Source organism: Nitrospiria bacterium, assembly GCA_035517655.1.
Lineage (GTDB): Bacteria > Nitrospirota > Nitrospiria > JACQBZ01 > JACQBZ01 > JACQBZ01.
Genome location: DATIYJ010000021.1, coordinates 1 through 55783 on the forward strand (window position 1 = coordinate 1; position 55783 = coordinate 55783).

The window sequence follows — 55783 nt, forward strand, 5'->3', positions numbered from 1 at the left end:
ATATTTATTACTTTTTAAAATTACGGGCGAATTACAATTCGCCCTAATCTATATTAAATATATGATTTTTAAATTTGGAGCGGAAAACGGGATTTGAACCCGCGACCCTCGCCTTGGCAAGGCGATGCTCTACCGCTGAGCTATTCCCGCGTCCGGTGATCTGGAAAAGAAGAAGGCCGCCGATGGACCCAAACAAGGTGAACAAATGTACATCCGCTATTTATATCCAAAATGGGAGGGGATGTCAATCAGCCAAAACGAGTAGCCGCGTCACAGCACCTTGAACTCGATCACCTTGGAGCTGGCCTTGCCGTGGGTATCCTCGACATACAGCTCGACGGTATGGTCTCCCTTCGGGAATTGGGCTTCCGTGGCATGGATCCGGTTGGCCACGACATACGGCTTGACCCGGTCTGTAATGTCGATGGTGAAGAATTTGATATACCGTACCTTCAGTGTGGACATGTTCGGCTCGGCCCCGTCTTTGGATTGCTTGAATTCCACGTCGATCTCGACCGGCTGTTGACCGATCTCTCCGCCGCCCGGACGGACGACATCGATCTCCGGACCGTCTTTTAATTCAAGAAGCATCGACCGGCCGACTTCGGTCAACCCCTTTTCCTTGGCCGTTTGATTCTGGCGGAGGACATCCTCGTTTGTAATGAGTTGAAGGACGTTGGCGGGCGCTTGGGCCGACGTGACGACGGCCGCCGCGAAGAGGAGACCGGCGACGCCACCCCAAAGGAGTCGTTGTGAGGTTCGATTAAAATTAAACTGCGCGCTCATGGTGCGTTGACAGCGGGCCGAAGGATTGGGAAGATGTTATCGCTGGTCGAGTTCGGCCAACGCCTGCTCCATTTGTTCCGGCGTGGGCGGAATTCCGTGAAGCTCAGGCTTGTTTTCCATGAATGAAACGCCCTTGCCCTTGATCGTCCGGGCGATGATCACGGTCGGCTTTCCCTTCGTGGCCCGGGCTTCGTCAAAGGCCTTGGCGATTTGGTCCCAGTCATGTCCGTCGATCTCGATCGCATGCCACTTGAAGGCCGTCCATTTATCGGCGAGCGGGGCCAGATCCATCACGTCCTTCACCCAGCCGTCCTGTTGGGCCTGATTGTGATCGACCATCACGGTGAGATGATCCAGGCCGTGGTTTCCGGCATACAACGCGGCCTCCCAAACCTGTCCTTCATCCAACTCGCCGTCCCCCGTCATGACGTAAACCCGGTAGTCCTTCCGGTCCAGCCGTCCGGCCAGCGCCATGCCGATGCCGATCGAGATGCCTTGGCCCAGGGAGCCGGTCGAGGCCTCGACGCCGCCCAACCGGTGTCGCTCAGGATGGCCCTGCAAGGGGCTGTCCAGCTTTCGCAAGGTGCTGAGTTGCTCCACCGGAAAGTAGCCGCTGCGCGCCAGAAAAGAATAGAGGGCGGGCGCCGCATGCCCTTTGCTCAGGATGAACCGGTCCCGGTCGGGCCAGTCCGCCCGCTTCGGATCATGCCGCAGGACCTGGAAGAAAAGCGTGGTCAAAATCTCGACGGTCGAGAGGGAACTGGTGGGATGACCGGAGCCGGCGGCCGCGGTCATCCGGATGATGTCCTTGCGGATGGTGTTCGCCATCTTTTTGAGTTCGTCTCGGTTGGTTATCGTCATAGTGTGACTAAATTAACAAAAAGACTGCGTCAAGTCAATAACGATCTCGGGGCCGATTCCCGGTTGACGCTGAACGACAACTCCCCTATACTAGGGCATCACACCTCTTTCATCGTTTGCGGACGGTTCGATGGCTACGGAAAAAATCGAGCGGATCAAGAAAGTGCTGGCCGTCGAGCCGGAGAGCGAAATGCTCTGGTTCAGCCTGGGACAGGCTTATCTGGCCGAGGAGTCGGCCGCTTCATTCGACTTGGCGGTCGAGGCGTTTGAAAGGGCGATCGCGCTGAAGCCGGACTATACCGTCGTTTATGAACATCTCGGCGGCGCGCTGGAAAAGATCGGAAAGGTGGAAACCGCCAAGGGGATCTACCGAAAAGGGATCGAGATCGGCCGGAGAACGCGCGACATGATCCCGCTGGAACGGATGACGGCCCGCCTGCACCGTCTCGAAAAAGGTCCCCGGATCGCACCGGCCGGATGAACGATCGGGGAAATTCAATGTCGATCCTGAAAACATCAAAACTGGGCAACCCGATCCTGCGGCAGATTGCGAAAGAGGTCCCTCTTTCGGAATTGAAAAACCCGGCGACCCAGAAACTGATCGACGACATGATCGAAACCATGCATGAATACGACGGCGTCGGCCTGGCCGCCCCCCAGGTGCACGAGTCCAAACAGATCGCCGTGATCGAGGTCCATAACAGCAAGCGGTATCCCTGGGCGCCCGACGTTCCATTGCTGATCCTGGTCAACCCGGTCTTCCTCTCCGAATCGGATGAAACCGTCGACGGATGGGAAGGCTGTCTGAGCGTGGAAGGCTTTCGCGGGAAAGTCCCCCGGTCCAAGACCGTGGCGGTCCGTTTTTGGGACCGCAACGGAAAAGAGCGGAGGCTGGAGGCCGAGGACTTTCCGGCCGTGGTCATCCAGCACGAGCTGGACCATCTCGCCGGCAAGGTCTTCCTGGACCGGATGCGGGACTTCTCCACCCTGACCCACCTCAAAGAATACGAGCGGTTTTGGATGAAACCGCAGGATGAAGAGACGGATTGATGCGCTCTCTCTTTCGTGTCATACGCTACATCAAACCGTATCAACACCTGGCCTATCTGACCCTGGCCTGCGCCGTGCTCACCACCTCGCTCGAGATGGTCCCCCCCTGGCTGCTCAAGCGCGTGATCGACGACGTGATCCGCGGCGGCAACCTCCCGCTGCTCAAGTGGCTGATCCTCGGGCTGGTCGGGGCCCATGTGGGCCGGAACCTGCTGAACTCGGCGCGCATCCGGTTCAACAACACGCTCGAGCAGCGCGTGATCTACGACATGCGCGACCAGATCTATCGGGCCCTTCAGCGGCTTTCCGTGAGCTATTACGAAAACCGCGCGACGGGGGAGATCATGTCCCGCGTGGTGAACGACGTGAACAACCTGGAGCGGATCTTCATCGACGGCGTGGAGGCCCTCGTGATGGCCGGCCTCACGCTGTTGGGAATCATGACGGTGCTTTTTTTCCTGAACTGGCCGTTGGCCCTGATCGCCCTCGTCCCGATCCCCTTTCTGGTTCTGGGCGCGACGGTCTTCACCACGCGGGTCCACAAACTCTATCACGTCATCCGACACCAGGCGGCCCAGCTGAACGCGCTTCTTCAGGACAGCATCTCGGGGATCCGCGAGACGATGAGTTTCAATCGCGAAGCGTATGAGGTGGAGCGGTTCAACCGGCAAAGCCTGGAATACAGCCGCGGCAACCTGCGGGTGGCGCGCATCTGGTCGGTCTATTCTCCCGGAATGATCCTGATCGCCTCGACCGGCACCCTCCTCATTCTCTGGTTCGGCACCCATGAGGTATTGGACGGCCGGATGACGGTCGGCGGCCTCGTGGCCTTCCTGAGCTACCTGGGATTGTTCTACACGCCGATCAACCAGATCCATTCGGTGAATCACATGCTCCAGCAATCGCTGGCGTCGGGAGAGCGCGTCTTCGAGATCATGGACGCCGTGCCGGAGGTTTCCGACCGGCCCGGCGCGGCGGCTCTCCCTCAAAAGGTCCGGGGGTTCGTGGAGTTCAAGAACGTTTCGTTCCACTACCGCCCGAACGCCCCGGTCCTCCAGCAGATCTCGCTCCAGGCCTTTCCGGGTGAAAAGATCGCGCTGGTCGGTCCGAGCGGGAGCGGGAAGAGCACGATCATCAAACTGCTGATGCGATTGTACGACGTCGATACGGGCGTGATCACGATCGACGGGCACGACGTCCGCGATCTGAAACTTTCGGATCTCCGGGATCAGATCGGCGTCGTGGCCCAGGAGCCGTTTCTGTTCAACGGAACGGTGCGCGAGAACATCCTCTACGGACGCCTCGACGCCACCGAAGAAGAGGTGAGCGCGGCGGCCGAGGCGGCCCGGGCCCACGAGTTTGTTCTCGCGCTCCCGGACGGCTACTCGACCTGGATCGGCGAGCGCGGCGTGAAGCTTTCGGTCGGCCAGAAACAGCGGATCGCCATCGCGCGGGCGCTGCTCAAGGATCCGCCGATCATCATCTTCGACGAGGCCACCTCCAACATCGACACCGAGACCGAGGCCAAGATCCAGGAGGCCCTGGACGCCCTGACCTACCATCGCACGACCTTCATCATCGCCCATCGCCTCTCGACCCTCAAGCACGTCAACAAGATCCTGGTCGTTCAAAACGGACGGATCATCGAGCGGGGGACCCATGAGGAGCTCCTCGCCGGGGGCGGCCTGTACACGCTGCTGTATGATGCGCAGTTTCAGATGTAGGGGCGCATGGTGGGGCGACGCATGCGTCGCCCCTACGGAAGATTGATTGATGTCCGGGGTGCGATCTGATAGAGTCGGTTCCGGAGAAGGGCGGCATGGATAAATTGATCATCGACCATCTTGAATTTTACGGCCACTGCGGGATCACGCCGGAGGAACAGAAAACCGGCCAGCGTTTTTCGCTGGATCTGGAAATCGGATGCGACGTCCGTCGCATTGCGCAAACGGACCGGCTCCGCGACGCCTTCGACTACGCCGCGATCTCCCGACGGCTGATCGAGATCGCCCGCAAAGAACAGTTTCGGTTGATCGAAACCATGGCCGAACGATTGGCCGAGGTCGTGCTTCGGGAATTCGGCGCGCAAAAGCTGACGCTGCGTTTGAGAAAAACCGCCCCGCCCATTGAGCCGATCATGGCCTACTCGGCGGTCGAGATCCATCGCGAGGCTCCCTGACATGGCCCAGGACCATCTGCCCAAAATCATCCCGCTGTTTCCGTTGCCTGCGACCGTTCTTTTTCCCCAAACCTACCTCCCGCTTCATATCTTTGAAACGCGATACCGGGAAATGGTCGAGGATGCCCTGAATGATTCCGCGGAAGCGGCCCGCATGATCGGCATGGTCCTGTTGAAAGAAAACTGGGAAAAGGACTATTACGGCGGTCCGCCGATCCACCCGATCGGCTGCGTCGGCCGGATCATGCAGGTCCATCGCTTGAACGACGGCCGCTACAACCTGGTTCTGTTCGGCCTGGACCCGTTCCGCGTCAAGAAACAGTTTTATGACAAAAGCTACCGCCGGGGCTGGATTGAAGCGGCCCGTCCGTCGGGACAGGCCGCCGCCGCGTTGCCGGACCCCCTCCGGAGCGACCTGATCCGTTCGCTGCAGGGCTATGCGCAGCTCCGCGGCTGGGAAAATCAGATCAACACCCTGCTCGATATGCGCTTGGACGATGAACGGCTCGTGCAACTGCTCTCCTCCGAGCTGGACACGACCCCGATCGAGAAGCAGTTCCTCCTCGAATCCGAGGACCTCGTGCAGCAATGTCGCCGGTTGATCGACCTGCTCGGATTTATGACGGATGAACACCGCTCCCGAAAGGAAGCGAACCGGCCCTGGAATATCGGAGACTAAAGATCGACGAAGCCGTCGAGCCGGAACAACCCCAGGAGCAGACCATGGCTAAAAAAGAATTAAAGGTCGGAGACGCCGCGCCCGATTTCCGTCTCCCCTCCACCGATGGAAGGGAGATCTCGTTGAAAGAGTTCCGCGGGAAGAAAAACGTGGTTTTATATTTCTATCCCAAGGACGACACGCCCGGCTGCACGAAAGAGGCCTGCAGTTTCCGGGACGAACGGCCGAAGTTCGACAAGAAAGAAGCCGTCGTCCTGGGCGTCAGCTTCGACGACCTGGAATCCCACAAGAAGTTTTCCGGGAAATACCATCTCCCCTTTCCCCTGCTGAGCGACACCGATAAAAAAGTCGCCGAAGCCTACGGGGTTTACAAAGAGAAAAGCATGTACGGCCGGACCTACATGGGAATCGAGCGGAGCACCTTCGTGATCGACAAAGACGGAAAGATCGCCCGGATTTACCGGAAGGTCAAGGTGGACGGCCACAGCGACGAGGTCCTGGGAGCGCTGGGAACTTAATCAGTGAGCAAGGCGAGCGACCTGCCTGCCGGCAGGGAGGGGGAGGCTCCATCCGGCTTCGCCGGTGGGATAAGCGAGGATCTGGCTTTGCCAGTCCGAGCGCGGGGCGTGGGGGCATCGGAGGAACAGTTTTTTTATTTCGCCGCACGGGCCCCCACAGGCAATGGCCGCGACGCAAGCCCCTATAACCCTTTATAGGCCGCGAAGGAGCTCTCGGACTCCCACATCCGGACTTCCGAGACCGGGAATCCTTTCGAACGCACAAATTCGAAAATCAATTTTGCAATGGACTCGGCCGTCGGATTGGTGTCGAAGAGATAGACCGGCTCGTTCATCTTCTGAAGCGTCGGGAGCACGGGGTCGTCCTTCCTCAAGAGCATCTTGTGGTCCAGCTCCCGATCCAGCCAGCCCGCGACGACTTCCTTCACCTCCGTAAAATCCCGGACCATCCCGATCGGATCCAGTTTTTCGGTTTCCAACTCGATCTCGACTTTTCCGTTGTGGCCGTGGAGATGGCGGCATTTGCCGTCGTAGTTCATCAGTCGGTGGCCGTAGCAGAATTCGATGGCCTTGGTGACTTTGTACACGAATCCCTCCGGGGTGTGGACAACAATGTCATCATACTAAAGGCGGATGACACGGTCAACAGATTTGAGAAGATAGACTATCTTTCCTTGCAGGCATAGTATTATTTATAATGATCGAGGTAAAGAAGGGCGGTCCCCTCACGAGCGCCAAGCCCGGCTGCATAAAGTGGGTGCGGCATCGGTCTGCGTGAATCGCTTCCAAAAATGAACCCATCGTTATTGCAGAGCCTGATCGAGGTGGCCGCGTTGTTTCTCAAGCTGGGCATGACCGGCTTCGGCGGGCCTGCGGCCCATATCGCCATGATGCACGATGAGACGGTTCGGCGCCGCGGGTGGCTGAGCGACCAGGAATTCCTCGATCTGGTCGGCGCGACCAACCTGATCCCCGGCCCGAACTCGACCGAGATGGCGATCCATCTCGGCTTCCGGCGGGCGGGATGGCCGGGGCTGATGGTCGGCGGCCTCTGCTTTGTCCTGCCCGCCATGCTCATCGTCACGGCGCTGGCCTGGGTCTATGTGCGGTTTGGCGCGACGCCCCAGGCCGCGTGGCTGCTGTACGGCGTAAAGCCCGTCATCATGGCGATCATCGTGCAGGCGCTCTGGAACCTGGGACGGATGGCCGTGAAAGGCCCGCTCACCGCCGTCGTCGGGACGGCGGTTCTCGTTTTGTATCTTCTGGGCGTGAACGAAATCGGACTTCTCTTCGCGGGCGGACTGGTCGTCATGATCGGCGCGAACGTCCGACGATCAAGAAATCCAATCGCGGGACTTTTTCCCGTGCTGCCGTTCACCGGATGGAACATGGTCGCGTCCTCTGCGGCTATGATGACTGCGTTCAGCCTTCCGCTTTTATTCCTGACTTTTCTTAAGATCGGAGCGGTCCTGTACGGCGGCGGCTATGTCCTGCTTGCATTTCTCCGCGCCGATTTCGTCGTCCGGTTCGGCTGGCTCACCGACCCTCAATTGATGGACGCCGTTGCGGTCGGTCAGGTTACGCCCGGGCCGCTCTTTACGACGGCCACATTCATCGGCTTTATTTTGGGCGGGATGCCGGGGGCGCTGATCGCGACGCTCGGCATTTTTCTGCCGGGATTCCTCTTTGTCGCCATCTCAAATCCGCTGGTTCCCCGGATGCGCGAGTCGGTCTGGGTCGGAGGACTGTTGGACGGCGTCAATACGGCCTCGCTGGGTTTGATGGCCGCCGTGTCATGGCAATTGGGCCGGGCATCGCTGGCCGATCCCCTCACGATCCTGATCGCCGTTATCGCCTTGGCCTTGCTGATCCGGTTCAGAATCAATTCGACATGGCTGATCGCGGGTGGGGCATTGTTGGGCTTGCTGACGGCCGCATTGCGATGAAATACACACGGGAAACTGATTCAGGTCAGCGTGCGCTGACGATGTCGGTCAAGCCTCGCCGAAACGGACTTCGATGTGGCGACGACTTAAGCTTTCATGTTAGACTTGGTCCACAACAACGAGGCCGCGGATGAAACCGTATTGGGCCGAACTCTTCGGAACCTTTGCGCTTGTTTTTGCCGGAACCGGCGCCATTGTAATTAATGATGTCACGGGCGGCTCGGTGACGCATGTCGGCGTCTCCCTGACCTTCGGACTGATTGTGACGGCGATGGTTTACACGGTGGGAAATGTTTCGGGCGCTCATCTCAATCCGGCTGTGACCTTCGGGTTTTGGGTTTCGGGGCGCTTTACAGGTCAAAAAGTGCTGCCGTACGTGATCAGCCAATGCGCGGGGGCATTTGTAGCCAGCGGCCTGCTTCGTCTTCTTTTTCCCCAAGATGCGACTTTGGGCGCTACGATTCCGTCGGGCTCGATCGCCCAATCTTTCGGTCTTGAGATTGTTCTATCATTGCTGCTGATGTTCGTCATTCTCAATGTCTCGGTCGGGGCCAAAGAAACCGGTGTGATGGCCGGCGTCGCGATCGGCGGCGTGGTCGGGCTCGAAGCCCTGTTCGCCGGTCCGATCACGGGCGCCTCGATGAACCCGGCGCGTTCCCTGGCGCCGGCGATCGTATCGGGAAATCTCCATTTACTGTGGATTTATCTTTTAGCCCCGTTCTTGGGCGCGTATCTCGGCGTCTGGGGCTGCCGCTGCGTTCAGGAAAAGGGCTGTTGCGCGAAGTTGCAGGAGCAGACTCCATGAAGCGGCTTTTGTTTGTTTGCGTCGAGAATTCGTGCCGCAGTCAGATCGCGGAGGCGTTCGCGCGCATCCATGGAAAGGGGGGGATCGAAATCTACAGCGCCGGCTCCCGCCCGTCCGGGAAGGTGAACACGAAAGCGATCGAGTCGATGCGGGAAGTCGGTTACGATCTCACCAAGCACGTCTCGAAGTCGCTCGCGGAAATTCCGGCCGTCGAATACGATTTCGTGGTGACCATGGGCTGCGGCGATGAATGCCCGTTTGTTCGGGCCAAACAACGCGAGGATTGGAAGATTCAAGACCCCAAAAATCTTCCGCTCGAACAATTTCGAAAAATACGGGACGAAATCGAGAAGAAAGTCGAAGAAGTTTTATCCCGAATCGAGGCCGCCTGACTCTCGCCGGAGCCGACGCATGGATATCGAAGCCCTTTGGAAGGAATACCACGCCGCCCTCCGCCGTTTCATTCAAAAGCGCGTTTCGGAAGAAGCGGCCGTGGAGGATTTGCTTCAAGATATCTTTGTAAAAGTCCATTCGAGAATGGACACGCTTAAAGAGAGCGGCCGGGTCCGGAGCTGGCTTTATCAAATAACGCGCAACACGATCATCGATTATTATCGCAGCCGCAAGCCAATGGGAGAGATCCCGGAGGGACTTTCTCGTTCCGAAGAGGACGACCGCCGGGTTTTGAAAGAATTGGGGGAGTGCGTGCGGCCGATGATCGAAAGACTTTCCGAGCCTTATCGGGAAGCGCTGATTTTGTCCGAATTACGAGGGCTCACGCAAAAACAAATCGGAGAGAAACAGGGAATCTCCTTGTCCGGAGCGAAAGCCCGGGTGCAAAGAGGGCGGGCGAAGCTAAAAGGGCTGATGATGGAATGCTGCGCTTTCGAGTTCGACCGCCGGGGAAGGATTTCCGACTACGAATCCAAGGAAGACGACTGTACGGGTTGCTGATCCACCAACGCTTGCATCCTTTTCGGCCTTCCTCCGTCTAATAGGGCATCAAGGAACACGACGAACCCGAATAGGAAGGAGAACCGGAATGGAAACTCTCAAGGGCCGTGACACGAGTTCCCGTACGACTCGTCGAATGATCAATATCGAGTTTCTCTACATCGATCTCACCGTCTGCACCCGCTGCAAGGGAACCGACGCCAACCTCCAGGAGGCCTTGTCCGAGGTCTCGCGGATCCTGGAGGCGGCGGGCGCCGATGTTTCGGTCCGGAAGATCCTCGTCGAATCGGAAGCCCAGGCCAAGGCGCTCGGCTTTTTCAGCTCTCCCACCATCCGGATCAACGGGAAGGACATCGCGCTCGAGTTTCGCGAGAGTCGTTGCGAATCCTGCGAGGCCTGCGCCGGCGGCGGCCCCGTGAATTGCCGGGTCTGGGTTTTTCAGGGAAAAGAATACACGGAGGCCCCGATCGCGATGATCGTTGACGCGATTCTCCGGGAGGCCTATCGCGACGCGTCATCGCAAAAACCGTCCGCGCGCACGCGCAAACTTCGAGAAGTTCCCGATTCTCTACGACGCTTCTTTCGCGGCAAGGCCCCAACACTCGAGAGCGAAGCATCTTCCTGTTGTCCCCCGGCGGAGCAGACCGACTGTTGTCCGCCTTCCGAAAAGGCGGTCTGCTGCGGAACGTCCGCTTCCAAGGGCTGCGGCTGCCGTTGAACATCTCCACGCCAGGCTCACGGACGGTTCTTTAACGCTTCTCCGTATTATGCACCTCCTTATTATGCACCGCCTTCCGGCCCGTCGATTCACTTGATTTAGGATCATGCCTCTGGTAGAGTAACAACCTTATTGAACCGTTTTAGGGATGGGACAGGATCGTCTTTGGCACCGAAGAAAATCCCAAAACAGGCCGAAAAGAATCCCGGCTCGACCCGCCCGCCGGACAGGCGGGTCGGCGTCCTGGCCAGCGGCGGCTCGGATTCGAGCATCCTGCTCGTCGATCTGACCGAACGCCATGCCGGCGTCATCCCGCTTTACATTCGCAACGGGCTGGTCTGGGAAGAAGCCGAGCTTTATTGGCTCCGACGTTTTCTGAAAGCCGTCGCCCGCCCGGCGATCGGACCGCTTCAAATTCTGGATCTTCCGATGGAGGACGTCTATGGGGCCCATTGGAGCATGACGGGAGACGCGGTGCCGGATCTGGCGTCGGGGTGGCAGGAGGTCTACCTCCCGGGACGCAACCTGATCCTCCTGTCCAAGGCGGTCGTGTACTGCGGCCTGAACGATCTCGATGCGATCGCGCTCGGACCGCTTAAGACGAACCTCTTCGCGGACAGCTCGCCGGAATTCTTCTCCGGCTTCCAGCAGTTGGTCCGGCGGGCCTTGAACCGCCCACTGGAGATCCTGACGCCGTTTTCGCGGTTGAGCAAACAGGAGGTGATGGAGCGGGGCCGCCGGCTCCCGCTGGAGTTGACGTTTTCCTGTCTCAGCCCCCATGGAATGATGCATTGCGGGGCGTGCAACAAATGCGCCGAACGCATGGCGGCTTTCTCCGACGCACGACTGAGAGACCGGACGCGCTATCGCGTTCGCGACCCGATCAAGAAAAAAGGCGCGAACCCGCAGGTTGTAAGCCTGGCCCGGCCTTAAATGCCAAAGGTTCGGATCGAACAATGACGGTCGCCGCGCCTTACCGGATCGTCTGCCTTACCGCCGAAACGGCCGAGATCCTGTACGCCCTGAGCGCGGGCGATCGCGTCGTGGGAATCAGCGGGCACACCACCTGGCCGCCGGAGGCCCGCGGCAAACCGAAGGTCGGCGGCTATACCACCGTCCGATTGGACCGGGTGCTGGCGCTGAAACCCGACCTGGTCCTGGCCTATTCGGACCTTCAGGCCGACGCGGCGCGGGACCTGATCCGGCGCGGAGTCACCGTGATCACATTGAATCAACGGAGCCTCGTCGAGATCCTGCAGGCCGTTCAGATGATCGGGGCGATCATCGGCAAACCGGCCGACGCCCTCCGGCTCGTGGCGATGATGGAAGCGGCCTTCGGCCAAGTTCGGGCCTCGGCCAAGGCCATTTCGCGGCGGCCGCGCGTCTATTTCGAGGAATGGGATGACCCCCTGATCTCCGGCATTCGGTGGGTCGGCGAACTGATCGATCTGGCCGGGGGCGAGGATATTTTCGCGGAACGACGGGAGGCCCGATCCGCTTCGGACCGGGTCGTCCGATCGGACGAGGTAATCCAACGGGACCCGGAGATCATCGTGGCCTCGTGGTGCGGCCGAAAAGTCCGACCCGAACGCATCGCGCGACGGCCGGGTTGGGAGACGATCACGGCCGTGAAACGCGGGCGGATTCACGAGATCAAGTCGGCCCACATCCTGCAACCGGGCTTGTCCATTCTCAACGGTCTAAAGCGGCTGCACAAAATATTTTCGGATGTAACGGCGAACGGGTAAACATCCAGCGAGCAAGGCGTGCGACCCGCCTGCCGGCAGGCAGGGAGGGGAGGCTCCGTAAGCGGAGGGGGCGACACGAGCCCCTATAAATGAATGAAAGCGATCGAGATACGAAATCTCAAAAAGACGTTTAACGGGAAAACCGTCCTGGAGAATCTGACCCTCGACGTGGAGCCGGGCGAAGTCTTCGGCATGCTGGGCCCGAACGGGGCCGGCAAGACCACGACGATCCGCACGATCCTGACCTTGCTGAAACCCACCGAAGGCCGGGTGATGGTCTGGGGCTACGATGTCGAGACGCAGCCGCGGGAGGTCCGTCAGGTGCTCGGGTACGTCCCGCAGGAGAAAGCGGTCGATCGTTTTCTGACCGGACGGGAGCATTTGATTCTGGTGGCCGACCTGTATCACTTGAGCAAAGCGGAGGCCCAAAAACGGATCCGCGAGGTGCTGGAGCTGGTGGATCTGTCCCAGAAGGCGGATGATCTGGTGACCCACTATTCCGGCGGCATGAAAAAGAAGCTGGACATCGCCTGCGGCCTGATCCCGGACCCCAAGGTCCTGGTTCTCGATGAGCCGACGCTGGGCCTCGACGTGGAAAGCCGCATCCGGATCTGGGAATACATCCGCCGGCTGCAGCGGGGAGGACTCACGATTTTGATGACGACCAATTATCTTGACGAGGCGGATCAACTCTGCGACCGGATCGCCATCCTGGACCGGGGGCGCCTGGTGTCGTTGGGGGCGCCGGAAGGATTGAAGAAAGGCCTCGGTGGGGATCGGGTGACGATCCAGTTCGGCCCGCAAGAAGACCGCTTGGAGGAGTTGGCCGGCCGATTGAAGAAAGAACTGCCGTTCGTCAACGAGATCAAGGTCTCTCCGGGAAACCATGAGTTGGAGATCCGCGTCACCTCGAACGAAGAGGCGTTGGCCCCGCTCATTCAGAAGATCCATGAGCACCGCCACCCGATTCTCGCGATCCAGTATTCCCGCCCGACCTTGGAAGACGTCTTCATCACCTCCACCGGCCACAAGATCAAAGAGGACAGCGCCCTGTTATGAAATGGATTCTTCAAGAAACGACCGCCCTGACGATGCGATCGGTCAAGCGATTGTCCCGGGAGCGGATCAGCATGGTCTTTGGGCTGATCCAGCCCATGTTGTTCTGGCTGATCCTGTTCGGGAACCTTTTTCAGAGGACGGCCCAGATCCCGGGTTTTAAGGGTCCGAACTATATCACCTTCCTGACGGCCGGGGTGGTGGTCATGACGGTATTGAACAGCGGCCTGTCCGGCGGCGTCGATCTGCTGTTCGACAAAGAAAGCGGTTTCCTGGAGCGCTTGCTTTCGGCCCCGATCAGCCGGAATTCGCTGATTTACAGCCGCTTCATCTTCGTGATGGCCATCACGTCGGTCCAGATCCTGGTCATTCTTCTGGTGGCTTTCCTGCTGTTCGGGGTCTATCCCCACAGCGGCCTGCTGGGCATGGCCTTTATCATGCTGGTAGGCCTGCTTTTCGGCCTGGGCCTGATCGCGATATCGCTCACGCTCGCGTTCGCCATCAAAGGGCACGGCAATTTCTTCGCGTTGACGGGATTCTTGACCCTGCCGTTGATCTTTCTCTCCACGGCCCTGGTGCCGAGCCAGGCCATGCCCGGCTGGATGGCGTTCCTGGCCCAATTCAACCCGATGACCTACGCCACCGAGGCGGTCCGGGACTTGATCGTCGGCGGATGGCTTTGGACGGATATCGTCAAGGTCCTGGCCGTCCTTCTGGTTTTCGACGCCGTCAGCATCGCGTTCAGCAGCCGCATTTTTCGCCGGCAGGTCGGATAAAGGGCCCCATCAAAGAATTCCGGGCTAAATTTTGTGTTGACTAGGTTAAAATGGGTACGCTAAAATACGGTCTCTATAACAAACGATAACGCCGTTATGGTGACCACCATGAACGATTATAAAAAGTGCCAACTATTGAGAAAGGGGAGAGCCTATGTCATTACTGATTGCCGATAACTGCATCAACTGCGGCGCGTGTCTGCCCGAATGCCCGAACGAAGCGATTTTTGAGAATCGGAGCGCGTCGGAAGCCAAAGAATGCACGGTGACCGAAGGCATCGGCGTGGGAGACGGGATCTACGTGATTTCGTTCGACCGCTGCACGGAATGCGTCGGCCATTTTGACGAACCTCAATGCGCCGCGGTCTGCCCGGTGGATGAGTGCTGCATCCCGGATCCCGCCGTGGCGGAGTCCAAGGAAGCCCTACTGGAGAAGGCGAGGAAGATTAACCCGGGCAAGGAGATTGATCCCGCAAAATCCTGGGGGAAAGTCCGCACGGGTCCCATGGCGGGCAAGTTCGCGGCCGCCTGAGCGACTATTTCAAGATTCGTTCCGGATAAAAAGAAGGCCCCGCCAAACGGGGCCTTTTGTTTTCATGCCGTTTAAAAATCCTGCCGCCCGTCAGAACGCGCCCCAGTTCTTATAATACCGGAGAAGATCGCGCACGGAGATGACGCCGACGATCTTTCCGCTGTCCGTCACGGCCAGATGCCGGATCCCCTTCTCGCTCATCAGATCGCTGGCGTCGCTGGCCGGGCGGTCGATATCGATCGTAATGATCGGGCTGCTCATGATCGCCCGGACCTTCTCCTGCTGAATATCCCGGCCTTCGGCCATCGCCTTTCGGACCAGATCCGTCTCGCTGACGACCCCGACCAGGTGGCCGTTTTCTTCCACCAACAACGCGCCGACTTGAACCTCCCGCATCAGCTGGGCGGCGGCCAGGAGGGTCGACCCCGTCTGAATCGTCCGCATGTTTCTGTTCATCATCACGGCCAGGGGGCGCTTCATGGGTATGCCTTGGTATGCCTCGTTACTCCTCAAATGGATATTGCCCATCTTAGTTCACCGCGGTTGAAATGTCAAGGTTGCAAGGATCTTCCTTTTTTGATACAATAAGCCTTGATGAATCCTTCCTTCGATCGACAATTCAATGCGATCTTCACCTTGTTGTCGGATCAGGATGAGAAGACGGTCGATCTCGTCCGACAAACCTTGATCGATATCGGACCCGAGGTGGTCCCCTCCTTGGAGCGGGCCAAGACGGCCGCCGCCCCCCATATCCGCGGCCAGCTCCAAACCGTGGTGGAGCAGATTCGACAGAACGACCTGGAAAACCGATTTCGGGACTATGCCGGTTTCGGAGAGGCCGATCCGGACCTGGAGGAAGGCAGCCTGCTGATCGCGCGCTTCGGCTGCCCGGATCTCGATCCGGCCGCCACCCGTCTTGCGTTGGACCGTATCGCGGATGAAATCTCCAACCGCTCCATCCGGAAGAATCGTCCCGAAGAAGTCATCCACGGCATCAACCGCCATCTATTCGAGGAGCTGGGGTTTCACGGAAACACCGAGGATTATTACAATCCCGACAACAGTTACCTCAACCGCGTTCTGGAACAACGCGCCGGCATCCCCATCAGCCTCTCCGTGGTCTACCTGCTCGTCGCGAAGCGGCTGGGCCTGCCCATCTCCGGCGTCGGGCTCCCCGGTCATTTCATGCTGAAGTACGAACGGGAGGACGGTTGTCTTTTTTTGGACGCCTTTCATCAGGGACAGATCCTGACGCGCGAGGAATGCATCCGGTTTCTGCTGAATTCCGGATATGAAATCCAGTCCAATCAGTTCTCTTCCGCTACCGTCCGCGACATTCTGACGCGGATGCTCCGCAACCTGGTTTACGCTTACAGCCAGCTTAAAGACAAGGAAAAGGCCCATCGGTTGACCCGCCTTCTCCACATCCTCCAATTGCCGGCTCAGGGATAATTCTGCAGGTCTTTAATGAGCGGCCTGTTCGCCTCGGGGAAATCAAATTGCGACAGTTCGGAACCGGATACCCACCGGTAGGCCTGGTTTCCCAGCGATCGCGGGGTCCCGTCTAAAATCGCGCAGCGGAAGAAGTGCAGCCTGACGCTGTAGCCCGGATAGGCATGCCGGATCACTTTCAGTTCCTCGCCCACCCGTACCGAGATGTCCAGCTCCTCCTTGAGTTCACGACGAAGGCAATCCTGAAGGGATTCATCGGGATGGCGCTTGCCCCCCGGGAACTCCCACAGGCCTCCGAGAGGGCTCGTCTTCAATCGTTGCGTGATCAGGTAACGTCCATCCCGGACGATCACGGCGGCCGCGACCTCGATGCTCTTTTCGGACATGAAACCCATCCCTCCGCTAAAACGCTTTCCGCCTGAAAAGATCGGTGCTGAGCGAGGCGATCCGGTCCAGAAACAGAAGGCCGTCCAGGTGATCCACCTCGTGCTGGAGGGCCAGGGCCTCGAAGCCTTCCGCCGTGAAGCCGACCGGTTTTCCCCGCGGATCCAGGCCCTCCACCCAAACGGTCTCGAACCGGTTCACGTTTCCGGTATAGTCCGGCACGCTCAGACAGCCCTCCCGGACGATCTTTTTTCCCTCCCGGTGTCGAAGGATCGGGTTGATGAGGATGACCCGCCCGTGGTGCTTGTCCTTGATCTTCCTCGAGACGTCGCAGACGATGATCCGGTGCGCCTCGCCGATCTGGGGCGCGGCGATGGCGACGCCGGGAGAGGCCGCGAGGGTGTCGAGAAGGTTTTTGATGATCCGGCCGGCCCGCTCGTCGATCGTCCGAACCGGCTCCGAGCGGCCTTTCAGGATCGGATGGGGATATTGAAGAATTTTTTGGACGGCCATCTCAGAATTGGGCCGACTCGACCGGATGAAGGGCGACGTCCACTTTCATCACCTTTTGTAATTTCCGAAGGGCGTCCGCGAGGGGCCCGATCCGAACTTTCCCGGGAATATCGACCTCCAGGATCATCACATAGACCGGCCGGCCGTTTGGACCGATCACGCGGGTGTTCATGTCCGTGATATTGATCCCGCGCGAGGCGAGCAGCCGGGTCACGCGATAGACGATTCCGGGCCGATCGGACCCGTAAACCGAAAGAATGTGCGGACGCCCGCCGGGCCTCGGCTCCCGGCGCCCCTCCTTCGTCGAGAGAGGCCGGACCAGAAGGGAAAGGCCCAGGGTCTTTTGGACGTTCTTGAACCGGGCTTCGATCGACATGGAATCCGGCCGTCGTGGGAGTCGCACAATCAGCATCATCGCGAATTCGCCCCGGAGAAGGGTCATGCTGGTGTCCTCGATGTTGCAGCCGGTTTCGTAGAGGACGCGCGTGATCCCGGCGACGATACCGGGCCGGTCCGGGCCGGCGGCGGTGATGATGGCGAATCGGTTCATGGGCCTCCCCGCGTTAAACGAGATCCGGGTCGCATATCGGGCGGTCGACGGCTCAAGGAAAGGTGAACTCCGTCCGTTGCGCCGTCTCCAGTCCCATCTTCACAAGATCCGGAACGTTCAGGTCGCGTTCCGCTTTTTCGACCTCGTTCATTTCGGCCGCGACGGTCGGGTGCGGGGGGATGAAGAGCCGGCAACAGTCCTGGTCCGGTTGAATCGAGACGGAATAGGTCCCGATGGTCCTGGCCAGCTCGATGATTTCCTCCTTGTCGAAACCGATCAGGGGCCGGAGGATGGGAAGACGCGCGGCGGCCTGGATCGCCGTAAGATTCTCCAGCGTCTGGGAGGCCACCTGCCCCAGATTTTCACCCGTCACGACGGCCTTCGCCCGCTCCCGTCGGGCGATCTCCTCCGCGATCCGGAGCATAAACCTCCGGTATAAAACGACGCGAAGGGCCGGCGGCGCGCTTAAGACGATCAAGCGCTGGATCTCCCCGAACGCCACGGCATAAAGGCGCGACGCGAATTGATGCCGCGTCAAATGCTGCACCAACTCCTCCGCTTTTTCGAGCGAGGCCCGGGTCAAATAAGGCGAGCCGTGGAAATGGACAAAGCCGACGGTGCAGCCGCGCTTCATCATCAGATACGAGGCCACGGGGGAATCGATCCCGCCGGAGATCAGGCTCAGCACATGCCCGCTGACGCCCACGGGCAGCCCTCCCGGCCCGTCGTGCTTTTCAAAATAAACCAGGGACTCCTTCCGGAGCAGCTCGACATGGATCGTGAACTCCGGATTTTTCAGATCCACGCGGGCCTTCGTCTTATCCTGAACGTAACGGCCCAGCCGATGGTTCAACTCCACCGAGGTCATCGGATAATTCTTGTCGCTTCGCCGGGCCGCGATGCGGAAGCTTTCGAACGACTTTCCGGCGAGGACCGGATCGAGAAAAGCCTCCATCGCCTCCGGTTCACGGGCAGTCCGGTAGGCCGGCGAGAAATTGGCGACGCCGAAGACTCCGCCGATTCGCTCGCGCAGGATCGACCAGTCCAGACCTTCCTGCAGCTCGATCAGAATCCTCCCGTAGGGGGTCAAAATCCGGACGCCTCCGAGATCGCGGGCGGCCTTTCGAAGGTTTTCGGCCAGCCGGCGCACGAACATCGGACGGTTATCGCCCTTGAGGGCGATCTCGTGATAATGAACGACGACGCAATCGGATCGAGGCCCGGCCATGCCGCTATCATATCATGTTGCAAGAGATCTTGCACATGAACCGGATTCGAGTCGGGAAGGGTGAATCGCAGGCGCACGGCCGGAAGAACAAGACGCGCCCCTACCCGGACGGCTTCAAGATCCGGAGGAAGGTCTCGACAATACGGGGATCGAACTGACGGCCGGCGTTTTGTCGAAGCTCCTCCGCCGCCGCCTCGACGGTCAGCCGGGGTCGATAGGGGCGGACGGAGATCATCGCCTGGTAGGCCTCGACCACGCCGAGAACACGGGCCAGAAACGGGATCTCCTCCCCCCGCAGACCGTTCGGGTAGCCGTGGCCGTCGTAACGCTCATGATGATAGAGAATCGCCGGGAGGACCCCGTCCAATTGCGTTGATTCTTTGGCCAGCATTTCGGCCAGGGCGGGATGGGCCTGGACAATCTTTTTTTCCTCCAGGGAAAGCGGTCCGGGTTTATTGAGAAGGGTGTCGGGAACGCTGACCATCCCGATATTGTGCAACAGGCTGGCCAATTGCAGACTCTTCTTGTCATTTTCGCCCAGATTCAAGGCCTCCGCGAGATGCATCGCGAACTGGACAACGGCTTCGGTGTGGCCCCGCGTGTAGGGGCTTTTTCCGTCGATGGCCGTTGCAAGGTCCCAGAACGTTTTCATCTTCGGATTGTTCAGCATATCGGTGAGCTTCCGCTGGTCTTTCTCAATGGCCGATTTGAGCGTGTCGCTGTAACTGCAAACCTTGTTTCGTCCCCCCTCCTTGGCGAAATAGAGGGCTTCGTCGGCGACCGTGATCAGCCGCTCGCGGGAATCGGCATCCGCCGGAAACGAGGCCATGCCGATGCTGACCGATAAACGCGCCGGGTGTCCGGAGGCCCCGGCGAAGCGCTCTTCGTCGATCGACCCCCGAATCCGCTCCGCGACGATTTTGGCCCGTTGGCCGGTCGTCTCCGGAAGGATGACCGTAAACTCCTCGCCGCCGTATCGGGACGCGATGTCCACGTTCCGGATCGATTGTTGGATCACCTTCGCGATTTCCTTTAAGACGGCATCCCCCATCGGATGGCCGTAGGTGTCGTTGAAGGATTTGAAATGATCGATATCCAGCATCAGCATGGAAAAGTCTTTTCCGTAACGCTTTCCCCGTTCCACTTCTTCCCCCAGCCGCCTCTGAAATTCCCGATGATTGTAGAGACCGGTCAAGCCGTCGGTAATGGCCTGCCGCTCCACATCTTGCAAGAATCGGGCGTTGTCGATCGCCACGGCCGCATGAACGGCGAGCGTGGACAGGGGATCCATGTCTTCCGGGGAAAAGGCGGATGCGCCCTGCGTATTCACGGCGGCCAGGATCCCTTCGACGATTCCCTGCCGAACCATCGGAACCGCGAGAAGGTTTCTCATGGAAGGTCGCAGAGCCGGCGTCGCTTTCCAGAGGGGATGTTGTTCGGGCGTTTCAATCATCACCGGGCGCCGCTCGGTCCGGGCCAGAGTCCAAAGACCCAGGGAGGCCGCCGGACACGGAAAGGAACAGCGATCCAGCTCGATGCCGGAAGCGATCGCGGAACGGATTTCGTTCCGTTCCGGGTCGATCAGGAGAAGAAGAGCCCCTTCGGTCTGCAAGAGTTGTCGCACACCCTCGACCAGGGATTGGACCAGGACATCGATCTTTCGTTCTTTTGTAACGGCGAGGGAGACTTCGTAAAGTCGGCGGGCCCGCAAGGTGGCCTCGTCCAAACGGTTCTTGAGCTGGCGCTTTTCAACCACCTTTTGAACCAGTCGGGGGAGGATCTCCTGATAATTTTTTGTTTTGAGGATGTAATCGTACGCCCCCTTTTTCATGGCCTCGACCGCGACCGTTTCATCGCCCTGTCCCGTGACCATGATCACCGGAACCGTATACCGGCGTTCTTGAATCCGATCCAAAACCTCCAGACCGTTCATGCGGGGCAGACTGTAGTCCAGAATCATGGCGTTGAACGGGGACCCGGCGAGCGCGTCCAACGCGGCTTGGCCGTTCGCCACGGTCGTGATTCGAACGGAGGGAGCCTGCTTTTCAAAAACGGTACGGGTCAGCTCCGCCTGATCCGGATTATCTTCGACTAAAAGCAGATGCACGGTTTCCCCCGGCATGGACGGATGCGTCACTCGTCGGTCTTCAGACCGCGGTTGGTCAGCAGCCAGTAGAACTTCAGCGCCCTCACCTTCTCCATGAAATCCTGAAACTTGACCGGCTTGGTGATATAGCTGTTGGCGCCGCCGCTGTACGACTTGACGATCTCTTCCTCGCGGTCGGACGTCGTGAGCATGATCACCGGAATCATCCGAAGGTCCTCGTCCTGCTTGACGGCTTTTAAGACATCGATCCCGCCGACCTTGGGAAGGTTGATGTCCAAAAGGATGAGGCCGGGACGGGCCGCGGACGCATACTTTCCGATCCGGAACAGATAATCGAGCGCTTCCCGTCCGTCCTTGACCCAGTAGACCCGATTCGCCACTTGGCCTTCGTCGAGAACCTGGCGGGTCAGTTCGGCGTGATCGGGGTTATCTTCAACCAGAAGAATGTCCATCGGTTTCCTCCGAATTAACGTATCACAGTCCGAAGAATTGTCAATCGCTCACGCCTTTGCGCGAGGAAATTGGACGAAGAACGTCGTCCCCTGCCCCTTTTGGGATTCGAGCCGGATCTTCCCGCCTGCGAGATCGACGATCTTTTTAACAATCGAGAGACCGATCCCCGTTCCCTCCACTTCGACCTCCTGGAGTCTCTGGAAAATGCCGAAAATCTTTTCGTGATAGGCGGGATCGATCCCGATGCCGTTGTCCTTGACGTAGAACTCCACTTCTTTCTCCATCTCGCGCCCCCCGATTTCGATCCTCGGCCGGGCCTGGTCCCCCATGAATTTGGCGGCATTCGTGATCAGGTTTTGGAACAACTGATTCAGATGGCCGCGGCCGAATACAAACGCAGGAAGCGGAGATTGGAGGACCACGTCGATCCCCTTGGCCCTGAATCTTTCTTTATGCACCTCGAGGATTTCCCCGATCACGGTCCGGACATCCGACATCTCCGGGTTCTCCTGCATCCGCCCGATTCTGGAAAGGGTCAGAAGATCGTTGATCAGCTGTTCCATGAAATTCGTATTCGCGACGACCCTCTCGAGATAATGTTTCCCCTTTTCATCCACCTTATCTCCGTAACTTTCCAGGAAGAGGGAGGCCATCCCCTGAATAGAAACGACCGGCGATTTCAAATCGTGCGAAACGGTGTACACAAACCCTTCCAACTCCTTCGTTCGAAGCTTGACCTGATTTTCCAAATTTTGATGTACAAAGGCCAGATCATGGCTCATTTGATTGAAGCTCCGGGCCAAGTCCCCCAATTCGTCGTGCGAAAGAACCGGCACGGTCGCGCCGTACTCGCCTTGACCGATTCGTTCGGTCCCCTGGGCGAGAACCCGTATCCGTAACACGATCCGTCGCATAAAAAACAACGTCATCAGCAGCACGGCCGTTCCGCTGATTATCATAATGACGATCACCCGCTGTGAAATCCGTTCGATTGTCTTCAAAACGTCGCCGATCGGCAGCCCCAAACGCAACGTGCCCAGACGCGTGGTCTCTCTCAGCTCCTTGCCGCCGAAGAGGAGAAACTCCTCGCCGGATCGGGCCTCTTGGACCGCCCAGACCGGGAGAGCTATGTCCAAAACGGGCTGGCCGTTTATCATGATTCGCTCGTATCTCGGCCGGTCGGAACGCAAGTCCGATACCGTCAAGGGGTCCCGATAGATCTGCCCCTTTTCGACCACGTTGGTATGGGCCAAGACCCGGCCGGTTGGATCCAGCGCCATGGCGTAAACGGCGCCGGTACGTTCAAGTCCGGATTGCAAGGCCGAAAGCAACGCCTGCTCGTTCTCGGTCTGAATTCCCGATGCGGTCACGGCCGGTAGGCTCTTCGTTGCCAAAAATCCCCGCTTAACCACCTCCTCCAATAAAACGGCATGGACGACATAGGTCGAAAACCAAATGACCAGCCCGGCCGACAAAGAACTCACCAGAATTAAAAAAATGACCACCTTGGTTTGAAGCCTCATGGCACGACCTTGTCGAGGCTCTTCACGACGTCGGGCGGAATGAGGAGTCCCGCATTCGTTGCAGCTTTGAGGCTTAGAACGGTCTCGACCTTTTCCGGATATACCGGATCCTCAACCGGTTTCTTCGCCAGGACCCGCCGTGCGGCCGAAGCCGCCGCCCGACCGATTTCGCGGAAGCTCGCCGATATTGAAGCAGTCGCTCCTTGTTCCACGAGCCCCGCAGCGGGAACATACAGCGGGACTTTGTTGGACCAGGAGAACTCCTTGAGCACGGCGAAACTCTGGGAATTGATCAGAAACGGATCGGGCATCAACCAGATGGCATCGACATCCTTATAAATGGATCGAAGTCGCTCCGGCAGTTCATCCGGACTTTTCAACCGCTCGGGAACGATCTCGATCTCCATCGGCGCCGACGCCTCCTGCATCCTCTCGACGTTATCGTCGATGGAGTTGGAAACCCAGAGCACCGCCAGTCTTTTCAACGCGGGCTGGATGTCTTTGAGCTTCGGAACGATCGCGCGTTCATCCGTAAGCATCTCGATCTGGACCGAAGGCCCGGGACGTTTTGCGAATTTAAAATCGATCCCCGGAGCCATGGCGTAGATCAAGGTTACGGCTTCCGGATAGGGGAACAGGGCGGCTTTTCCGCCGAAGGAAACAACGACGCGGGTGCCGGGGGGAAGTTTGGGACTATTCTCTGATAGGTTGTAGGTAGGGACGGATTCCCCGAACACCTCTTGGAACCCTTCGAGGGCTTCCCGGTAAGGCACCAGGTTCGAGCTCAGGACCGCCACAACGTCCTGGGCCCACCCGGTGCCGGATGCGGCGAGCCACATTCCAGCGGTGAGAACCCAAGTTAGATACTTAGCGCTGCCCATTTCCATTTGGGGGGAACTTTCAGGGTTCAAAAACTCGCTAGTCGAACGTGATCGAGACACCGCCGGTGTAGGTCCGGGGAACTGCCAGGCCGTCGGCGAATTCCACATGCCGTGCCTTCAGCAGGTTCTGCCCGGCTATGTAAAACTCAGCATTCTTATACCAGGGCGAGGCGTACGCGAGGCGTGCATCCAGTCGCCAGTACGTTGGCACAGTGACCGAATCGGTGATATTGGTGATGAAGTAACTGTCCTTATATCCCAGGTTGAAACTCCCCGAGAATCCGCCGCCGAAGTCGGCCATCGCGCCCAGGTTCACCTTGTGCGGCGGGGTATTCTTGGTGATCTCACCCTCGTTGCCGCTTTTGTCCGTGATGTGTTCGTACGTGTAGTTTACGTACATCGACTGTCTCGTCGTGAACCGATATTTGAATTGCAGTTCCGCTCCCTTCGCAACAGCCTGGTTGGTGTTGACAAAGCCCAAGGCCGCCACGGACGGATTGTTCGGCCATGGCCCCAGATCGGCGTCATCATCGATTCCGTCAATGCGGGTGTAAAAAAGGTTCGACTCGGCTTCCAAGTGATGCTCCAGCCAATGGCCGAGATATCCGACCTCGTACGATGTCAGTTTCTCGGGTTTCAGATCGGGATTTCCCACCCTCGCCACGGAATCATTCAGCTGTTGGTTGACAAAAAGTTGTCGGAGAGTCGGAACGGTATGCGCAACGGAATAAGTCGCCCGGAAGGATTGGTTCTCCACCGGCGCCCATAGGGATGCTAATTGGTAGTTTGCGTGCGGCTTCTCGGTTCGAGTCCCTTCGAAGGCCAAGGCTCCCACGAGCGTTACCTGATCGGTGACGCGCCCTGTCTGGTTGAAAAATGCGCGGCGGATGGCGTCATTCACATCGGGATGTCCAACGAATGTATTCTGAGAATCGACCCGGGTGCCTTGATAATTCAACCCATAGGTGCTGTTTAAACGTCCATTCCCCCAGTCGATGCGGTGAAGGATTTCTTCGTCAAATCGGTCGTTCTGAAGATGGTTGATGTCGCCGGTGGGAGTCGGGTCAATGATGTTCGTGAATGTGGAATGAGAACTTGAAATCTCCAAATGCGAGTTGTCCGAGATTTTGGCCTGGAATTTGAGCATTTCGAAATGCTGGCTAAAGTTATCTTGTGACTCCTGAGCATTGGCAAACCCGGAGGTGTTCCACGAGCCTCCGGCAAAGAACTCCAAATCGGATCCATTCGTCAGGTCCCGCCGGAGTCGCATGTTGGCTTTGTTGCTGTGAAGAAAATCATTTGTCGCTGTTCCGCCCGTAGCGCTGTCAAACGGTCCCTGCTCCAAGTAACTATGACTGAGTCGGAAGTCAAACGCGCGGATCGAACTATTCAGAGCTTCAGATGTCATCACGGTGCCTTGGTTCCCACCGGCCCCCTGGATCGTGGCGGTCGTTGCCCCGCCGGGCTTTTTGGTAATAATATTGATGACCCCCAAGGCCGCCCCGGTGCCATAAAGGGCCGCATTGGGCCCTCGAATGATCTCAATGCGGTCGATGTCTTGAATTCCGATGGGAAGCTGGGCCCAATAGACCCCTCCCGAGTCCGTTGCATAAACGCTTCGGCCATCCACCAAAACTAAAATGTTACGGGCAAACGCTTCGTCAAAGCCGCGAATCGAGACGATCGCACGATTACCGAGCACCGTCTGGTGGCCGTCCAATATGTCCATGCCCAACCGAAAGCGCATAAGGTCCCAGAGATTCGTGACTCCCGATGCTTTGATTTCCTCGGTCGTGATGACTTCCACCGCTACCGGCGCCTCCTGGACGGATTGGGGACGACGGGAGGCGGTGGTCACTTGGGCTTCCTCTTGAAAGAATTCCAGTGTTTCGTCGGTTGCGGCTAATACGTCAAACACATTGGTGAACAGAAGGCAGGTAAAAATAAGGAGGCGGAACATTCCATGCGGGCTTTTCACGCGCCGGCCGATCGTTTACAAGTTCAAAGCGCCGACATCTTGTTCGTCACTCCGCTTGTCTTCCCAATCTGAAACCAACCTAAAATTTTTCTTAAGTCATTGACAGTTCTGTTGTATGCAACCAGTAAAAATGTACCACATTCCTGTATCCTGTCAATCGGCGAAGAAACCGTGATTGATGAGGAGTCAAGCGATGGTAGGTGCAATGAGTTCATACAACCGGATGGGGGCTACGATGGGAGCGGAGACAGGGAGCGGGACATAACGGAATTCTATAGGGATGCGATCAAGGTTTTGGCGCCATGAAGACCAGAAGAACCAACCGTTCGCTCGAACTGTTCTTCACGCCGTGCTCGACGCCGGCCGGGGCCAGGACGCCACGATCTCGGCCGATCTCGCGCTCTTCGGGGCCGATTCGAAACCGGCCGCGGCCCTCCAGAACGATATAGATCTTGTCGGAGTCCGGATGAAGATGCGGCATCTGCTCCTGCCCGGATTCGAGGCAATACAGGTCGCAGAAGAAGCGGTCCGTTTCGGCGAGATTATTCTTCTTGAGCTTGTCGGGCGAGAAGCTCCGGTTTTTTTGAAGATCGAAGAGATGCACGGTTCGTTTACACCTTCAATTGGATCTTCTCGACCACCGCTTCGGTCGGAACCAGATGGCGCGAGAGCCCGAGTTCCTTCGCCTGAAATCCCATCGCCAAGCCGATGAGCTGGGGAAGATGGAGGATCGGAAGGCCCAGTTTCTCGCCGATTTTCTTTTCGGCCTTGCCCTGATAGATGTCGAGATTCATGTGACAGAGCGGACACGGCGTGACCATGGCGTCGGCCAGTTCGTCCTTCGCCTCTTTCAGGTTGGCGCCCACCATGCCGATCGCGATAGGCTCCTTTTCGAGCACGAGCGGAAAACCGCAGCATTTCGTCCTTCCCTCGTAATCGACCGGATGGGCGCTCAAGACCGAGATCACCTTTTCAAGCGAAACCGGATTCTCCGGATCGTCGAAACCGAGATACTTGGACGGACGAAGGATATAGCAGCCGTAAAACGGGGCGATGCGGAGATTCTCCAAGGGCCGGGTCACATAACCCCGCAGCACGTCGATCCCGATATCGCCCACGATGATCCAAAGAAGGTGTTTGATCTCGACCCGGCCGTTGTACCGCACGCCATCGGGCGCGAGGAGCGCGTTGATCCGGTCCAGCAGGCCCTCTTCGGTCTTGAGCCGGTAGTTGGCCATGGCCATCACGCCCTGGCAGGTCCCGCAAATCGTCATGATGTCCAGGCCGAGCGCCTCGGCCTGCGCGAAGGTGCGGGCGTTGATCGCCAGCGCGAGATCGGGATCGGCCTCCGTGATCACGCCGGCCCCGCAGCAGGCGGCGTTCAGCATCTCGACGACCTCGATCCCGAGCCGTTTGGTGACCAGCATCGTGGACTGGTAGAGCTCCGGACAGGCCCCTTTCGCGGCGCATCCGGTGTACAGGGCGAATTTCATTCTCGACTCCTTTTATATCGGGGGGCCGCTGCGGCGGGACAGAAATAAGGTCCTCACATGCCCCCCGTACCCCCGCGCTCGCACCGGCAAAGCGGATGCTCGCTTATTTCTTTCGAGCGCGGCGCGCGTCAAAAATCGACCGGACCTGTTTCATTCCCGGGATGGCCGACCTCAGCTTAAACGGAAACGGAACCTTCCCCTTCAGAAACATCCGGATTCCCAGCGGGAGAATCCGCAGGAAGTCTTTGATCCGGAACCCGATCACCTTCATCGGCATCAGCCCTTCGTTCAAGCGGCCCTCCTGCCGTATGATATCCACAAAACTCGTGATGTGGCGGGAGCCCATCGTCTCCGTCAGGCCGGATTGAAGGGAAGCCCGGCGCAAGAGAATGATCGCCTCCATCGGCTTGACGTCTTTCGGACAAACCTCGACGCAGTAATTGCAGCGCGTGCAGTCCCAGATCCCGCCGTCTTCCTGCAAGCGCCCCAGCCGTTCGGGAACGGCCGCCTCGCGCGGATCGGCCGCGAAGCGCCAGGCCTTGGCCAGCGCCGCGGGTCCCGCGAACCCTTTTTCGACTTCGTAGACGGTGCAGGCCGCGACGCAGGCGCCGCACAGGATGCAGGCCTCGACGTTGTTGAAGGCCTTGTAGGCGTCCCGCATCCGGACCGGATCCACCTGCTCGTGCGGCAGCGGTTCGAGCCACGGCCGGATCGACCGGATCTTTTCCCAGAACGGTCCCATCTCGACAACGAGGTCCTTGATCAGCGGCAGGTTTTTGAGCGGGCCGATCCGGATTTCGCCGTGCCGTTCCAGCTCGGGCCTGATCTGCGTCTTGCAGGCCAGCTTCTCGGTCCCGTTGATCTCCATCGCGCAGGAGCCGCAAATGGCGCTGCGGCAGGCATACCGAAACGTCAGGGTGCCGTCCGTCTCGCTCTTCAGGCGCATCAAGGCCTCGAGCACCGTGGTGCCGTGCCCGACGTCGAGCCGGTACGGCTCCTCGTGCGGCTTCGGATCCTTTTCCGGGTTGTATTTTTGGATATGAAACGTGACGCGCATGGGGCGAGTCCAATGGATAACGGTGTCGTATTCTACCAGAGCGGGACGCGGTGTGCAAATGGGATGTCCGGATCACCCCTCGCGTGCGACCGGTGATTTGATTATTTATCCCGGCACGCTTTCTCCAAAGCGGCGGCGTCGAGTTTTTTCATCTGAAGCACCGCCTTCATGACGCGTTCCGATTGGGCGGGATCGGCGTCTTTCATCATCTCGCCCAAAACGGCGGGAACGATTTGCCAGGATAGACCGTACCGGTCTTTAAGCCAGCCGCATTGCCCTTTGGCTCCGCCCTCGGAGAGCTTCTCCCACAGCTCATCCACTTCTTTCTGCGTCTTGCAGTTCACGATGAAGGACACGGCTTCCGTGAATTTGAACACCGGCCCGCCGTTCAAGGCCATGAATTCCTGCCCGTCGAGCCGGAAGGTCACGGTCATGACCGTTCCCTTCGGTCTTCCGGAAACCCTTGCCCCTGCCTCCCCATAACGAGTGACGCTCACGATCTTTGAATTCTTGAAAATGGAGGCATAAAAATTTACGGCTTCCTCCGCGTTGCTATCGAACCACAAACATGGGACGAATTTTTGCATGATGTGAACCACCTTTCTCACTTTTCAGCGATGGTCTTCAGGTTGGCCAGTCCCGTCTCGAAGTCCTTGCCGACGATGCGGTCCATATTGAAAAAGACGTGGATGACCTTCGCCATGTAGGGAAGGGGACCGTGCATCGCCCACGTCACCTTTGTGGTATCGCCTTCGGGTTCCAGCGTGAACTCGGCGACGTTGTGGCCTTCAAACGGCTTGATGAAATCCAGTTTGATCGTGACCTGAGAAGGCGGCGACGACTCTGTAATCTCCATGCGCCCTTTTCCCACTTTGTTGTTGCCTTCCCACTCGTACACGGCGCCTTTGCCGTCGGACGCGCCGCTGTGGATCCTCTGCATCGCGGGGTCCATTTTCTCCCAGGGCGACCAGGCGCCCCAACGGTGGAAATCGTTGATAAGCGCAAAGATCCTCTCCGGAGGGGCTTTGATGCTCGCCGAGCGCCGGACACGGAACGTGTCGGGCCGGGTCGCGGCATAGATGAGAAGAGCGGCGATCAGAACGACCGCCGCGATGGCGATGATCTTTATCATGGATTCCCCCCCTTCTGCTCATCCTTATTTTGTTCTTGAACGCCGCCGCTCGCTTTCCGCCACGAGTTCCGTCAAATCCGCGGCCGGGCGAATCTCGAAGGGCCCTCCCCGCACACCGGGGTGTTTGGACATCAACTGGACGGCGTGGTTCAGATCCCTGGCCTCGAGAATCAAGATGCCGCCCAACTGCTCCTTCGTTTCGGCGTAGGGGCCGTCGGTCACGGAGGCCCTGCCGTTCTGAAACCGCAGCGTCGTGGCGTTCCGGGGCGGCTGCAGCGCTTCCCCGCCGACAAAGTGCCCGTTCTTCCGGAGCACGTCGTCGTAGGCGAAGCAGTCGTCGACGAAGACGTTCCGCTCGCTCTCGGACATCGTTTCCCATTTTTTCGGATCCATGTATCCAAGGCAAATATATTTCATGATATTTCCCTCCCTGTCTTGTATTTTGATCCGGCCCGGCCCTTACGGCCTCACGACGGCTTGCGCTTTTCGACCTGTGCGCGCACCGTGGGATTGTCCGCGGCCTTCCGGACGTCCGGTGGAAAGTCCGACATCTCGAACACCTGGCGAATCTCGATGACGTCGCCCTCTACCGCGGGGCATCGCTTCGCCCACCGGACCGCCTCGTCCTTCGACTTGAGGTCGAGCATCCAATAGCCGCCGATCACTTCCTTCGACTCGATGAAGGGCCCGTCGGTCGCGCTCGGCTTCCCTCCCGCAAATGAAACGCGCGCGCCCTTCGAGATCGGGTGAAGCCCGTCGAGCGAGATGAGCGCTCCGGCCTTCGTCAGCTCCTCGTTGAACTTCATCATCTTGTCGACGGCGTCGGCCGGCGGGGCGAATCCTTCACCCGCCCTCTCTTCGGCCGGGGTGTCGGGTTGGTACACTCTCGGAATCATCATCAGCATGAATCGCATGACCGTATCTCCTTTTGGTTTGGAGCCGGGTTTCCAGGCCGCCTCCGGCGGCCCCGGCTCCGTGTTGGATTGACTGTCTACACTTCATAGTCGTTCCGGGGAGCCCGAAATCGACAACGGGGGAATAAAAAATTTCGTTCGCCGTTTCAGTCCGGCAGTTCGCCCAGCCGCCGATCGAGAAACCGCCGTTCCGGCTCAAGCCGCGTGAGGTCAAGAGCCCGCCGGTAGGAGGCCCGGGCTTCGGCCGTCCGCCCCAGCCGCCGGCACAAGTCCGCACGCGCCGAGTGGGCCAGGTGGTAATCCCGCAGATCGCCGCGCGCCAGAATGGCGTCGATCAAGGCCAGGCCGGCCTCAGGCCCGTCCCGCATGGCCACCGCCACGGCGCGGTTCAGCTCCACCACGGGCGACGGATCCATCCGTGCCAGCAGGTCGTACAGGACGACGATCTGGGCCCAGTCCGTCTCGGAAGCGTCGGACGCCTCGGCGTGCACCGCCGCGAGCGCGGCCTGCAGGCTGTAGGGGCCGAACCGGCGCGTCGTGAGCGCCCGTTCCACAAGCGCCAATCCCTCTTTGATCTGGCCCCGATTCCAAAGCGAACGGTCCTGATCCTCCAGCAGAACCAGGTCCCCGGTCGGCGAGGTGCGCGCGGCGCGTCGTGATTCCTGCAGCAGCATCAGCGCAAGGAGCCCGACCGCCTCCGGCTCCGGCAGCCATTCGACGAGCAGACGGCCGAGGCGGATCGCCTCGCCCGAAAGATCGGCCCGCGTCAGCGACGCGCCCGATGACGCGGCGTAGCCCTCGTTGAAGACGAGATAGATCACCCGCAGCACCGCGGCGAGCCGGTCCGGCAGCTCGGCGTGGGCGGGCACCTGGTAGGGAATGCGCGCGTCGCGGATCTTCGCCTTGGCGCGCACGATGCGCTGCGCCAGGGTGGGCGCGGGGGTGAGGAAGGCGCGGGCGATCTCCTCGGTCGTGAGGCCGCAGACCTCGCGCAACGTGAGGGCCACCCGGGCGTCCGGCGACAGGGCCGGGTGGCAGCAGGTGAAGACGAGCCGCAGCCGGTCGTCCTCGACGCTCTCGTCTTCCCCCGCCTCGGCATCCTCCACGGCCGCGACAGGCTCGGCGACGTCGTCCAGCGCGGTGAAACGGGCGCCCCGTCGCAGGTTGTCGATCGCCTTGAAGCGTCCGGCCGAGACCAGCCAGGCCCGTGGATTGGCGGGCAGCCCCTCGCGCGGCCACTGCTCCAGCGCCGTCCGGAAGGCCTCGTGCAGCGCCTCCTCCGCGAGGTCGAAGTCGCCGAGCAGGCGGATCAGCGTGGCGAGGACGCGGCGCGACTCGGCGCGGTAGACGGCGTCCACCTTTTCGCGCATGCGTTCGGAGGTCTCCTCGCTCATCGGCGGGCCTTCGGTTACTCCTTGTGGAACGGCCTAAGCGGTTTTGGAAATATCGGCGTCATGAGCGATGACTGTAAAGTCGTGCGTCTCATGACGGGATGAGCGGCGGAACGGCTCCAAATGGACTAAGATTTCGGTGCGGGTGTCGCGGAATTCCGAAGTTCAACCAATGCGCGATGGATTTCCAGCGCGTGGTCCTCCGGCTTGACGGAGGGGAAGATCTTGCGGACGATGCCCTGCGGGTCGATGATCACGGTGCTCCTCCGGGCCACCTTGATCCCCATGAAGCTCGTAAGCACGCCGTACTGCGCGGTCACCTGCTGCCGGTCGTCCGCGAGGATCGGAAAGTTCAGTTTGAATTTCTCGGCGAATTTCTTGTGGGATTCGACCGTGTCGACGCTGACGCCGAGGATCTTGGCGTCCAGCCGCTGGATGGCCAGCAGGTTGTCGCGGAAGGAGCAGGCCTCCTTGGTACAACCCGGGGTGTCGTCCTTCGGGTAGAAATACAGGACCACCCACTTTCCGCGCTGCTCGGATAGCGTCACCGGTTTCCCGTCCTGGTCCTGGAGCGTAAAATCGGGGGCGGGCTTCCCCTCCGCCACCGCCGGCTCCGGCGGGTTCGCGTTCACCCGGAAGACGCCGAACCAGACCACCAGCGCGGCGAGGACGATCAATAGAAGAATGCCCGAGAAAAACATTTTCATGATGACCCTTGGACCGGATAATGGGGAATCATAACCTATCTCTCCTGCCTATTCAAGCCCATCCCGCGCGCGAGGTCGGAGGGGAATGGAGTGGATTATATTCTTTTAGGTGAGGCGAGTCAATAATTGGGGAAATAACGTGAGGCGTAGAGGGTCAAAGGTGGAGGGGAAAAGGAGCAAGTAGATTGCAGGAAATTCCCCCTTCGGTCCCTATATATATTATAATGATGCAGATCGAATATATTCGTCCTTTTGGTTGTCGGAGCTATCCCTTAATGTTCGCGATCGGCTTGAGCTGGACGACCTTTTTCGAGACCCCGATAGAGTCCATCGTGTCGACGACTTCGGAAATGTCTTTATAGGCCGTGCCGGCCTCCTCGGCCAGTCCGGACATCGAAACGGCCTTGACGAGAATCCCGTGCTGCTCCATCCGCCGCTGAAGGTCGCTTCCCCGGATCATCCGCTTGGCCGCGTGGCGGGACATGGTCCGGCCCGAGCCGTGCATCGTGGAGCCGAAGGTCTCGGCCTCGGCGGTCTGGGTGCCGAGACAGACGTACGAGCCCGTCTCCATCGAGCCGCCCACGATCACCGGTTGGCCCCAGTCGCGGTAGAGCGTCGGGACTTCGCTTCGGCCGGGCCCGAAACAGCGCGTGGATCCCTTGCGGTGGACGAGAAGCTCGGTCGGTTTTCCGTCGATGTCATACGTCTCGATCTTGGCCACGTTGTGCGCCACGTCGTAGATCGTCTCCAGCCCCAGCCGCTCCGCGTCCTCGTTGAAGACCTGGCTGAAGGCCTCGCGGATCCGGTGCGTGATCACCTGCCGGTTGGCGAAGGCCATGTTCGCGGCGCAGACCATCGCGCCGTAGTAGGCCTGTCCCTCCGGCGAACGGAAAGGAGCGCAGGCCAGCTGCCGGTCCTTGACCGTGATGCCGTATTTCTTCATGGCCGTATCGAACACCCGGAGATAATCGGTGCCGATCTGATGCCCGAAGCCGCGCGAGCCGCAATGGACCATCACGACCACTTGGTCCTGCCCGAAGATCCCGATCGCGCGGGCCAGCTTCTCGTCGTAAATGTTTTCCTGCGAGGCCACCTGGATCTCGAGATAATGGTTGCCGGAGCCGAGCGTTCCGATCTGACCGATCCCCCGCTCGATCGCGTGCGCGCTCACCTTGGACGGATCGCCGCCCGGGAGACAGCCGCCGCCTTCGACCCGGTCGCGGTCCAGGGCCCATCCGTATCCTTTTCTGATGCACCAGTCCACGCCGCGCGTCATCACCTCCGACAACTCTTTCTTGTCGATCTTGACGAACCCCTTCGCGCCCACCCCGGCCGGCACCTTGTTGAACAGGACGTTCAGCAGGTCCCGGAGACGCGGCTTAACGTCCGCCAGCTTCAGGTCGGTCCGGATCAGCCGCATCCCGCAATTGATGTCGAACCCGATCCCGCCGGGCGAAATCACGCCGTCCTTCGTCGAGAAGGCCGCCACGCCGCCGATCGGAAATCCGTAGCCCCAATGGCCGTCCGGCATGCAAAGCGCGTATTTTTGTATGCCCGGAAGACAGGCCACATTCGTGACCTGCTCGAACACGCCCGCATCCATCTCTTTCAGCAGCTTGTCCGAGGCGTAGATCCGCGCCGGAACGCGCATGCCTTCCTTCTCGGTCGTCGGAATTTCCCAGAGATTGTCTTTGACTTTGTTGATTTGCATAGGCCGTATATGTCTTATATGTCCACGACCACGCGGGCCTTCCAGCCGCCCGTCTCGGTCCGGACCACCTCGAACTGATGATAGGTCACGGCCTTGGCATCGGCCCGGAGGCCGTGACGCTTGGGATCGATCGGCTCTCCCCGGACGGTGGAGCTGAGACTCCACTCCCCGTTTTGTTTCAATTGAACGCTGAATTCCCTGAACAGAAGCCTCTCCGCGTCTTTCAAATAGATCAGCTCCGACAGCCAGTCGTACAGGAGCTGATCGATCTGTTCATGCTGGAGGCGGATTTCTTTTTGAACCTTGGGCCGGAGCCGGCGCGTGTCCGCCATTCCCTCAAAGAGGGCCTGACCCGCCGCCTGGAACAGCTCGGCGGGCGTGTCGCCCGTCGCCTCGAACGCCATGTCGGCAATGGCGGTGTCTTCGAGAAAAGTATACGCCTGACTCATAACTCAAGCACTTTCGGGAAGCGGGTGAGGTTTTCGCAACCGGTCGGGGTTACCACGACCAGGTCCTCGATCCGGACCGCCCCGATCTCGGGATAGTACAGCCCCGGCTCGACCGTAACGACCTCTCCCGCCTTCAGGGTCCATTCGGACTTGCTGATCCTGGGAGGCTCGTGGATGTCGAGGCCGACGCCGTGGCCGGTGCCGTGGAAAAAACCCTGCATCCGGCCGTTCTTCGGACCGGTCGGATACCCCGACTGCTCGAAGATCGTCATGATCCGCCGGTGGATCGTCCGGCCTTCCGCCCCGTCGCGGACCATCGCGATGCCCTCTTCCTGCGCGCGGCGGACGGCGTCGTACAAGGTCCGGAGCGCGTCCGGGGCCCGGCCCTTCACCACGGTCCGCGTCATGTCGGCGTAGTACCGCGTCCGGGCCGACCGGGGAAAAACGTCCATCACGATCGACTGGTTGGGCCGCAAGGGGCCGGAGCCTTCGTCATGCGGATCGCATCCCTGGAGGCCGCAGGCCACGATCGTGTGCTGGGCGATGCAGTCCATCTCCATCAATTTCACGTTGATGATTTTCTTGATCGCCTCGGAGGTCAGGGTCCCTTCGCTCCAGTGCAGCTCGTCCTTTTTGATCTTGGATTCCCGGATCACCTCGACCGCGGCCTCCACGGCGGCCTCGGTCGCCCGCTGGGTCTGGGTGATCGCCTCGATCTCCTCGGCCGACTTCAGGACCCGCTCCTCAAAGAAGGGGTCCGGCTTGGTCGTCAGCGCATAGCCTTTCGATTGAAGCCCCTGGGCATGGCGGAACCCGAAATCGCCTGGGATGAGAAGCCGCCGCACGCCGCGGACCTTGAGACAGGCGTCCACCACGTCGATCGTTTTGGGCTCGGCCAGGCCCTGCTCTTTCAATTTCTGCTCGATCGCCGAATAGGACAACACCTCGTTCACGCGCGCCTGGGCCCGGGCCCGGTCGAGCTCCAGGTCGCTCATCACGAGCGTCTTTCGCCCGTCGGTCTGAATGAAAATGAAGGGATCGGGGGCCAGAAACCGGGTGGCGTAGTAGAGGTTCGAATCCAGCTCGCTGTTCGCGATCATCAGGACGGCCTGGTCGTTTTTCATCGCATGCTCCTTTCGGAGGGTATTATAAACGGCCGCGGAAAGTAATGCAATCTCCCGCCCGTCCTAAAAAGACCGGGCGGACCGACGGGACGGGGGATTGAAAAACCGCACCGAAGGATGTTTGAAGAACCCGATCAGGATCATCCCGGCCAGGAATCCCCCGATGTGCGCGAACCAGGCGACGCCGCCGGCGGAGCCCCCGCCGCCGACCGAGGCCGTGCCGCTGATCACCTGAAGGACGAACCAGAAAATCAGCACGACGCCGGCCGGCACGTACATCCGCCAGAAGAAGAATCCCAACGGGATCAGGACGAAGACGCGGGCCCGCGGGTAGAGCAACAGATATGCGCCGAGCACGCCCGATATGGCGCCGCTCGCGCCGATCATGGGCGCCGCCGAAGCGGGATCGGCCAGGGCGTGGCTCATCGCCGCGATCACCCCGCAGATCAGATAAAAAAACACGAAGCGGACGTGCCCCATCGCGTCCTCGATGTTGTTTCCGAAGATCCAGAGATAGAGCATGTTCCCGATCAGGTGCAGGAACCCCCCGTGCAGGAACATGCTGGTGATCAGGCTCAGGGCGGCGGGCACGGCCGTCACCCCGCGGGGCAGGGACGCTTCTCCAAAGATCACGCCCGGAATCGCCCCGTATTGGTAGACGAAGCGCTGCCCGGCCTGCGGACCCAGGGTCAGCTGGTAGAAAAAAACCAGGGTCGCGGCCGCAACGATGCCGATCATCGCAACGGGCGTCGTCTCGGTCGGATTGTCGTCATGAAGCGGGATCATCGCGCCGGCTCGAATGGAACGAACGATGGGGATAAGGTAGCGGATTGGATGGGACCCGTCAAGGGGCGGGGCCTTGCGATTTTTATCGGGCCGATTTAAGATAGCGCCATGCGTTTCTGGGAAAAACTTCGGGCCCGCCTTCAAGGCCGCCCCAAGTCCCCGCCCCGGGTGGCCCTCGTCCTCGGCGGCGGCGCGGCGCGGGGCTTCGCCCACGTCGGGGTGATCCGCGTCCTGGAACGGGAGAAGATCCCGATCGACATGATCGTGGGCACCAGCGTGGGCAGCCTCATCGGGGCGATCTACGCCGCGGGCGCGGCCGGCCCGAACCTGGAAAGGATCGCCCTCCAACTGGAGCGGGACGACCTGGTGGACTACTCCATCCTCGCGCTCAGGAAGGGACTGATCATCGGAGACCGGCTGGAGCGCTTCGTCTCGGAGAAGGTGGGCGTTTCGCGCATCGAGGATCTCAAGCTTCCCTTCGCGGCCGTCGCGACCGATATCCGGACCGGCGAGCGCGTCATCCTGGACCGCGGCCCTCTGGCGACCGCCGTGCATGCCAGTTGCGCGCTGCCGGCCGTCTTCCAGCCGGTCGAACTGGACGGGAAGCTTCTGGTCGACGGCGGCGTGCTGGAACCGCTTCCGGTGCCCACGGCCAAATTCCTCGGAGCGGACGTGACGATCGCGGTGGACGTCGGGACCCGGATCAAGAAGATCCAGTCCTCGGACGTCGTGACCGTCGTGATTCAGGCGCTCAGCATTTCGGGGGCCGAGATGCGGCGGCGCCACGCGCTGGAGGCCGACGTGTTGATCCATCCCGACGTCAACGGGGTCGGCGCCTTTGATTTCGCTCAAAAGGAACGCTGCGTGGAGGCCGGGGCGGCCGCCGCCCGCGAAGCCCTCCCCCGCATCCGCGAAGTTCTAAGCGCCCGCCGCATCCTCCCCCGCCGATCGTAAAAAAACGAAGGCCGGGTCTTGATGCAGACCCGGCCTTCCCTTATCGAGCCGACTACGGCTTGCGCGTCCGGTTTATCGCTGGAAGATCGGCCGCCGCCATTTGCTCGGTCCGCCCCCGTTTGAGTTCCGGGGCCGGAACGATCTTCGGGGCGCTTCTTCCTGAACCTCTCCGCGGCTCTCGAACCCGGTGATCGTCACCTGGGGGATCTTCGACCCGATCAGCCGCTCGATATCCCGGAGGTTGCCCCGTTCGTTCGGGGACATCAACGAGATGGCGTCGCCCGTCGCCTCGGCGCGGGCGGTCCTTCCGATCCGGTGGACATAATCCTCCGGTGAGTCCGGAAACTCGTAATTCACCACGTGCGAAATCCCCTTGACGTCCAGTCCGCGCGCGGCGATGTTCGTCGCGACCAGCACCTGGATCGCGCCTCTCCGGAAGTCGTCCAGCGTTCGGGTCCGCGCATTCTGGCTCTTGTTGCTGTGAAGGGCCGCCACCCGTTTTCCCTTTCCCTCGAGCTGGCGCGCCAGATGGTCCGCGCGGTGCTTCGTGCGCGTGAAGACGAGCACATGGTCCATCTTTTCCTTTTCAATCAGATGGAGAAGAAGGTCCCGCTTTCGCGAAGCGTCCACCGGATAGACCACCTGACGGACCCCGTCGGCCGGCGTCCCCTGCCGCGCGATCTGGATCATGACCGGGTGCTTCAAAATTTCATGCGAAAGCTTCCGGATCTCTTCCGGCATGGTGGCCGAGAAGAAAAGCGTCTGCCGCTGAAGCGGGAGATTCTTGATGATCGTCCGGACGTCCGGAATGAAGCCCATGTCGAGCATCCGGTCCGCCTCGTCGATCACCAACACCTCGAGGCTTCTGAAATTCAGATGGCCCTGCCGCATATGGTCCAGCAAGCGGCCCGGGGTCGCCACAAGGATGTCCGCCCCTTGACGGAGCGTCGTCGTCTGCCGATCGAGGTTCACGCCGCCGAAGACGACCGCGGTCCGCAGCCGCAGGAAGCGGCCGTAGGTCCGGACGCTTTCATACACCTGCGCCGCCAGCTCGCGCGTGGGAACGAGCACCAGCACGCGAAGCGACGGGGAACGTCCCTCGCGCAGCTTGTGCAGAATCGGCAGGGTGAAACCGGCCGTCTTGCCGGTTCCGGTCTGGGCGCAGCCGATCACGTCCTTTCCCTCCAGAACGGCCGGGATGGCCTGTTCCTGGATCGGGGTCGGGTTTTCATAATTTTTCGCCTTGACGGCGCGTAGAATTTCCGGGGCAAGCCCCATTTCTTCAAACGTCATTCTTTGTTACTCCTATCTATGGGACCGCAGTCCCGTGCATGATTGCGAACCGGCCGGCGGTTGTCAGGCCATGGCTCGTTCATACGAGTCCATGCCCGGCTGTGCCGGTCATTCGCCTTGATTGAAGAACCTTTAGAAGTATTGAAGGTCAATCGGTAAGAATGGATGGACCCGCTTCTGAGGAGGGATCGTATTCTCGCGGATACCGCCTCGTGGTTCGTCAAAACTGAATGACTATAACACAAAGGAATGGAATTAGCAAGCACTAATACAAACGACTTTAATCCTGTTCCATCGGCGGGTCCTGTCCTTCGGCAGCCCCATCCGTCCTCACTGCGTACTCTCCGATGTTTTATTCGGGGAATCACACGAAAGAGCCCTTGGCCTTTCCGTTGCGGGCGGACAGGGCGCCCCGCCTTCGGCCACCCGCCGAATGCACCCTACGTCAGGTCGTTCGCAGTAAATATTGATCGCAAACGATAGAGGCTTGACATTAGACCGGATTCATATTCTACTGAACGGGTATGTCCTCCATCTCACATCAAGGGACGACGGCCCTTGTCACCGGCGCCTCCAGCGGGATCGGCCTCGAGCTCAGCCGGCTGCTGGCGCGGGACGGCTGCCGCCTCGTGCTCGTGGCGAGAGACCGTGACCGCTTGGAAAAGGCCGCGCGGGAATTGCGGGAGCGGTTCAACGTCTCCGTCAAAGTCATCCCAACGGATCTTTCGAAGCCGCAGGCGCCCGAGGCGATCGTCCGGGAGCTTGAGCATGCATCGATCGAGATCGACATTCTCGTGAACAACGCCGGCTACGCCGTCTATGGCCCCTTCCTCAAGACGGATCCTGGGGTCGAGCTCGAAATGATGCAGGTGAATATGGCGAGCCTGACTCATCTGACGAAACGGCTTCTGCCGCACATGGTCAAAACGAAAGCGGGCCGGATCATGAACGTCGCCTCGACCGCGGCCTTCGCGCCGGGGCCGTTGATGGCGGTCTATTATGCGACCAAGGCCTACGTCCTCTCCTTCTCCGAGGCGCTGGCCGACGAGCTGCGCGGAACGGGCGTCACCGTGACGGCGCTCTGCCCGGGGGCCACCGAGACCGGCTTTCAGAAAAGGGCCGGAGCGGAAGATTCGATGATGTTCAAGCCGTGGAAGGTGATGGACGCCGGGACGGTCGCCCGGGTCGGCTATGAAGGAATGATGAAGGGGAAAACGGTCGTGATCCCCGGGCTGCTGAACAAGCTGTTGGTCTTTTCGATCCGCCTCGGCCCGAGGCGTTACGTCACGCGGATCGCAAGGTTGATGCAGGAAAGACGGAAGCCGAAATCCTGAACCGTTCAGGCCGTCACGCCCACGGTGACTTTGCGGAAGCGGGCGGGCGCGGCGCCGTGGGACATCTCGGCCGTCTGGCCCGGCTGGCCCTTTCCGCAGTTCACGACGCCCCAGAGCGTCCAGTGGTCGCCGTCGCAGACGGCGTCGCAGGAGCCCCAGAACTCCGGCGTGATCCCCTGGTAGGTGCAGTTCTTGAGCATCGCGCCGCGCCGGCCTTTCCTGATTTCCCAGCCGATCTCGCAGCCGAACTGGAAATTATACCGCATCTGGTCGATCGACCAGCTTTTGTTCGTGCACATGAAAATGCCGTCCTTCGTATCCGCGATCAGCTCGTCCAGCGTCCGGTCGCCCGGCATCAGGCTTAAGTTCGTGATCCTGATCATCGGAAGCGAGGCCCAGCTGTCGGCGCGGCCGCAGCCGCGGCTGGGCTCCCGGATCACCGGCGCGAATTCGCGGTTGGTGTGGTAGCCCACGAAAATTCCGTTTTGAACGATGGGCCAGCGCTGCGCCCGGACGCCGTCGTCGTCGTAGCCGAAAGTCGAAAGCCCGCCCGGCACGGTCGAGTCGGCCATCAGGGTCACCCGCTCCGAGCCGTAGCGGAACTTTTTGTACTTCTCCATTGTCAGAAAGCTCCGGCCGGCGTAATTCTCCTCCAGGCCCAGGACGCGATCCAGCTCCGAGGGATGGCCCATCGATTCATGGATCTGGAGGGCGAGCTGCGTCCCGTCCAGGATCAGGTCTTTTTTGCCCGGGGGACACGGCTTCGCGGTCAGCAGCGCCACGGCCTCTTCGCGGGTTTTCTCGGCGTTCTCGATCAACGCGAGCCCCCGGACCAGCTCGTAGCCCATTCCCATGTACTGCCCGCCGAAGCTCATCGGGTAGGAGCGTTTCTGGACCTCGCCGTTCTCCACGGCGGTCGCGGCGTAGCCCGCGCCGGTGCGGGTCAGGGTCTGGTCGACGAAGGTCCCTTCGCTCGTCGCGAGCCATTGCCGCTCCCGGACGCATCCCATCGTCGACTCGGCGACCTTGATGCGGCGGTCCTTCCGGAGGATCTCATCGATGCGAAACAGCAGGTCCAGTTTCTCGCTCACCGGCACCTTGAACGGATCGATCACGAGCGGCGTCTGCCACGCGGTGTCCACGACGTCCTCTTTCGAGAGGCGGACGTTTCCCTTTTTAAGCTTCGCGCTCGCCTTCGCGATCCGGCAGGCCAACACCGCGGTCTTTCGAATGTCCTCCTTGGCCAGCGAGGGGCCGGCCGCAAAGCCCCACGCGCCGTCCGCGATCACCCGCACGCCGAGCCCGAGCGACTCGTCCTGGCGCATCTCGCCCAGCTCCCCGTTCCGGACCGTCAAATCTTCGACCGTCGTTTGTAGGATCCGCACGTCGGCGTACGATGCCCCGTGGCGTTTCGCGGTGTTTAAAGCAATCGCGGTTAAATCGCGCATGGATCTATCTCCTCATCCGTTGCATAAACGGGTCCTGTCCTTCGGCAGCCCCGCCTTCGGCCACCCGTTTATGCGTCGGGATACAGAACATCTTTCAAAACCTCGTCCCGCTCGAAAAATTGAACCCCCGGATCTTCACCGCCGGGCAGACGATCCCCCCGCCCCAGAAGGCGTGGGCGTAGGCCGTTTCGCGGCCCAGCGCCTCGACCCGGTTGAAGGCCCCGACGACGCTCTCGGTGAAGCGGAAATTTTTCACGGGATGCCTGACCTTTCCCTTCTCGACCAGGAAGACGCCGTCCCGGGTCATGCCTGTGATCGTCAACGTGACCGGGTCGAGAATGTTGGTGTAATGGAAATGGGTGATCAGCAGACCGCGGTCGGTCGACGCGACCATTTCGTCGACCGAGGAATTTCCGCCCTCCAGCATCAGATTGAGCGGCATCGGGCCGTTGGTATTGGGCTGCGGCAGGGCGTGGCCGGTCGAGGACGTTCCGGCCTCCTTCGCCGTTTTCCGGTCGTGCACGACCGCCTTCGCCACGCCCCGGTCTACAAGAACGACGCGGCGGCGCGGCATGCCCTCGTAATCGAAATTCAGGCCGAGCGTCCGGGGATTGTAGACGTCGTCCACGATCACGACCTTCTCGCTCAAGATCTTCCGGCCCAGCCTGCCCGACACGAAGCTGCGGCCTTCGAGATACGGCAGCGCGCCGAACCCTTCCCAGGCCATGAAGAGCAGAAGCTCCGCGACGGCGGCCGGCTCCAGGATCACGTCGTAGGCCCCCGGCGGCAGGACCCTGGGACCGCGGCCCGCCAGGGCCTTCTCGATGGCGACGGACGTCAGGGCCTCGGGGTGAACGGCGCGGATGTTCGGGTGGGTCGCGTCCGCCCAGCCGGAACTGTCGCGGGCCATCACCGTCACGCTGAAGCTGGCCGAGGTGTAGGCGTTGTACGCGAAGAGGCCGTTCGAATTCGCCAGGCCCGTCGCCTGCATTCCGTGCGAGAAGATCCCGGCCGCCGTCGTCTTTTTCTTCCGACAGGCCGCCACGGCGCGGCGGATGCAATCCACCTTTTCATCCGGCGTGACGGCCATCGTCTCCGGGACGGCATGGGAGAGCGGCCGGTAGGTCTGCGGCCCGGGGAAAGACAAGAGCGCGGGATCTTCCGGCTGGACCGACGCGATTTGAACGGCCTTCCGAAGCGTCCGCTCCAGGGTGGCGCGGTCGAAGCGGTTGCAGCTCGCCCGTCCCTGGCGCCTCCCCTTTTGAACGCGGATCACGGCCTCGGCGTTTCCGGTCTCGATGTGCTGCGAGACGATGTTGTTCCCGAAGCGGGTGAGGCCTTCCTGCTGCGCCGCGAGCAAGACCTCCACGGCCGTTCCGTCGGCCAGCGCCGTCACCTGTTTTACGATGTCGCGAAAGCGGGATTCGTTCATGATCGGTCAGCGCGCGTGTTGGTCGGGGTCATGGCCGGGGTGGTCTTCGTGAGGCTCGTCATGGTGCTCTCCCGGTGGGACGGCTTCGTCGTGGGTCTGCCCGCCGGGCGGCATTTCGTCCATCTGCATGCCGGGCATCCATTCCATGTTTTCCTCGTGGCCGTGGTGATGGCCGTGATGAACCTGTTTGGGGGCCAGCCAGGCATAAACGGTCAGGCTCAAAAGAACGAGCGCGGTCGCGGCCCCCAGCGCCAGCACCCCCTTGCGGTCCTTCGGATCGCGGCTCGCGCCCCGATCGAGCAGCGGCACGATGAGGATGAGCAGGAACAAAACGATCGTGCTGTACAGGATCCCGGCCATGCCCAAAAAATTTTCGGCGCCGTACTGCCAGAGATAGATCCAGGGCGGCTTGACGCCGGTCTCTACGGAGGAGGCCTCGGGCTGCAAGGGGGCGGAAACGAGCGCCGCGAGGATCGCGACAAGGCCGTAGAAAACGAGGCTGAACCGGATGATCCCGAACAGATGTTCGGAAAACGTCCCGCTCAACTCGGACTGCGGGACTTCGGGCAGTTTGGAATGCGGCCCGCGGGGAAGCGGCGAGATGTTGAAGACATGAATCAGATAAAAATGGCCGACGATCAAAAAGACCAAAAGCAGCGGGGCCAGCGAGACGTGAAAACTGTACATCCGCGCGCTCATCGAGACGCTCTTCGTCAGGCCCTCCCCCAGCAGGCCTCCGAGGGGACCCAGAAGACCCACGACGAACTGATAGTGCTCCAGGGCCTCGGACCCTTCCTGGTCCCACTTGATGACCGTCCCCGAAAAGTACGAAAGCATCGTCGCGGTAAAAAACAGCCCGACGCCGAAATACCAGGTCAGGGCGCGCGGGGCTTTGTAGGACCCGCTGTAAAATACCCGGAGGAGATGCGCGCACATCGATAGGATCACGGCCTGCGCCGTCCAGTAATGGAAGGAACGGAGCCACCGGCCGCCGGCGACCTGCTCCGCGATATAATGGACGCTGCGGTTGGCCTGGTCCGGCTGGGGATTGAAGAATTGGGTCAGGATCAGGCCGGTGAGAAACAGGAGGGCAAAGCCCGTCAGCGTGATTCCGCCGAGGCAATAGCCGAGATTCTTGGCGTGGGCCGGGACCGGAAAAGAAAGGCGGCTCAGGCGGGTCCATTGATCCAGTCGATTCCAGAGACTGCCGTTCGACATGCGACCTCGAATCGATTGTGCGGCGGAACAAGAATGTCGATTCTACTCGAACGAAGAGTGTTTGTCAAAGTAGTTACTCAGCGAGCGAAGGTCGCGAGAGGGGGAGGCTCCATTCCGCCTTCGGCGGATGGAGGGGGCGACGCGAGCCCCTACAAACGGTCGATCATTTGTCAAAACTCAAGCGCTCTTGGCGCATCGGAAACCGAGATCCCCGAAACTGAAGACGGGGTCGAAATAAAGACGGTAGGAGGCCCTGGCTTCGTGCGCGGTGATCTCCCGCGCCTCGTCCTCCCGCTGATGGCCGAAACTCCGGGCCCAGGATTTTCCACGGATGACCTTGAAGCGCCGGCCGTATTTATCGGACGGAACCGCGTTTCCCGGATACGGCTGGTACCAGTCCTCGGTCCATTCCCAGACGTTGCCCTCCAGATCCAGGACCTTGTAGAAGCTCGCGCCCTGCGGATAGGACCCGACCGGCCGCAGTCCGTCCGAGAGCAGATTGGCCTTGCCGGCATCGAATTCGTTCCCCCAGGGATAGCGAAGACCCTCCGGCCCGCGGGCGGCCTTTTCCCACTCGGCCTCGGTGGGAAGCCGTTTTCCGGCCCAGGCACAATAGGCCGCGGCCTGATACCAGGTCACGTCCGTCACGGGATAGCGATCCCGGCCCGGGGGGTACGCATCGGCCTCCCAGGACGCGGGGGACTGCGCGCGCCGCGCGCGGATGTAGGCCGCGAAATCCCGGTTGGTCGCCTCGTAGCGGTCGAGAAAAAAACCGGGCAGGTTCACGGTGCGGGCCGGGGCCTCATCCTGAAACCAGGGCTTGATCAAGCCCAGATCCACGCTCCGGCCCTGAAGATCTTTTTCATCGCTTCCCATCGTGAAGGGGCCGGGAGGAATCCAGACCATCCCGGGGGGCGGCGACGAACAGGCGAACGCGCCCGCGCAGACTCCCAGAAAGACTCCGAGGAGGATCCAAAACCGAACGGTTTTATTTGGACGGGCCGGATGCCGTTGCGATTTCATCATGACGCTCGCGTCACGCATGATAACAATTCCCTTCGCGAAAAATCAACGCGGGCGATCCCCGCCCCGAGCGCCGAGGCAGGCCGGAGCTGCCATCGATAAGCGGCCATGATCAAACACACACGACAGACTTAGAGTGACATCCGGCGGGTGGCCGAAGGCGGGCGCCCCATCCGCCCGCAACGGACAGGCCAAGGAGTTTTTCGTGTGGTTCCCCTGCGAATCCCGGGAAGATGCGGAGTGAGGACGGATGGGGCTGCCGCAGGACAGGACCCGCCGGGTGTGAGTCGATGTAAGCAGTCATGGGTACAACCCCACGGTGCCGCCCCTGCGCGCTGCTCAGCCGGCGTTGCAAAATCGCAGGGGATGTGCGATTCTATTTCGTCATGGATCTGTTTGAAACAAAAGAACCCCAAGGTCCCCCGCCGCCGCTGGCCGAGCGGATGCGGCCGGGAACGCTCAACGAGTTCGTCGGACAGGAGCATCTCGTCGGGCCGGGCCATTTCCTATCGACCGTTCTGCGATCGGACCATCCCCCCTCGATCATTTTTTGGGGCCCGCCCGGCTCCGGCAAGACCACCCTCGCGCGGATCATCGCGCGGGCCACGCAGTGCCGCTTCGTCTTTTTCTCGGCCGTGCTGGCCGGCGTGAAAGAGGTCCGCGAGATCGTGGCCGAGGCCAAGGTCCGGAAAAAAACGGAGGGGAAGCGGACGATCCTTTTCGTGGACGAGATCCACCGCTTCAACCGGAGCCAGCAGGACGCGTTTCTCCCCCACGTGGAGGACGGGACGATCATACTGATGGGCGCGACGACCGAGAACCCGAGTTTCGAAGTCAACGCCCCTTTGCTCTCCCGCTGCCGCGTCCTGGTTTTAAAATCGCTCGAGCCGGATCATATCGTCCGCGTCCTCCGACAGGCCCTCACCGATCCGGAGCGGGGCCTGGGCAAGATGGCGATCGACGCGGCGCCGGAACTTTTGGAAGAGATGGCCGACTGGTCGGAGGGGGACGCGCGACGGGCCTTGAACCTTCTCGAGGCGGCCGTCGCGTTGTGTCCGGAGAAGGACGGGAAACGGCATCTGACCGAGAAAGAGGTCCGGGAGGCGGCCCAGACCCGTCTGTTGCTGTTCGACAAAAGCCGCGAGGAGCATTACAACGTCATCTCGGCCTTCATCAAGAGCATGCGCGGAAGCGATCCGGACGCCGCGGTCTACTGGCTGGCCCGGATGCTCGAGGCCGGGGAAGACCCCCTTTTCATTGCACGACGGATGGTCATCTTCGCCTCGGAAGACGTCGGCAACGCCGATCCGCAGGCGCTTCCGATCGCCGTCGCCGCGCTCCAGGCCTTTCACGCCGTCGGCCTGCCCGAGGGCTGGATTCCCTTGAGTCAGGCCGCGACCTATCTGGCCTCGGCGCCGAAGAGCAACGCGAGCTACACGGCGTATAAGAAAGCGGCGAGGGCTTCCAGGGATCACGGCAGCCTCCCCGTCCCGCTGCACCTTCGCAACGCCCCGACGCGCCTGATGGAAACGCTCGGCTACGGCAAGGGCTATCAATACCCGCACGACCTCCCGGATCAGCTCGCGGCGCAGGATTATCTGCCGGAGGCCCTGCGGAAAGAACGGTACTACGAGCCCAAGGAGGTCGGACACGAAAAAGAAATCCGAAAGCGCCTCGACGAAATCCGCGAGCAAAGGAAAAAAATCCGCAAAGAAGCCGGGGAAGAATAAGTCCTCCGACCGCTGGCTCGAGATCGGCGTCGAGTGCGGCGCCGACGCAGGCGACGCCGTCGCCGAGCGGCTCGGGCCCTACGGCGAGGGCGGGGCTGCGGTCGAGTCGCGCCCGGTGGGGAAGGCCCGGCTTTCCGACGAGCCGGTTTCCGCTTTGGTTTGGGTCAGGATCTATCTTCCCGCGGCCGTTTGGAAGCGCAAGCGGCCCCGCATCGAGCGAGCGCTGCGGGAGCTCCGCAAGGAATATTCCCTCTCAAAGATCCGGACGCGCGCCTTGGGCCCGGAGGACTGGGCCGAGCAATGGAAGAAGGGCTACCAAACCCGGAAGGTCGGCCGACGGACGGTGATCGTGCCGTCCTGGAAAAGGTATCGTCCGAAACGAAATGAAATCGCGGTGACGATGGACCCGGGCATGGCCTTCGGGAGCGGGCTTCATCCCACGACGCGGCTCTGTCTCATCGCGCTGGAAAAATATCTCAGGACCGGCGACCGGGTCCTGGATGTCGGCACCGGTTCCGGGATCCTCGCGATCGCGGCCGCGAAGCTTTGCGCCGGCTCCGTCGACGCGCTGGACATCGAACCCGCCGCAATCGACGCGGCCAAGCGCAATGCAACCGAAAACGGCGTCGCCAAAAGCGTCAAGCTTTATCTTGGAACATTGAAGGAGCTCGGCGCGACGATCCGGCCGGCCGGCCTCGTCCTGGTCAACATCTTGGCCTACGCGATCATCCGCATGCTGCCGGAACTGAAGTCCAAGCTCCGGCCGGGCGGGCTTCTCATCACCGGCGGGATTCTGGCCGAGTTCCGTCCCGATGTTGAAGCCGCGTTGAGGCGGGAAGGCTTCGAAGTGATCGAAGCGCTTCAGGAAGAAGACTGGGTCACGCTCGTCGCGCGAAGGGGTGCTTCATGATAATGACGGCGTCTCGGTCTGTACATTCCCCCGAGAGCCCCGGCCAGGCCCCTCGTCATCTTGCGTCGGATCAATTCACCGGAGCTTTGTACAGGTCCAACATTCGAAAGCTGCGATAGGCGATCGTATTCGAGACCTGGGCGATCATTCCAATGCTGCCATCCGGCCGCACTTCAATGGATTGATTATAAGGACCGGGGATCGGGACCGGGATCCCCGCCAGAAAGTGATAGTCGCCGTTCAAGAGAAGAGAGGCGCTGCCCAGCGCCTGGGAATAAACCCCCAAATCGGTCAGGATCATCGGAGTCGCCGTCATCGTCGTTTGGTCGACATTCAGCACATAACCCCGACTGTTCGCGGTTGGGAACAGCGAATGGCGTGTATTGCCGTTATCAAACATCGACAGAACACTCGTGCCGTTCAGCTCAAAGCCCACGTCGTGCTGATGCGAAAACCAGGGATAGGGGTCGCTGGAATTGATCGTAAAGTCGCCGTCCTTCCCGAGTTTCCAAACCACGTCGCCCGTGCCGGTTCCGTTGTTATAGTCGATCTTGAACACCCAGTCCTGGTGACGCGCGGAATAGACCAAGCTCCCGTCCGAGACGTAGTCGATGGAGTTCCCGTGCAGCCAGTCGTTGGCCAGGCTGCCTAGGAACAAGGGGGGACATCCCCCCTGACCCTGCCGGCAGGTTTCGCCGAGCACCGCGGCGCGATTCACATCCAGATGGTCAAAGGAGTTCCAAAACCAGGCCACCTGCCAGTTCGTATCGAGATCGATGATCATGTCCCCGACGATATCCACGGGATTCGCGGCCGAAGATCCCTGGGTTCCGTCCGTAAAAACCTTTTCTGCAACGGCCAATACCACGGTATGCCCGTTCTTCAACCGAATGGCGTCGTGCGTAAACGAGCCGACAAGACACTGGGTGGAACCCAACTGGCACGAGGAGGTCTGCCCCATCGCCACCACTTGCTCGGAGACCCGCGCCGCGTTTGTCTCATGGATGACATTGCCCGTCAGGTCGATCTCCCTCAAGACGGCGTTCGGCCCGTACATCCCGTTCAAATCGGTTCCAACCGCCAGGAGCAAAATTGTTCCTCCGGCCACCGGCCCGGTGACCAAGGGTGTCGTCCCCGAAGGATCCTGATAATACCAGATCGGATAGCCCGACAGATCGAAGGCTACCGGAAAATAACCCACGGTGATCGGGGTCTCGAGCAACACGTGGTTGGCCAGGCTGTCCTGCAACCCCGGAGGATTGGGAAAAGTAACCGGAGGGAACGTGACCGTAGGGATCCCCGTCTGGAAAGCAAGCGTGGGTCCGGCCACGACCTTGAGTCCCGTTACCGTTTCCGAACGCATGTAGTACACCGAATCCGCCCGCATACCGGCGACATAAAAATTCATGCTGGCCGGCGGGACGCATGGAAGCCAGCCCGTGCTGTCGACATTGCCCACGGTCCCCTTGCGCCAGAAACGCACCTGCATGAAACTGCCCAACGAACAAGAGGGGGCGCTGAACAAAGCGATCAGCGGGTTGGCCGTCGCACTGACCACCGGGCTGCTCCCGGAAAGTCGCGACGTCAACTGGAAGCTGATGGACGCTTGAGCCGTGGCCTGCGTGGCGTTGTTTCGCGCCGTCACCTGGATCTGGAAAGTACCGTCGTACTTGGCCGGGGCCACCTGGAACGTGTTCGTCGTACTGTAATCCCGCATCATGATGAGCAGGTTGGGAGAGGGACCGGCACTGAAGCGGAAAGAAATCGTGCCGGGATCCGAGTCCGTGGCGGTCGCGGTCAGCGATATGGTTGTTCCGACCGGCTGGGGCGAGGCCGGCAACGCCGCAAGATCCACGGTTATGGCCGCCGCCGCTTGATAACTCGTTGCGGCTATTATGAATAAAACCGCGGGTAAAACGAAGCGTTTCTTTATTGAAAGCGGTGTCATAAGCTTTGCTCCTGATTTAGACCCCGGGGTTCCGGGCTGGAACATCGTATTCTTGGCCGCGTCCAGGGTGTCGGACGAAGCACCTGTTCTTGCACAAAAGCGGAAGCATTATAAATTTTTTCGGGCTCCAGGTCAATCCCTCGAAAGTGGGGTTTTCCACTCCGAAAAACCCCTACTGCGATGCCGTTGCGGGCCCGGGACGTTCAAACGCGGTCTCTATATATTGGTTCGGGACCTTACGGGGTTTCGGTGATCTGGGTGCGGCGTTCCTTGCCCGCGCCGCCGTAGACCATGAAGACTTTCTTCCCCTGCCGGACGTGGTAGACCGCCCAGGCGGGCGCTTTTCCGTCGTAGGAGGCGTCGGGGTCCTCGCCGGAGGCCTTGAGGTGGTCGGGATAGGTGATGCCGACGTCGACCACTTCGGCCAGAAGGCATTCGGTGGTAAAACCCTTGCCGGTCAGGGCGACCTTCATCAGGAGTTGATTGATCTGTTCCGGGTCGTTCATTTCGATCGATTGGGGCATCGTCGCTCACATCAATTTTTTCAACTCGGCTTCCATCACGGATACCCACCGCTCGACCGGCGCCTCGGCGTCCACGATGATCTCATACTTCCCGTTCGGGAGCTTCCTGACCTTTCCCGGCGCTTCCGGGCCGAGCGGGATCTCGATCCATTCGCGGTTGATACCGAGGCGGTCCGTCACCTCGAAGATCGCGTTGATTTCCTTCATTCCGACGACTTTGAGCAATTGTGTCCCCTCACGACAAAAAGTACCTAACGTAAGCGGGTCCTGTCCTTCGGCAGCCCCACTTCCGGCCACCCGCTTATCGGCCCATAACCTTACCATCCCCGCTCGCGGGTTGTCAAAAGACTTGACTTGGTTGCCAGATTTGGAATGATCGCGGGGACGGCGAAATCCGGCCGCCCCCGCGGGTCGTCACAGGTTGGGCTGGGGCGTGGTCCGAAGATAGGGCTTGATGACCTTGTGTCCCTTCGGAAACTTGCCCGCGATCTCCTCGTCTTTCACCGACGTGGCGATGATGCAGTCCTGCCCCGGCTTCCAGTCGGCCGGCGTCGCGACGCTGTATTTCGCGGTCAACTGCAGCGATTCGACCACGCGGAAGATCTCGTCGAAGTTCCGTCCCGTCGCGGCCGGATAGGTCAGGGTCAGCTTGAGCTTCTTGTCCGGGCCGATGATGAAGACCGACCGGACGGTCATGTTGTCGATCGCGTTGGGATGGATCATGTCGTACAGCAGGGCGACTTTCCGCTCGGGATCGCCGATGATCGGATAGTCGACCACGCAGTTCTGGGTCTCCTCGATGTCCTTGATCCATTTCGTGTGGTCGCCGATCGGGTCGACGCTCAGGGCGACGACCTTGACGCCCTTTTGGGCGAACTTGTTCTTGAGTTTCGCCACCGCGCCCAGCTCGGTGGTGCAGACCGGCGTGAAATCTTTCGGGTGGGAAAAGAAAATCACCCAGTTGTTCCCGATCCATTCATGAAAACGGATCGGACCCTGCGTGGATTCCGCCGTGAAATCCGGCACGATGTCTCCTAATCGAACGGCCATGGCTCCCTCCTTTAAATGGTTAAGTTCCGTGAATCCAGTCGTTTTAATCTCTAAAATAAGGTCGGACCTTTATTTATAAACCCCTAGCCGGGCCCTGGTCAAGAGGAAATTGGAGGGGGCGCCTCTCTGTGAAAAGGAATAGATATAGTGCAACCGATTCTGATAAAATGTGAAATTCATTCGGTGACCCATGAATATCAACGAACTTAAAAAGATTTTATCCGCGCGCATCCTGGTGATCGACGGCGCGATGGGGACGCAGATCCAGAACCGGAACCTCGCGGCGAAGGATTTCGGCGGGCCGCTTCTTGAAGGCTGCAACGAGAACCTGAACCTCACCCGTCCCGACGTGATCCAGGCTATCCACGAGGCCTATCTCGCGGCCGGCGCGGACATCGTCGAGACGAACACCTTCGGCGGGACCTCGATCGTGCTGGCCGAGTACGGTCTCCAGGACAAGGTGCTTGAGATCAACCGGGCCGGGGCGCGACTCGCGCGCGCCGCCGCGGAGCGCTTCTCGACCTCCGAGCGTCCGCGGCTCGTGGCCGGCGCGATGGGGCCGACGACCAAGACGCTGCTCGTGACCGGCGGGGTCACCTTTGACCAGCTCAGCGAAGCGTTCTACCTCCAAACGAAGGGACTGATCGAGGGCGGCGCCGACCTGCTCTTGCTCGAGACGGCCCAGGATACTTTGAACCTCAAGGCCGCGGCGATCGGCGTACTGAAGGCCTTAAAAGAATCCGGCCGGGAGCTTCCGCTGATGATCTCGGCCACGATCGAGCGGACCGGCACGATGCTGGCCGGCCAGGCCGTGGAGGCTCTGTACACGTCGCTCGAACATCTGCCGCTATTTTCGATCGGGCTGAACTGCGCCACAGGGCCGGAGTTCATGACGGATCATATCCGCTCGCTCGCGGCGCTCGCGACCTGTTATATCAGCGTCTATCCCAACGCCGGGCTGCCGGATGAAGAAGGGAAATATTCCGAGACGCCCGAATCGCTCTCGGCCAAACTCGCGCGCTTCGCGGACGAGGGCTGGCTGAACCTCGTCGGCGGCTGCTGCGGCACGACCCCGGAGCATATCAAAGCGATCGCCGACATGGTCAAAGGCAAGAAGCCCCGCGTCCCGCAGACGCTGGTCAAGCCGGCCGTATCCGGGATCGACTATCTGCCGATCGAGGAGGACAACCGTCCCATCATCGTGGGCGAGCGGACGAACGTGATCGGCAGCCGGAAGTTCAAGGACCTGATCGTGTCGGAGAAGATCGAGGAGGCCTCCGAGATCGGCCGCGCCCAGGTCAAGACCGGGGCGCAGGTGTTGGATGTTTGCATGGCCAACCCCGACCGCAACGAGCTTTTTGACATGGACCGCTTCATTCAAATCCTGAACAAGAAGGTCAAGTCCCCGCTCATGATCGACTCGACCGACGCCGCCGTGACCGAGGCCGCGCTCAAGCACTGCCAGGGGAAATGCGTGATCAACTCAATCAACCTTGAGGACGGCGAGGAGCGCTTCGAGAAGATTGTGCCGCTGCTCAAAAAATACGGCGGCGCGGTGGTCGTGGGCTGCATCGACGAGGACAAGGTCCAGGGCATGGCCGTCGCGCGGCAGAGGAAGCTCGCCGTCGCTCAAAGGTCGCACGACCTGCTGGTGAACAAGTACGGCGTCCCCGTTCGGGACCTCATCTTCGACGCCCTGGTCTTCCCGGTCGGAACGGGCGACGCCAACTACATCGGCTCGGCGCCCGAGACGATCGAGGGCATCCGGCTGATCAAGGAAGCTCTGCCGGGCGTCAAGACGGTGCTGGGGATCAGCAACGTCTCCTTCGGCCTCCCGCCCGCCGGGCGGGAAGTTTTAAACGCCGTTTTCCTGTATCACTGCGTCAAGGCCGGGCTGGATTACGCGATCGTCAATTCCGAGAAGCTTGAGCGCTACCCGTCCATCCCGGAGGAGGAGCGGCGGCTTGCGGAGGACCTGATCTACTGGCGCGGAAAAGACCCCGTGGCGGCCTTCGCCGAATATTTCCGTGCGAAGAAGCCGGCCGCGAAAAAACCCAAGAGCTCGCTGTCGCTCGATGAGCGGCTGGCACGGTATATTATTGAAGGCTCGAAGGATGGACTGGTCGAGGACCTCGATGAGGCGCGCAAAACCCGAAGCCCCCTTGAGATCATCAACGGCCCGCTGATGGCCGGGATGGACGAGGTCGGGCGGCTGTTCAACAACAACGAATTGATCGTGGCCGAGGTGCTGCAGTCGGCCGAAGCGATGAAGGCCGCGGTGCGCCACCTCGAACAATTCATGGAGAAGAGCGACACCGCCAGCCGCGGCAAGATCATCCTGGCGACGGTGAAGGGCGACGTGCACGACATCGGGAAGAACCTCGTCGAGATCATCCTCGGCAACAACGGCTACAAGATCGTCAATCTCGGCATCAAGGTCCCGCCGGAGGAGTTGATCGCGGCCTATCAGCGCGAGCGGCCGGACGCGATCGGCCTGTCCGGGCTCCTGGTCAAGTCGGCCCAGCAAATGGTCGTGACGGCGCAGGATTTGAAGGCGGCCGGGATCGCGGCGCCGATCCTCGTCGGCGGCGCCGCGCTGACGAAAAAATTCACGGACACCAAGATCGCGGCCGAGTATGCCGGCCCGGTGATCTATGCCAAGGACGCGATGAACGGGCTCGATATCGCGAACCAGTTGATGAACGAAGATTCGCGCGAGGACTTTCTGAACAAAGTCCGGGAAGACCGGAAACACATGGTCCAGGTTACCGAGGAGCGCGCATCCCGTCCCGCGACGCTTACTGAGGCCACGGCCGCGCGTTCGGCCGTGCGGAGGAATCATCCCCTGCCGAGGCCGTCGGACTTCGATCTGCATGTGATCGAAAAGGGTCCCGTCGAGGAGATCTTCGGATACATCAACCCGGTCATGCTGTACGGGAAGCATCTGGGCCTGAAGGGAAACCTGGAAAAGCTTCTGGCCGAGAAGGACGAGACGGCCGAAAAACTTTACAAAACAGTCGAGGCGTTCAAGAAAGAGGCAATCGCAAAAAAATATATCACGGCACAGGGGGTCTACCGGTTCTTTCCATGCCAATCGCGTGGAGACGATCTTTTGATCTTCGATCCGTCCGATCCATCGCGTATGATTGAGACATTCACATTCCCGCGGCAACCTTCCGGCGAGCGGCTCTGCCTCTCGGACTACTGCCGTGACGTCGAGTCCAAAGAGATCGACAGCGTGGCGTTCTTCGCCGTCACCTGCGGACGCGGCGTGCGGAAACTATCCACGCAATGGAAAGAGGCGGGGGACTATCTGCGTTCGCACATGCTGCAGGCCGTGGCGGTCGAGGGGGCGGAGGGCTTTGCGGAATGGCTGCACAAAAAGATTCGCGCGGACTGGGGTTTCCCCGATCCGCCTTCGCTCGCATTACCGGATCTCTTCCATAAAAAATACCGCGGCGTGCGCGTCAGCTTCGGCTATCCGGCCTGCCCGAACCTCGCCGACCAGCACAAACTCTTCAAGCTGCTCGACGTCGCCGCAAAGATCGGCATCCAATTGACCGACGGCGACATGATGGACCCCGAAGCCTCCGTCTCGGCCCTCGTCTTCCATCATCCGGACGCGAAGTATTTCAGGACGGATACTGCATAGGGATTGTAGGGGGCCTTGATGAGAGTTTTTGCGTTCCTAATCATTGCAGGAATGCTTGTGGGGTGCCAGACCGCTCCTCGGCCGCTGCCCCCGGATGAATTGAATCGCATCCAAACTCGCACGTTCAACGAGCCCTTCGATCGCGTCTTCTCCGCCGTTCTGGAAACCCTCCGGGATGCCCGCTACCCCATCGCCGTGTCCGACACTCAATCGGGCCTCATCATGACCGACGACGTACTGCCGGAGGGACATCCAATCGCCGAAACCGAGGCCGCCGTCCGCTCCAAGTGGAGCGTCATGGTCACTCGGACCGGGGATAATCGAACCACTGTCCGAGCTCGGTGGTTCTATGCCATCCGGGGCGCTATCCTCCTTCGCTTTCGCGAGGCCGACCAGCCGGAATCCGAGGAGGCTCACTATAAGCCATTTTTCGAAAAGCTGGAATCGAAATTGAAAAATAGCCCCTGACTTTTAAATGGATTGGAGTCTGAGAATTTTCCCAGAAATAATAAATAGGGACAGATTGAGGTAGCCCCGATTCCATGGACAGATGGTTAAGCCCCCGGATGCCGCTCCTCAAACTGCACCGGGCTTTGGTAATCTAACGCCGCGTGGCGGCGCTGCCGATTATAAAACAGTTCGATGTAGTCAAACAACGCCGCCCGCGCCTGATCTCGATCGAAGAAGGTCTGATGGAAAACCCATTCGTTCTTCAGCGAACTAAAAAAGCTCTCCACCACGGCGTTGTCGTAACAGTTGCCCTTTCGACTCATGCTGGGCTGCATCCCCTGCATCTGAAGCCGGCTCCGATAAAGACGGCTGGCAT

The 55783-nt window shown here is 60.3% G+C and carries 59 protein-coding genes and 1 tRNA gene (1 of these 60 cut by a window edge); 23 read left to right on the forward strand and 37 right to left on the reverse strand.

Translation table 11 applies throughout. The annotated features are described in order from the left end of the window. Window positions 1-75: 75 nt before the first annotated feature. The 3 genes from VLY20_04315 to VLY20_04325 form a co-directional block, all read right to left on the reverse strand. A tRNA-Gly gene (locus VLY20_04315) sits at window positions 76-150 on the reverse strand. 120 nt (window positions 151-270) lie between these two features. Further along, a complete protein-coding gene (locus tag VLY20_04320) occupies window positions 271-786 on the reverse strand; it encodes a hypothetical protein (protein HUK55862.1) in 516 nt (171 codons plus the stop codon). 36 nt (window positions 787-822) lie between these two features. Next, window positions 823-1647, reverse strand: coding sequence for a transketolase (locus VLY20_04325; protein HUK55863.1), 825 nt, complete (start codon window positions 1645-1647; stop codon window positions 823-825). Between the two features lie 130 nt (window positions 1648-1777). Here VLY20_04325 and VLY20_04330 point away from each other — a divergent pair, with 130 nt between their 5' ends. The 6 genes from VLY20_04330 to bcp all read left to right on the forward strand — a co-directional run bounded on the left by VLY20_04330 (window position 1778) and on the right by bcp (window position 6073). Beyond that, on the forward strand, window positions 1778-2128 hold the full coding sequence (locus tag VLY20_04330) for a hypothetical protein (GenBank protein HUK55864.1): 351 nt from the start codon (window positions 1778-1780) through the stop codon (window positions 2126-2128). A 17-nt stretch (window positions 2129-2145) separates the two neighbouring features. Next, window positions 2146-2697, forward strand: coding sequence for a peptide deformylase (gene def / locus VLY20_04335; GenBank protein HUK55865.1), 552 nt, complete (start codon window positions 2146-2148; stop codon window positions 2695-2697). After that, entirely contained in the window at window positions 2697-4421 is a 1725-nt protein-coding gene (locus VLY20_04340) for an ABC transporter ATP-binding protein (GenBank protein ID HUK55866.1), read from the forward strand. The genes def (VLY20_04335) and VLY20_04340 overlap by 1 nt, the downstream gene beginning before the upstream one ends. Before the next feature lie 95 nt (window positions 4422-4516). After that, entirely contained in the window at window positions 4517-4876 is a 360-nt protein-coding gene (folB, locus tag VLY20_04345; protein ID HUK55867.1) for a dihydroneopterin aldolase, read from the forward strand. A gap of 1 nt (window position 4877) precedes the next feature. Beyond that, window positions 4878-5555 carry an LON peptidase substrate-binding domain-containing protein gene (locus VLY20_04350; protein ID HUK55868.1) on the forward strand — a complete coding sequence of 226 codons (678 nt, stop codon included), beginning with the start codon at window positions 4878-4880 and terminating at the stop codon, window positions 5553-5555. A gap of 44 nt (window positions 5556-5599) precedes the next feature. Continuing rightward, on the forward strand, window positions 5600-6073 hold the full coding sequence (gene bcp / locus VLY20_04355) for a thioredoxin-dependent thiol peroxidase (GenBank protein ID HUK55869.1): 474 nt from the start codon (window positions 5600-5602) through the stop codon (window positions 6071-6073). A 182-nt stretch (window positions 6074-6255) separates the two neighbouring features. Here the strand turns inward: bcp and VLY20_04360 are convergent, their stop codons facing one another. Then, window positions 6256-6660: a 6-carboxytetrahydropterin synthase gene (locus VLY20_04360; GenBank protein HUK55870.1), complete on the reverse strand. Its 405-nt coding sequence runs from the start codon at window positions 6658-6660 to the stop codon at window positions 6256-6258. A 204-nt stretch (window positions 6661-6864) separates the two neighbouring features. Between VLY20_04360 and chrA the strand changes: the two genes are divergently transcribed. The 10 genes from chrA to VLY20_04410 all read left to right on the forward strand — a co-directional run bounded on the left by chrA (window position 6865) and on the right by VLY20_04410 (window position 14608). Continuing rightward, window positions 6865-8019, forward strand: a complete 1155-nt coding sequence (gene chrA / locus VLY20_04365) for a chromate efflux transporter (GenBank protein HUK55871.1) — start codon at window positions 6865-6867, stop codon at window positions 8017-8019. A 130-nt stretch (window positions 8020-8149) separates the two neighbouring features. Beyond that, complete coding sequence (locus tag VLY20_04370) at window positions 8150-8824, forward strand: aquaporin (protein HUK55872.1); 675 nt, start codon at window positions 8150-8152, stop codon at window positions 8822-8824. Then, complete coding sequence (locus VLY20_04375; GenBank protein HUK55873.1) at window positions 8821-9216, forward strand: arsenate reductase ArsC; 396 nt, start codon at window positions 8821-8823, stop codon at window positions 9214-9216. Before VLY20_04370 ends, VLY20_04375 begins: the two co-directional genes overlap by 4 nt. Window positions 9217-9235: 19 nt before the next feature. After that, window positions 9236-9778: an RNA polymerase sigma factor SigZ gene (sigZ, locus tag VLY20_04380; GenBank protein HUK55874.1), complete on the forward strand. Its 543-nt coding sequence runs from the start codon at window positions 9236-9238 to the stop codon at window positions 9776-9778. 88 nt (window positions 9779-9866) lie between these two features. Next, complete coding sequence (locus VLY20_04385) at window positions 9867-10496, forward strand: DUF2703 domain-containing protein (protein ID HUK55875.1); 630 nt, start codon at window positions 9867-9869, stop codon at window positions 10494-10496. Between the two features lie 165 nt (window positions 10497-10661). Further along, window positions 10662-11429: a 7-cyano-7-deazaguanine synthase gene (locus VLY20_04390; GenBank protein HUK55876.1), complete on the forward strand. Its 768-nt coding sequence runs from the start codon at window positions 10662-10664 to the stop codon at window positions 11427-11429. 23 nt (window positions 11430-11452) lie between these two features. Further along, window positions 11453-12244 (forward strand): cobalamin-binding protein, encoded by a 792-nt coding sequence (locus VLY20_04395; protein HUK55877.1) that lies wholly within the window; start codon window positions 11453-11455, stop codon window positions 12242-12244. Window positions 12245-12337: 93 nt separating this feature from the next. Further along, a complete protein-coding gene (locus VLY20_04400) occupies window positions 12338-13303 on the forward strand; it encodes an ATP-binding cassette domain-containing protein (protein ID HUK55878.1) in 966 nt (321 codons plus the stop codon). After that, a complete protein-coding gene (locus VLY20_04405; protein ID HUK55879.1) occupies window positions 13300-14076 on the forward strand; it encodes an ABC transporter permease in 777 nt (258 codons plus the stop codon). Before VLY20_04400 ends, VLY20_04405 begins: the two co-directional genes overlap by 4 nt. Window positions 14077-14230: 154 nt before the next feature. Continuing rightward, complete coding sequence (locus VLY20_04410; GenBank protein HUK55880.1) at window positions 14231-14608, forward strand: 4Fe-4S dicluster domain-containing protein; 378 nt, start codon at window positions 14231-14233, stop codon at window positions 14606-14608. Window positions 14609-14698: 90 nt separating this feature from the next. On the opposite strand, the gene VLY20_04415 is transcribed toward VLY20_04410, so the two are convergent. Beyond that, entirely contained in the window at window positions 14699-15088 is a 390-nt protein-coding gene (locus tag VLY20_04415) for a CBS domain-containing protein (protein ID HUK55881.1), read from the reverse strand. 114 nt (window positions 15089-15202) lie between these two features. On the opposite strand from VLY20_04415, the gene VLY20_04420 reads away from it, so the two are divergent. After that, window positions 15203-16060, forward strand: coding sequence for a transglutaminase-like domain-containing protein (locus VLY20_04420; protein HUK55882.1), 858 nt, complete (start codon window positions 15203-15205; stop codon window positions 16058-16060). On the opposite strand, the gene VLY20_04425 is transcribed toward VLY20_04420, so the two are convergent. The 22 genes from VLY20_04425 to VLY20_04530 all read right to left on the reverse strand — a co-directional run bounded on the left by VLY20_04425 (window position 16051) and on the right by VLY20_04530 (window position 36441). After that, window positions 16051-16446, reverse strand: a complete 396-nt coding sequence (locus VLY20_04425) for a (deoxy)nucleoside triphosphate pyrophosphohydrolase (GenBank protein ID HUK55883.1) — start codon at window positions 16444-16446, stop codon at window positions 16051-16053. The two genes, VLY20_04420 and VLY20_04425, sit on opposite strands and share 10 nt — an antisense overlap. Window positions 16447-16462: 16 nt before the next feature. Beyond that, window positions 16463-16957 carry a peptide deformylase gene (gene def / locus VLY20_04430; GenBank protein ID HUK55884.1) on the reverse strand — a complete coding sequence of 165 codons (495 nt, stop codon included), beginning with the start codon at window positions 16955-16957 and terminating at the stop codon, window positions 16463-16465. 1 nt (window position 16958) lies between these two features. Then, window positions 16959-17507: an ACT domain-containing protein gene (locus VLY20_04435; protein HUK55885.1), complete on the reverse strand. Its 549-nt coding sequence runs from the start codon at window positions 17505-17507 to the stop codon at window positions 16959-16961. Window positions 17508-17559: 52 nt separating this feature from the next. Further along, complete coding sequence (thiI, locus tag VLY20_04440) at window positions 17560-18735, reverse strand: tRNA uracil 4-sulfurtransferase ThiI (protein HUK55886.1); 1176 nt, start codon at window positions 18733-18735, stop codon at window positions 17560-17562. 100 nt (window positions 18736-18835) lie between these two features. Further along, the gene (locus VLY20_04445; protein ID HUK55887.1) at window positions 18836-20857 is read right to left on the reverse strand and encodes a diguanylate cyclase; all 2022 of its coding nucleotides are present in this window, start codon (window positions 20855-20857) and stop codon (window positions 18836-18838) included. Between the two features lie 11 nt (window positions 20858-20868). Then, on the reverse strand, window positions 20869-21294 hold the full coding sequence (locus tag VLY20_04450; GenBank protein HUK55888.1) for a response regulator: 426 nt from the start codon (window positions 21292-21294) through the stop codon (window positions 20869-20871). A 48-nt stretch (window positions 21295-21342) separates the two neighbouring features. Then, window positions 21343-22818, reverse strand: coding sequence for an ATP-binding protein (locus VLY20_04455; protein ID HUK55889.1), 1476 nt, complete (start codon window positions 22816-22818; stop codon window positions 21343-21345). Next, entirely contained in the window at window positions 22815-23657 is an 843-nt protein-coding gene (locus tag VLY20_04460; GenBank protein ID HUK55890.1) for an ABC transporter substrate binding protein, read from the reverse strand. Before VLY20_04460 ends, VLY20_04455 begins: the two co-directional genes overlap by 4 nt. Window positions 23658-23736: 79 nt before the next feature. Further along, window positions 23737-25659 carry a TonB-dependent receptor gene (locus VLY20_04465; GenBank protein ID HUK55891.1) on the reverse strand — a complete coding sequence of 641 codons (1923 nt, stop codon included), beginning with the start codon at window positions 25657-25659 and terminating at the stop codon, window positions 23737-23739. 304 nt (window positions 25660-25963) lie between these two features. After that, window positions 25964-26281, reverse strand: coding sequence for a cupin domain-containing protein (locus tag VLY20_04470; protein HUK55892.1), 318 nt, complete (start codon window positions 26279-26281; stop codon window positions 25964-25966). A gap of 7 nt (window positions 26282-26288) precedes the next feature. Then, entirely contained in the window at window positions 26289-27170 is an 882-nt protein-coding gene (locus tag VLY20_04475) for a CoB--CoM heterodisulfide reductase iron-sulfur subunit B family protein (GenBank protein HUK55893.1), read from the reverse strand. A 103-nt stretch (window positions 27171-27273) separates the two neighbouring features. Continuing rightward, on the reverse strand, window positions 27274-28227 hold the full coding sequence (locus VLY20_04480; GenBank protein HUK55894.1) for a succinate dehydrogenase/fumarate reductase iron-sulfur subunit: 954 nt from the start codon (window positions 28225-28227) through the stop codon (window positions 27274-27276). A gap of 101 nt (window positions 28228-28328) precedes the next feature. Continuing rightward, window positions 28329-28814: a VOC family protein gene (locus VLY20_04485; protein HUK55895.1), complete on the reverse strand. Its 486-nt coding sequence runs from the start codon at window positions 28812-28814 to the stop codon at window positions 28329-28331. Between the two features lie 17 nt (window positions 28815-28831). Beyond that, window positions 28832-29359: an SRPBCC family protein gene (locus VLY20_04490; protein HUK55896.1), complete on the reverse strand. Its 528-nt coding sequence runs from the start codon at window positions 29357-29359 to the stop codon at window positions 28832-28834. 24 nt (window positions 29360-29383) lie between these two features. Beyond that, window positions 29384-29776 (reverse strand): YciI family protein, encoded by a 393-nt coding sequence (locus VLY20_04495; protein HUK55897.1) that lies wholly within the window; start codon window positions 29774-29776, stop codon window positions 29384-29386. Between the two features lie 50 nt (window positions 29777-29826). Continuing rightward, window positions 29827-30273: a YciI family protein gene (locus VLY20_04500; GenBank protein HUK55898.1), complete on the reverse strand. Its 447-nt coding sequence runs from the start codon at window positions 30271-30273 to the stop codon at window positions 29827-29829. A 146-nt stretch (window positions 30274-30419) separates the two neighbouring features. Further along, window positions 30420-31667 carry an RNA polymerase sigma factor gene (locus VLY20_04505; protein ID HUK55899.1) on the reverse strand — a complete coding sequence of 416 codons (1248 nt, stop codon included), beginning with the start codon at window positions 31665-31667 and terminating at the stop codon, window positions 30420-30422. Between the two features lie 125 nt (window positions 31668-31792). Continuing rightward, complete coding sequence (locus tag VLY20_04510) at window positions 31793-32371, reverse strand: peroxiredoxin (GenBank protein HUK55900.1); 579 nt, start codon at window positions 32369-32371, stop codon at window positions 31793-31795. Window positions 32372-32636: 265 nt separating this feature from the next. Next, the gene (locus VLY20_04515; GenBank protein HUK55901.1) at window positions 32637-34082 is read right to left on the reverse strand and encodes an RtcB family protein; all 1446 of its coding nucleotides are present in this window, start codon (window positions 34080-34082) and stop codon (window positions 32637-32639) included. Window positions 34083-34096: 14 nt separating this feature from the next. Next, window positions 34097-34531 carry an archease gene (locus VLY20_04520; protein ID HUK55902.1) on the reverse strand — a complete coding sequence of 145 codons (435 nt, stop codon included), beginning with the start codon at window positions 34529-34531 and terminating at the stop codon, window positions 34097-34099. After that, a complete protein-coding gene (locus tag VLY20_04525) occupies window positions 34528-35655 on the reverse strand; it encodes a Xaa-Pro peptidase family protein (GenBank protein HUK55903.1) in 1128 nt (375 codons plus the stop codon). The genes VLY20_04520 and VLY20_04525 overlap by 4 nt, the downstream gene beginning before the upstream one ends. Before the next feature lie 63 nt (window positions 35656-35718). Further along, the gene (locus VLY20_04530) at window positions 35719-36441 is read right to left on the reverse strand and encodes a rhomboid family intramembrane serine protease (protein HUK55904.1); all 723 of its coding nucleotides are present in this window, start codon (window positions 36439-36441) and stop codon (window positions 35719-35721) included. Between the two features lie 108 nt (window positions 36442-36549). Between VLY20_04530 and VLY20_04535 the strand changes: the two genes are divergently transcribed. Beyond that, window positions 36550-37395 carry a patatin-like phospholipase family protein gene (locus VLY20_04535; GenBank protein ID HUK55905.1) on the forward strand — a complete coding sequence of 282 codons (846 nt, stop codon included), beginning with the start codon at window positions 36550-36552 and terminating at the stop codon, window positions 37393-37395. A gap of 72 nt (window positions 37396-37467) precedes the next feature. Here VLY20_04535 and VLY20_04540 read toward each other — a convergent pair whose 3' ends face one another. After that, on the reverse strand, window positions 37468-38688 hold the full coding sequence (locus tag VLY20_04540) for a DEAD/DEAH box helicase (protein HUK55906.1): 1221 nt from the start codon (window positions 38686-38688) through the stop codon (window positions 37468-37470). A 524-nt stretch (window positions 38689-39212) separates the two neighbouring features. Here VLY20_04540 and VLY20_04545 point away from each other — a divergent pair. Further along, window positions 39213-40022, forward strand: coding sequence for an SDR family oxidoreductase (locus tag VLY20_04545; protein HUK55907.1), 810 nt, complete (start codon window positions 39213-39215; stop codon window positions 40020-40022). 5 nt (window positions 40023-40027) lie between these two features. Here VLY20_04545 and VLY20_04550 read toward each other — a convergent pair whose 3' ends face one another. The 4 genes from VLY20_04550 to VLY20_04565 form a co-directional block, all read right to left on the reverse strand. Next, window positions 40028-41470 (reverse strand): TldD/PmbA family protein, encoded by a 1443-nt coding sequence (locus tag VLY20_04550; GenBank protein HUK55908.1) that lies wholly within the window; start codon window positions 41468-41470, stop codon window positions 40028-40030. A 94-nt stretch (window positions 41471-41564) separates the two neighbouring features. Further along, on the reverse strand, window positions 41565-42902 hold the full coding sequence (locus tag VLY20_04555) for a TldD/PmbA family protein (protein HUK55909.1): 1338 nt from the start codon (window positions 42900-42902) through the stop codon (window positions 41565-41567). Between the two features lie 6 nt (window positions 42903-42908). Further along, on the reverse strand, window positions 42909-44120 hold the full coding sequence (locus tag VLY20_04560; protein HUK55910.1) for a cytochrome b N-terminal domain-containing protein: 1212 nt from the start codon (window positions 44118-44120) through the stop codon (window positions 42909-42911). 177 nt (window positions 44121-44297) lie between these two features. Beyond that, complete coding sequence (locus VLY20_04565) at window positions 44298-45164, reverse strand: SUMF1/EgtB/PvdO family nonheme iron enzyme (protein HUK55911.1); 867 nt, start codon at window positions 45162-45164, stop codon at window positions 44298-44300. A 365-nt stretch (window positions 45165-45529) separates the two neighbouring features. Here VLY20_04565 and VLY20_04570 point away from each other — a divergent pair, with 365 nt between their 5' ends. Then, window positions 45530-46873: a replication-associated recombination protein A gene (locus tag VLY20_04570; GenBank protein HUK55912.1), complete on the forward strand. Its 1344-nt coding sequence runs from the start codon at window positions 45530-45532 to the stop codon at window positions 46871-46873. A 22-nt stretch (window positions 46874-46895) separates the two neighbouring features. Beyond that, window positions 46896-47783 (forward strand): 50S ribosomal protein L11 methyltransferase, encoded by an 888-nt coding sequence (prmA, locus tag VLY20_04575; GenBank protein HUK55913.1) that lies wholly within the window; start codon window positions 46896-46898, stop codon window positions 47781-47783. A gap of 70 nt (window positions 47784-47853) precedes the next feature. Here the strand turns inward: prmA and VLY20_04580 are convergent, their stop codons facing one another. The 4 genes from VLY20_04580 to VLY20_04595 all read right to left on the reverse strand — a co-directional run bounded on the left by VLY20_04580 (window position 47854) and on the right by VLY20_04595 (window position 51305). Beyond that, window positions 47854-49731, reverse strand: coding sequence for an aryl-sulfate sulfotransferase (locus tag VLY20_04580; protein HUK55914.1), 1878 nt, complete (start codon window positions 49729-49731; stop codon window positions 47854-47856). 236 nt (window positions 49732-49967) lie between these two features. Next, the gene (locus VLY20_04585) at window positions 49968-50255 is read right to left on the reverse strand and encodes a hypothetical protein (GenBank protein ID HUK55915.1); all 288 of its coding nucleotides are present in this window, start codon (window positions 50253-50255) and stop codon (window positions 49968-49970) included. Between the two features lie 6 nt (window positions 50256-50261). Beyond that, window positions 50262-50480 (reverse strand): hypothetical protein, encoded by a 219-nt coding sequence (locus tag VLY20_04590; protein ID HUK55916.1) that lies wholly within the window; start codon window positions 50478-50480, stop codon window positions 50262-50264. Window positions 50481-50669: 189 nt separating this feature from the next. Further along, a complete protein-coding gene (locus tag VLY20_04595) occupies window positions 50670-51305 on the reverse strand; it encodes a peroxiredoxin (protein ID HUK55917.1) in 636 nt (211 codons plus the stop codon). Window positions 51306-51495: 190 nt separating this feature from the next. Between VLY20_04595 and metH the strand changes: the two genes are divergently transcribed. Together metH and VLY20_04605 are read left to right on the forward strand one after the other, a co-directional pair. Further along, complete coding sequence (gene metH, locus VLY20_04600) at window positions 51496-54957, forward strand: methionine synthase (protein ID HUK55918.1); 3462 nt, start codon at window positions 51496-51498, stop codon at window positions 54955-54957. An 18-nt stretch (window positions 54958-54975) separates the two neighbouring features. After that, the gene (locus VLY20_04605; protein ID HUK55919.1) at window positions 54976-55425 is read left to right on the forward strand and encodes a hypothetical protein; all 450 of its coding nucleotides are present in this window, start codon (window positions 54976-54978) and stop codon (window positions 55423-55425) included. An 86-nt stretch (window positions 55426-55511) separates the two neighbouring features. On the opposite strand, the gene VLY20_04610 is transcribed toward VLY20_04605, so the two are convergent. Continuing rightward, window positions 55512-55783 carry the end of an IS3 family transposase gene (locus tag VLY20_04610; GenBank protein HUK55920.1) on the reverse strand. 592 nt of this gene lie beyond the right edge of the window, so only the last 272 of its 864 coding nucleotides appear in the window; its start codon lies beyond the right edge, outside the window — the gene reads right to left on this strand; its stop codon occupies window positions 55512-55514.

What these genes read in the sequence shown, in the direction of transcription:
- VLY20_04320 (HUK55862.1), bottom strand. Translation starts at nt 786, where the DNA reads ATGAGCGCGCAGTTTAATTTTAATCGAACCTCACAACGACTCCTTTGG.
- VLY20_04325 (HUK55863.1), bottom strand. Translation starts at nt 1,647, where the DNA reads ATGACGATAACCAACCGAGACGAACTCAAAAAGATGGCGAACACCATC.
- VLY20_04330 (HUK55864.1), top strand. Translation starts at nt 1,778, where the DNA reads ATGGCTACGGAAAAAATCGAGCGGATCAAGAAAGTGCTGGCCGTCGAG.
- def (HUK55865.1), top strand. Translation starts at nt 2,146, where the DNA reads ATGTCGATCCTGAAAACATCAAAACTGGGCAACCCGATCCTGCGGCAG.
- VLY20_04340 (HUK55866.1), top strand. Translation starts at nt 2,697, where the DNA reads ATGCGCTCTCTCTTTCGTGTCATACGCTACATCAAACCGTATCAACAC.
- folB (HUK55867.1), top strand. Translation starts at nt 4,517, where the DNA reads ATGGATAAATTGATCATCGACCATCTTGAATTTTACGGCCACTGCGGG.
- VLY20_04350 (HUK55868.1), top strand. Translation starts at nt 4,878, where the DNA reads ATGGCCCAGGACCATCTGCCCAAAATCATCCCGCTGTTTCCGTTGCCT.
- bcp (HUK55869.1), top strand. Translation starts at nt 5,600, where the DNA reads ATGGCTAAAAAAGAATTAAAGGTCGGAGACGCCGCGCCCGATTTCCGT.
- chrA (HUK55871.1), top strand. Translation starts at nt 6,865, where the DNA reads ATGAACCCATCGTTATTGCAGAGCCTGATCGAGGTGGCCGCGTTGTTT.
- VLY20_04370 (HUK55872.1), top strand. Translation starts at nt 8,150, where the DNA reads ATGAAACCGTATTGGGCCGAACTCTTCGGAACCTTTGCGCTTGTTTTT.
- VLY20_04375 (HUK55873.1), top strand. Translation starts at nt 8,821, where the DNA reads ATGAAGCGGCTTTTGTTTGTTTGCGTCGAGAATTCGTGCCGCAGTCAG.
- sigZ (HUK55874.1), top strand. Translation starts at nt 9,236, where the DNA reads ATGGATATCGAAGCCCTTTGGAAGGAATACCACGCCGCCCTCCGCCGT.
- VLY20_04385 (HUK55875.1), top strand. Translation starts at nt 9,867, where the DNA reads ATGGAAACTCTCAAGGGCCGTGACACGAGTTCCCGTACGACTCGTCGA.
- VLY20_04395 (HUK55877.1), top strand. Translation starts at nt 11,453, where the DNA reads ATGACGGTCGCCGCGCCTTACCGGATCGTCTGCCTTACCGCCGAAACG.
- VLY20_04400 (HUK55878.1), top strand. Translation starts at nt 12,338, where the DNA reads ATGAAAGCGATCGAGATACGAAATCTCAAAAAGACGTTTAACGGGAAA.
- VLY20_04405 (HUK55879.1), top strand. Translation starts at nt 13,300, where the DNA reads ATGAAATGGATTCTTCAAGAAACGACCGCCCTGACGATGCGATCGGTC.
- VLY20_04410 (HUK55880.1), top strand. Translation starts at nt 14,231, where the DNA reads ATGTCATTACTGATTGCCGATAACTGCATCAACTGCGGCGCGTGTCTG.
- VLY20_04415 (HUK55881.1), bottom strand. Translation starts at nt 15,088, where the DNA reads ATGAAGCGCCCCCTGGCCGTGATGATGAACAGAAACATGCGGACGATT.
- VLY20_04420 (HUK55882.1), top strand. Translation starts at nt 15,203, where the DNA reads ATGAATCCTTCCTTCGATCGACAATTCAATGCGATCTTCACCTTGTTG.
- VLY20_04425 (HUK55883.1), bottom strand. Translation starts at nt 16,446, where the DNA reads ATGTCCGAAAAGAGCATCGAGGTCGCGGCCGCCGTGATCGTCCGGGAT.
- def (HUK55884.1), bottom strand. Translation starts at nt 16,957, where the DNA reads ATGGCCGTCCAAAAAATTCTTCAATATCCCCATCCGATCCTGAAAGGC.
- VLY20_04435 (HUK55885.1), bottom strand. Translation starts at nt 17,507, where the DNA reads ATGAACCGATTCGCCATCATCACCGCCGCCGGCCCGGACCGGCCCGGT.
- thiI (HUK55886.1), bottom strand. Translation starts at nt 18,735, where the DNA reads ATGGCCGGGCCTCGATCCGATTGCGTCGTCGTTCATTATCACGAGATC.
- VLY20_04445 (HUK55887.1), bottom strand. Translation starts at nt 20,857, where the DNA reads ATGCCGGGGGAAACCGTGCATCTGCTTTTAGTCGAAGATAATCCGGAT.
- VLY20_04450 (HUK55888.1), bottom strand. Translation starts at nt 21,294, where the DNA reads ATGGACATTCTTCTGGTTGAAGATAACCCCGATCACGCCGAACTGACC.
- VLY20_04455 (HUK55889.1), bottom strand. Translation starts at nt 22,818, where the DNA reads ATGAGGCTTCAAACCAAGGTGGTCATTTTTTTAATTCTGGTGAGTTCT.
- VLY20_04460 (HUK55890.1), bottom strand. Translation starts at nt 23,657, where the DNA reads ATGTGGCTCGCCGCATCCGGCACCGGGTGGGCCCAGGACGTTGTGGCG.
- VLY20_04465 (HUK55891.1), bottom strand. Translation starts at nt 25,659, where the DNA reads ATGTTCCGCCTCCTTATTTTTACCTGCCTTCTGTTCACCAATGTGTTT.
- VLY20_04475 (HUK55893.1), bottom strand. Translation starts at nt 27,170, where the DNA reads ATGAAATTCGCCCTGTACACCGGATGCGCCGCGAAAGGGGCCTGTCCG.
- VLY20_04480 (HUK55894.1), bottom strand. Translation starts at nt 28,227, where the DNA reads ATGCGCGTCACGTTTCATATCCAAAAATACAACCCGGAAAAGGATCCG.
- VLY20_04485 (HUK55895.1), bottom strand. Translation starts at nt 28,814, where the DNA reads ATGCAAAAATTCGTCCCATGTTTGTGGTTCGATAGCAACGCGGAGGAA.
- VLY20_04490 (HUK55896.1), bottom strand. Translation starts at nt 29,359, where the DNA reads ATGATAAAGATCATCGCCATCGCGGCGGTCGTTCTGATCGCCGCTCTT.
- VLY20_04495 (HUK55897.1), bottom strand. Translation starts at nt 29,776, where the DNA reads ATGAAATATATTTGCCTTGGATACATGGATCCGAAAAAATGGGAAACG.
- VLY20_04500 (HUK55898.1), bottom strand. Translation starts at nt 30,273, where the DNA reads ATGCGATTCATGCTGATGATGATTCCGAGAGTGTACCAACCCGACACC.
- VLY20_04505 (HUK55899.1), bottom strand. Translation starts at nt 31,667, where the DNA reads ATGAGCGAGGAGACCTCCGAACGCATGCGCGAAAAGGTGGACGCCGTC.
- VLY20_04510 (HUK55900.1), bottom strand. Translation starts at nt 32,371, where the DNA reads ATGAAAATGTTTTTCTCGGGCATTCTTCTATTGATCGTCCTCGCCGCG.
- VLY20_04515 (HUK55901.1), bottom strand. Translation starts at nt 34,082, where the DNA reads ATGCAAATCAACAAAGTCAAAGACAATCTCTGGGAAATTCCGACGACC.
- VLY20_04520 (HUK55902.1), bottom strand. Translation starts at nt 34,531, where the DNA reads ATGAGTCAGGCGTATACTTTTCTCGAAGACACCGCCATTGCCGACATG.
- VLY20_04525 (HUK55903.1), bottom strand. Translation starts at nt 35,655, where the DNA reads ATGAAAAACGACCAGGCCGTCCTGATGATCGCGAACAGCGAGCTGGAT.
- VLY20_04530 (HUK55904.1), bottom strand. Translation starts at nt 36,441, where the DNA reads ATGATCCCGCTTCATGACGACAATCCGACCGAGACGACGCCCGTTGCG.
- VLY20_04535 (HUK55905.1), top strand. Translation starts at nt 36,550, where the DNA reads ATGCGTTTCTGGGAAAAACTTCGGGCCCGCCTTCAAGGCCGCCCCAAG.
- VLY20_04540 (HUK55906.1), bottom strand. Translation starts at nt 38,688, where the DNA reads ATGACGTTTGAAGAAATGGGGCTTGCCCCGGAAATTCTACGCGCCGTC.
- VLY20_04545 (HUK55907.1), top strand. Translation starts at nt 39,213, where the DNA reads ATGTCCTCCATCTCACATCAAGGGACGACGGCCCTTGTCACCGGCGCC.
- VLY20_04550 (HUK55908.1), bottom strand. Translation starts at nt 41,470, where the DNA reads ATGCGCGATTTAACCGCGATTGCTTTAAACACCGCGAAACGCCACGGG.
- VLY20_04555 (HUK55909.1), bottom strand. Translation starts at nt 42,902, where the DNA reads ATGAACGAATCCCGCTTTCGCGACATCGTAAAACAGGTGACGGCGCTG.
- VLY20_04560 (HUK55910.1), bottom strand. Translation starts at nt 44,120, where the DNA reads ATGTCGAACGGCAGTCTCTGGAATCGACTGGATCAATGGACCCGCCTG.
- VLY20_04565 (HUK55911.1), bottom strand. Translation starts at nt 45,164, where the DNA reads ATGCGTGACGCGAGCGTCATGATGAAATCGCAACGGCATCCGGCCCGT.
- VLY20_04570 (HUK55912.1), top strand. Translation starts at nt 45,530, where the DNA reads ATGGATCTGTTTGAAACAAAAGAACCCCAAGGTCCCCCGCCGCCGCTG.
- VLY20_04580 (HUK55914.1), bottom strand. Translation starts at nt 49,731, where the DNA reads ATGACACCGCTTTCAATAAAGAAACGCTTCGTTTTACCCGCGGTTTTA.
- VLY20_04585 (HUK55915.1), bottom strand. Translation starts at nt 50,255, where the DNA reads ATGCCCCAATCGATCGAAATGAACGACCCGGAACAGATCAATCAACTC.
- VLY20_04595 (HUK55917.1), bottom strand. Translation starts at nt 51,305, where the DNA reads ATGGCCGTTCGATTAGGAGACATCGTGCCGGATTTCACGGCGGAATCC.
- metH (HUK55918.1), top strand. Translation starts at nt 51,496, where the DNA reads ATGAATATCAACGAACTTAAAAAGATTTTATCCGCGCGCATCCTGGTG.
- VLY20_04605 (HUK55919.1), top strand. Translation starts at nt 54,976, where the DNA reads ATGAGAGTTTTTGCGTTCCTAATCATTGCAGGAATGCTTGTGGGGTGC.